General features: G+C 30.2%; 52 protein-coding genes (2 of these 52 running past the window's edge). 38 read left to right on the top strand and 14 right to left on the bottom strand.

The annotated features are described in order from the left end of the window. From E0E45_RS10090 to E0E45_RS10075, 4 genes are all read left to right on the top strand, one after another. On the top strand, positions 1–599 hold the 3' portion of the coding sequence (locus tag E0E45_RS10090; protein WP_232044099.1) for an ABC transporter ATP-binding protein. It extends 124 nt beyond the left edge of the window; the window shows 599 of its 723 coding nt (coding positions 125–723); its start codon lies beyond the left edge, outside the window; its stop codon occupies positions 597–599. Positions 600–612: 13 nt separating this feature from the next. Beyond that, a complete protein-coding gene (locus tag E0E45_RS10085; RefSeq protein WP_130891043.1) occupies positions 613–1,554 on the top strand; it encodes an NrtA/SsuA/CpmA family ABC transporter substrate-binding protein in 942 nt (313 codons plus the stop codon). Positions 1,555–1,579: 25 nt separating this feature from the next. After that, complete coding sequence (locus tag E0E45_RS10080; RefSeq protein WP_130891042.1) at positions 1,580–1,825, top strand: hypothetical protein; 246 nt, start codon at positions 1,580–1,582, stop codon at positions 1,823–1,825. A 428-nt stretch (positions 1,826–2,253) separates the two neighbouring features. Next, positions 2,254–2,898 (top strand): outer membrane beta-barrel protein, encoded by a 645-nt coding sequence (locus E0E45_RS10075; protein WP_130891041.1) that lies wholly within the window; start codon positions 2,254–2,256, stop codon positions 2,896–2,898. Positions 2,899–2,979: 81 nt separating this feature from the next. Here E0E45_RS10075 and recJ read toward each other — a convergent pair whose 3' ends face one another. After that, a complete protein-coding gene (recJ, locus tag E0E45_RS10070) occupies positions 2,980–5,562 on the bottom strand; it encodes a single-stranded-DNA-specific exonuclease RecJ (protein WP_130891040.1) in 2,583 nt (860 codons plus the stop codon). A gap of 10 nt (positions 5,563–5,572) precedes the next feature. Beyond that, complete coding sequence (locus tag E0E45_RS10065; RefSeq protein ID WP_130891039.1) at positions 5,573–7,420, bottom strand: transglycosylase SLT domain-containing protein; 1,848 nt, start codon at positions 7,418–7,420, stop codon at positions 5,573–5,575. Positions 7,421–7,583: 163 nt separating this feature from the next. On the opposite strand from E0E45_RS10065, the gene mutL reads away from it, so the two are divergent. The 9 genes from mutL to E0E45_RS10020 all read left to right on the top strand — a co-directional run bounded on the left by mutL (position 7,584) and on the right by E0E45_RS10020 (position 16,284). After that, positions 7,584–9,506 (top strand): DNA mismatch repair endonuclease MutL, encoded by a 1,923-nt coding sequence (gene mutL / locus E0E45_RS10060; RefSeq protein WP_130891038.1) that lies wholly within the window; start codon positions 7,584–7,586, stop codon positions 9,504–9,506. Between the two features lie 30 nt (positions 9,507–9,536). Continuing rightward, the gene (gene rlmH / locus E0E45_RS10055) at positions 9,537–10,004 is read left to right on the top strand and encodes a 23S rRNA (pseudouridine(1915)-N(3))-methyltransferase RlmH (protein ID WP_130891037.1); all 468 of its coding nucleotides are present in this window, start codon (positions 9,537–9,539) and stop codon (positions 10,002–10,004) included. 50 nt (positions 10,005–10,054) lie between these two features. Further along, entirely contained in the window at positions 10,055–10,390 is a 336-nt protein-coding gene (locus tag E0E45_RS10050; protein ID WP_130891036.1) for a hypothetical protein, read from the top strand. Next, positions 10,390–10,758, top strand: a complete 369-nt coding sequence (locus tag E0E45_RS10045) for a hypothetical protein (protein ID WP_130891035.1) — start codon at positions 10,390–10,392, stop codon at positions 10,756–10,758. Before E0E45_RS10050 ends, E0E45_RS10045 begins: the two co-directional genes overlap by 1 nt. A 57-nt stretch (positions 10,759–10,815) precedes the next feature. Further along, positions 10,816–12,228 carry a tetratricopeptide repeat protein gene (locus tag E0E45_RS10040; protein ID WP_130891034.1) on the top strand — a complete coding sequence of 471 codons (1,413 nt, stop codon included), beginning with the start codon at positions 10,816–10,818 and terminating at the stop codon, positions 12,226–12,228. 28 nt (positions 12,229–12,256) lie between these two features. Next, a complete protein-coding gene (gene lysS / locus E0E45_RS10035) occupies positions 12,257–13,738 on the top strand; it encodes a lysine--tRNA ligase (RefSeq protein WP_096402028.1) in 1,482 nt (493 codons plus the stop codon). A 186-nt stretch (positions 13,739–13,924) separates the two neighbouring features. Continuing rightward, the gene (locus E0E45_RS10030) at positions 13,925–14,290 is read left to right on the top strand and encodes a CidA/LrgA family protein (protein WP_130891033.1); all 366 of its coding nucleotides are present in this window, start codon (positions 13,925–13,927) and stop codon (positions 14,288–14,290) included. Next, positions 14,271–14,963 (top strand): LrgB family protein, encoded by a 693-nt coding sequence (locus E0E45_RS10025; RefSeq protein ID WP_130891032.1) that lies wholly within the window; start codon positions 14,271–14,273, stop codon positions 14,961–14,963. The genes E0E45_RS10030 and E0E45_RS10025 overlap by 20 nt, the downstream gene beginning before the upstream one ends. A gap of 157 nt (positions 14,964–15,120) precedes the next feature. After that, positions 15,121–16,284 carry an iron-containing alcohol dehydrogenase gene (locus tag E0E45_RS10020; protein ID WP_130891031.1) on the top strand — a complete coding sequence of 388 codons (1,164 nt, stop codon included), beginning with the start codon at positions 15,121–15,123 and terminating at the stop codon, positions 16,282–16,284. A 228-nt stretch (positions 16,285–16,512) separates the two neighbouring features. On the opposite strand, the gene E0E45_RS10015 is transcribed toward E0E45_RS10020, so the two are convergent. From E0E45_RS10015 to E0E45_RS09990, 6 genes are all read right to left on the bottom strand, one after another. Further along, the gene (locus tag E0E45_RS10015; protein ID WP_130891030.1) at positions 16,513–17,058 is read right to left on the bottom strand and encodes a DJ-1 family glyoxalase III; all 546 of its coding nucleotides are present in this window, start codon (positions 17,056–17,058) and stop codon (positions 16,513–16,515) included. 30 nt (positions 17,059–17,088) lie between these two features. Continuing rightward, positions 17,089–17,349 (bottom strand): hypothetical protein, encoded by a 261-nt coding sequence (locus E0E45_RS10010; RefSeq protein WP_130891029.1) that lies wholly within the window; start codon positions 17,347–17,349, stop codon positions 17,089–17,091. Positions 17,350–17,726: 377 nt separating this feature from the next. Then, positions 17,727–21,869, bottom strand: coding sequence for an autotransporter outer membrane beta-barrel domain-containing protein (locus tag E0E45_RS10005; RefSeq protein ID WP_232044098.1), 4,143 nt, complete (start codon positions 21,867–21,869; stop codon positions 17,727–17,729). A gap of 668 nt (positions 21,870–22,537) precedes the next feature. After that, positions 22,538–23,140, bottom strand: a complete 603-nt coding sequence (locus tag E0E45_RS10000) for a lysine exporter LysO family protein (protein WP_130891028.1) — start codon at positions 23,138–23,140, stop codon at positions 22,538–22,540. After that, positions 23,140–23,415, bottom strand: a complete 276-nt coding sequence (locus E0E45_RS09995; protein WP_130891027.1) for a hypothetical protein — start codon at positions 23,413–23,415, stop codon at positions 23,140–23,142. The genes E0E45_RS10000 and E0E45_RS09995 overlap by 1 nt, the downstream gene beginning before the upstream one ends. A gap of 15 nt (positions 23,416–23,430) precedes the next feature. Further along, positions 23,431–24,483 (bottom strand): aldose epimerase family protein, encoded by a 1,053-nt coding sequence (locus tag E0E45_RS09990; RefSeq protein WP_130891026.1) that lies wholly within the window; start codon positions 24,481–24,483, stop codon positions 23,431–23,433. Positions 24,484–24,682: 199 nt separating this feature from the next. Between E0E45_RS09990 and E0E45_RS09985 the strand changes: the two genes are divergently transcribed. The 5 genes from E0E45_RS09985 to E0E45_RS09965 all read left to right on the top strand — a co-directional run bounded on the left by E0E45_RS09985 (position 24,683) and on the right by E0E45_RS09965 (position 29,839). Then, the gene (locus E0E45_RS09985; protein WP_130891025.1) at positions 24,683–26,209 is read left to right on the top strand and encodes an ABC transporter substrate-binding protein; all 1,527 of its coding nucleotides are present in this window, start codon (positions 24,683–24,685) and stop codon (positions 26,207–26,209) included. Between the two features lie 32 nt (positions 26,210–26,241). Continuing rightward, entirely contained in the window at positions 26,242–27,312 is a 1,071-nt protein-coding gene (locus tag E0E45_RS09980) for a M42 family metallopeptidase (protein WP_130891024.1), read from the top strand. A 169-nt stretch (positions 27,313–27,481) separates the two neighbouring features. After that, positions 27,482–28,465 carry a hypothetical protein gene (locus tag E0E45_RS09975; protein WP_130891023.1) on the top strand — a complete coding sequence of 328 codons (984 nt, stop codon included), beginning with the start codon at positions 27,482–27,484 and terminating at the stop codon, positions 28,463–28,465. A gap of 197 nt (positions 28,466–28,662) precedes the next feature. Further along, positions 28,663–29,130, top strand: coding sequence for a hypothetical protein (locus tag E0E45_RS09970; protein ID WP_130891022.1), 468 nt, complete (start codon positions 28,663–28,665; stop codon positions 29,128–29,130). A 250-nt stretch (positions 29,131–29,380) separates the two neighbouring features. Further along, complete coding sequence (locus E0E45_RS09965) at positions 29,381–29,839, top strand: fascin domain-containing protein (RefSeq protein ID WP_130891021.1); 459 nt, start codon at positions 29,381–29,383, stop codon at positions 29,837–29,839. A gap of 132 nt (positions 29,840–29,971) precedes the next feature. On the opposite strand, the gene E0E45_RS09960 is transcribed toward E0E45_RS09965, so the two are convergent. Next, positions 29,972–31,678, bottom strand: a complete 1,707-nt coding sequence (locus E0E45_RS09960) for a DUF6138 family protein (protein ID WP_130891020.1) — start codon at positions 31,676–31,678, stop codon at positions 29,972–29,974. Between the two features lie 550 nt (positions 31,679–32,228). Between E0E45_RS09960 and E0E45_RS09955 the strand changes: the two genes are divergently transcribed. The 18 genes from E0E45_RS09955 (at position 32,229) to E0E45_RS09870 (ending at position 51,606) form a co-directional block, all read left to right on the top strand. Beyond that, a complete protein-coding gene (locus E0E45_RS09955) occupies positions 32,229–33,041 on the top strand; it encodes a MerR family transcriptional regulator (protein ID WP_130891019.1) in 813 nt (270 codons plus the stop codon). 565 nt (positions 33,042–33,606) lie between these two features. Then, complete coding sequence (locus E0E45_RS09950) at positions 33,607–34,506, top strand: hypothetical protein (RefSeq protein ID WP_130891018.1); 900 nt, start codon at positions 33,607–33,609, stop codon at positions 34,504–34,506. Position 34,507: 1 nt separating this feature from the next. After that, positions 34,508–35,314, top strand: a complete 807-nt coding sequence (locus tag E0E45_RS09945; RefSeq protein ID WP_130891017.1) for an ATP-binding protein — start codon at positions 34,508–34,510, stop codon at positions 35,312–35,314. A gap of 78 nt (positions 35,315–35,392) precedes the next feature. After that, the gene (locus tag E0E45_RS09940; RefSeq protein WP_130891016.1) at positions 35,393–35,632 is read left to right on the top strand and encodes a helix-turn-helix domain-containing protein; all 240 of its coding nucleotides are present in this window, start codon (positions 35,393–35,395) and stop codon (positions 35,630–35,632) included. 114 nt (positions 35,633–35,746) lie between these two features. Next, complete coding sequence (locus tag E0E45_RS09935; RefSeq protein WP_130890437.1) at positions 35,747–36,064, top strand: hypothetical protein; 318 nt, start codon at positions 35,747–35,749, stop codon at positions 36,062–36,064. A gap of 462 nt (positions 36,065–36,526) precedes the next feature. Next, a complete protein-coding gene (locus E0E45_RS09930; RefSeq protein WP_130891015.1) occupies positions 36,527–36,859 on the top strand; it encodes an HU family DNA-binding protein in 333 nt (110 codons plus the stop codon). Next, complete coding sequence (locus E0E45_RS09925) at positions 36,859–37,158, top strand: HU family DNA-binding protein (RefSeq protein WP_130891014.1); 300 nt, start codon at positions 36,859–36,861, stop codon at positions 37,156–37,158. Before E0E45_RS09930 ends, E0E45_RS09925 begins: the two co-directional genes overlap by 1 nt. 23 nt (positions 37,159–37,181) lie before the next feature. After that, positions 37,182–37,364: a hypothetical protein gene (locus E0E45_RS09920; RefSeq protein WP_130891013.1), complete on the top strand. Its 183-nt coding sequence runs from the start codon at positions 37,182–37,184 to the stop codon at positions 37,362–37,364. A 59-nt stretch (positions 37,365–37,423) separates the two neighbouring features. Beyond that, a complete protein-coding gene (locus E0E45_RS17870) occupies positions 37,424–37,573 on the top strand; it encodes a hypothetical protein (protein WP_232044097.1) in 150 nt (49 codons plus the stop codon). A gap of 523 nt (positions 37,574–38,096) precedes the next feature. Further along, positions 38,097–38,231: a hypothetical protein gene (locus E0E45_RS18045; protein ID WP_269472037.1), complete on the top strand. Its 135-nt coding sequence runs from the start codon at positions 38,097–38,099 to the stop codon at positions 38,229–38,231. Positions 38,232–38,667: 436 nt separating this feature from the next. Continuing rightward, positions 38,668–38,922, top strand: coding sequence for an adhesion protein FadA (locus E0E45_RS09905; protein WP_232044096.1), 255 nt, complete (start codon positions 38,668–38,670; stop codon positions 38,920–38,922). A gap of 87 nt (positions 38,923–39,009) precedes the next feature. Beyond that, positions 39,010–39,276 (top strand): adhesion protein FadA, encoded by a 267-nt coding sequence (locus E0E45_RS09900; protein ID WP_232044095.1) that lies wholly within the window; start codon positions 39,010–39,012, stop codon positions 39,274–39,276. Positions 39,277–39,493: 217 nt separating this feature from the next. Beyond that, positions 39,494–40,060 (top strand): hypothetical protein, encoded by a 567-nt coding sequence (locus tag E0E45_RS09895; protein ID WP_130891012.1) that lies wholly within the window; start codon positions 39,494–39,496, stop codon positions 40,058–40,060. A 13-nt stretch (positions 40,061–40,073) separates the two neighbouring features. Beyond that, positions 40,074–44,501 (top strand): autotransporter-associated N-terminal domain-containing protein, encoded by a 4,428-nt coding sequence (locus E0E45_RS09890; RefSeq protein WP_130891011.1) that lies wholly within the window; start codon positions 40,074–40,076, stop codon positions 44,499–44,501. A gap of 26 nt (positions 44,502–44,527) precedes the next feature. Further along, the gene (locus tag E0E45_RS09885) at positions 44,528–50,239 is read left to right on the top strand and encodes an autotransporter outer membrane beta-barrel domain-containing protein (RefSeq protein ID WP_130891010.1); all 5,712 of its coding nucleotides are present in this window, start codon (positions 44,528–44,530) and stop codon (positions 50,237–50,239) included. A 72-nt stretch (positions 50,240–50,311) separates the two neighbouring features. Then, a complete protein-coding gene (locus E0E45_RS09880) occupies positions 50,312–50,755 on the top strand; it encodes a hypothetical protein (protein WP_232044094.1) in 444 nt (147 codons plus the stop codon). A 47-nt stretch (positions 50,756–50,802) separates the two neighbouring features. Continuing rightward, complete coding sequence (locus E0E45_RS09875; RefSeq protein WP_130891009.1) at positions 50,803–51,231, top strand: hypothetical protein; 429 nt, start codon at positions 50,803–50,805, stop codon at positions 51,229–51,231. 12 nt (positions 51,232–51,243) lie between these two features. Continuing rightward, the gene (locus E0E45_RS09870) at positions 51,244–51,606 is read left to right on the top strand and encodes an adhesion protein FadA (protein ID WP_130891008.1); all 363 of its coding nucleotides are present in this window, start codon (positions 51,244–51,246) and stop codon (positions 51,604–51,606) included. A gap of 299 nt (positions 51,607–51,905) precedes the next feature. Here E0E45_RS09870 and E0E45_RS09865 read toward each other — a convergent pair whose 3' ends face one another. Further along, positions 51,906–53,621 carry an exodeoxyribonuclease VII large subunit gene (locus E0E45_RS09865; RefSeq protein ID WP_130891007.1) on the bottom strand — a complete coding sequence of 572 codons (1,716 nt, stop codon included), beginning with the start codon at positions 53,619–53,621 and terminating at the stop codon, positions 51,906–51,908. A gap of 196 nt (positions 53,622–53,817) precedes the next feature. Between E0E45_RS09865 and E0E45_RS09860 the strand changes: the two genes are divergently transcribed. Beyond that, the gene (locus E0E45_RS09860; protein WP_130891006.1) at positions 53,818–54,585 is read left to right on the top strand and encodes a helix-turn-helix domain-containing protein; all 768 of its coding nucleotides are present in this window, start codon (positions 53,818–53,820) and stop codon (positions 54,583–54,585) included. Here E0E45_RS09860 and E0E45_RS09855 read toward each other — a convergent pair. Next, positions 54,566–54,961, bottom strand: coding sequence for a cupin domain-containing protein (locus E0E45_RS09855; protein WP_130891005.1), 396 nt, complete (start codon positions 54,959–54,961; stop codon positions 54,566–54,568). The two genes, E0E45_RS09860 and E0E45_RS09855, sit on opposite strands and share 20 nt — an antisense overlap. 122 nt (positions 54,962–55,083) lie before the next feature. Between E0E45_RS09855 and E0E45_RS09850 the strand changes: the two genes are divergently transcribed. Next, on the top strand, positions 55,084–55,605 hold the full coding sequence (locus E0E45_RS09850) for a M23 family metallopeptidase (protein ID WP_130891004.1): 522 nt from the start codon (positions 55,084–55,086) through the stop codon (positions 55,603–55,605). A 447-nt stretch (positions 55,606–56,052) separates the two neighbouring features. Here E0E45_RS09850 and E0E45_RS09845 read toward each other — a convergent pair whose 3' ends face one another. The 3 genes from E0E45_RS09845 to E0E45_RS09835 form a co-directional block, all read right to left on the bottom strand. Beyond that, entirely contained in the window at positions 56,053–56,370 is a 318-nt protein-coding gene (locus E0E45_RS09845; protein WP_130891003.1) for a PTS fructose-like transporter subunit IIB, read from the bottom strand. 82 nt (positions 56,371–56,452) lie between these two features. Beyond that, entirely contained in the window at positions 56,453–57,520 is a 1,068-nt protein-coding gene (locus E0E45_RS09840; RefSeq protein ID WP_130891002.1) for a PTS fructose transporter subunit EIIC, read from the bottom strand. A gap of 31 nt (positions 57,521–57,551) precedes the next feature. Further along, positions 57,552–57,671, bottom strand: the 3' portion of a protein-coding gene (locus tag E0E45_RS09835; RefSeq protein WP_130891001.1) for a PTS sugar transporter subunit IIA. It continues 321 nt past the right edge of the window; 120 of the gene's 441 nt are visible here — the last part of the coding sequence; the start codon falls outside the window, past its right edge; the stop codon is at positions 57,552–57,554.

The raw sequence follows: 57,671 nt of genomic DNA, 5'->3' as shown, positions 1-57,671 counted from the left end.
TTGTTCTTGGAAAAAGTGGTTGTGGAAAAACTACATTGTTAAGAATGATAGCTGGTTTGGAAGAGATAACATATGGGAGTATAGATTTTTATAATAAGAGTGGAGAAAAGGTAAAGGCAAAAATTGGAATGGTATTTCAAGAAAGCCGTTTAATGCCTTGGCTTACAGTAAAAGAAAATATAGAAATACATGGAAATAAAATAGATACAGATAAATATTTAAAAATGATATCTTTAGAGGAATTTAAAGATGCTTATCCATCACAATTATCTGGAGGAATGGCTCAAAGAGTAGCTATAGCGAGAGCTTTGTCATATCAGCCTGATACACTTTTAATGGATGAGCCTTTTTCAGCTTTGGATTATTTTACAAGGGAACAGCTCCAAAGAGAGATAATAAAGGTATATGAAAAAACTGAAACTGGGATAATTTTTGTTACTCACAATATAGATGAAGCTTTGATGCTTGGTCATAGAATAATAGTTATAAATGAGGGAAAAATACACAGTTATGATATAGCAAAAAAATTTCCAAGAGATATAGCTGATATGGAGCTTATTAATTTAAAAAAAGAAATTTTGAAAAAAATAAATAATTAAATGGAGGGAAAAGATGTTGAAGAAAATCATTGCAGCAGCTGCAGTAGGAACAATACTTCTTATTGCTGGTTGCGGAAAAGAAAAAACTACTGTACCAAAGGAGATAAATATAACCTATGTAAAAGCTCCTTTAAATATACCATCCATTTTAGAGAAAAATAAGGATATGTTTGGAAAAGAATTTTCAAAAGATGGAATAACAGTAAAATTTCATGAACTTACAACAGGGCCAGAACAAACACAAGCTTTAGCAGCAGGAGAATTAGATTTTCTTCATGCACTTGGAGGAACATCGGCTATTATAGCAGCTTCTAATGGTGTAGACTTAAAAATAACTAATATTTACAGCAGATCACCAAAAGGATTTATGCTTATATCTAAATCAGCTGATATAAAAGAACCTAAAGATTTAGCAGGGAAAAAAGTGGCTGGACCAAAAGGAACTATACTTCATCAGCTTCTTCTGACTTATCTTGGAAAAGACAATTTAAAAGTTGATGATATAGAATTTATAAATATGGGATTACCAGAAGCTATGGCAGCACTTGAAAGTGGAAATGTGGATGCAGCACTTTTAGCAGGACCAGTTGCATTAAAGGCTATAAAAAATGGTGCTAATGTAGTAACTAATGGAGAAGGACTTGTAGAGGGAATTGTTGTTACTGCTGTAAGTGGAAAATTCCTTAAAGAAAATCCACAGCTTGTAGAAAGATTCCTTAAAGTAAATGAAGATGCTGTTAAGTTTATAAAAGATGACTTTGAAACTACTTTGAAAATAACAGCTGAGGATACAGGACTTTCAAAAGATGAAGTAATGGAACTTTATCCATTATATGATTTTAATACTGAAATTAAAGCTTCAGATGTAGAAGACTTAGTAAAAACTCAAGATTTCTTAATAGAGAATGGTCTTCAGGAAAAGAAAATAGATATCAATACTATCATAAAAAAATAATAACAGAAAAGGGTGGTGGTTGGGCGTGTTGATACTTAAAAGAGGAGAATTTGAAAAAAAATCTGAAAAATATTTGGAAAGAGCTCATTATGAAGATGTGATTATTGAAAATGACTCCTCTAAAGTTATTGCAATGTCGTTGGATAAGTATATTGAGATAATGAGAGAATTAAGATATTACAAAGAACATTATCATAAAGAATCAATAAAAAAGGCAAGAAATGCTATGAGTAATAATTTCTTTGATATTTTAAAGAAAAAAAGAGCATAGTTAAAATTAAGAAGAGGGTGTGATACATTATTGCATCCTCTGTTTTTTTATGGGAAATAAAAATTCCTTTGAAATAATTGATCAAAGGAAGTCTAATAGTACCATAAAAATTAAAGAATAGATAAGTGTTCTCTTTTGTATATAAAAGCGAACAGAATTATAAAAAAAACAAATTAAAACCTTCTATATTCCAACAATTAAGTTATAACATAAAATTTTAAATTAAGCAATCTAAATTTAATAAATCTTCTCTTTATTTCTTTGTAAAATATCTTAAAAATTACATTTTAAAGCCTAGATAGAATAATAAAAACTTCGCTTTTATATACAAAAGAGAATACTTACCAATTGTTAAGTTTTTATGGGTAAACTGAACAGCATATAATTACTCTATATTTCATAAAAATATAGTTAAAGGAGAGATAGTTATGATGAAAAAAGTATTATTAGGATTAGCAGCATTATCATGTGTAAGTTTAGCAGCTGAGGGGACAAATGTATATTTGAAAGCAGGAGCAGATGTATTTCAAAGATTTGATGAGGTAAAAGATGAAGGGGAAAAGGTAAACAAAGATAAGGGAGATGACTTTGGTTACGAATTAACAGTAGAAGTAATGAGAGAAGTTTACTCTAACTTAGAATTAGGACTTGGACTATCTTATCAGGATCATGGTAATCCAAAGTCAGTAACTACATATTATGTAGATGAAAATATTAAGAGTGAAATTCCAGGATTTAAATCAGTACCACTATATGTAACAGCTAAGTATAATTTTCCAGTAGAAGGAAATGTAAAACCATATTTGAAAGCGGATTTAGGATATTCATTTAATGATGAAAATGGAGATGTAAAAATAAGTAGTTCAGAACTTGGATTAAATTTTCTTACAAAAGTAGAAAACGGACTATATTATGGAATAGGTGCAGGAGCAGAATATAATAATTTTGTAGTAGATTTAATGTATAAAGTAAATAAAGCTAAAATAAAAGCTGATATATATGGAGAAAGAATTAAAAAAGATTTAGACTATTCAAGAGTAACACTTTCTGTTGGATACAAATTTAATTTCTAATTAAAAAGCAATAACAAAAAAGAGCAGGGGAAATATATACTGCTCTTTTTCTATATTGAAAATAAATTGAAAAGTTCTATTTTATAGATATGGAAGTATATTCTTTGTTGAATACACCTCTAAGTAAGTTTTTAGATTTTTAATAACCTGAATTTTTTTATCTAAAGGAAGCTTTTTACTGAAAATTATATTTTTATCTTTAAGCTCCTCTTCAGATACAAATCTTATATTTTGTGGAATCTCATAGTCATCAACAATATTACTGAATCCATCTATATTAAAAGTTTTATCTTCTGTTATTACTAGAATTTTTCTATCAATATATTTTTCTATTTGAGATTTTTCAGGATTAAGGAAAATATAAAAATCATACCCTCCAATAAATTTATCCCCTATTCCTATACTTGAAATAGTTTTTTTAGATATATTTTCTTTTGTTACAAGAAGAGCTTTTTCATTTATATTTTTGTAATAAAGTCCTATAGTTTGAATTATAGTTTCAATTCCTCTTCCTTTTTCTATAATTGCTATTGTATTATTTTTATCTTTAAAAACAGATGCTAAAGTTTTCTTTTGAATATAGTTATAATTAAATTCTCCTATAAGAAAATTCTTTATTTCCTTGAATAATTCACTTTGTTTTATAGCATAAGATGAAAAAGTATAATCTTTATCAATAAGGAGATGAACATTGTAATTTTCATCTTTTAATATAACATCTTTTACAGCAGCAGAGAATTCAACGTTATACATTTTTTTTAAAGAACTTAGTATATATTCAGTCTGAGCATCTAAACTTCCCAGATATGTACGATCATTAGCTACAGTTATTCCCTGTTCAGAGAAAGTAAGCCTTATTTTTGGAGAATCCATTTTTCTTCTGGTATAAATAACTGTTTCTATTGGAAACTGTATATCATAAAGATCAAAAATATTTTCTGTTTCATTTGAAGTATGAATAGTCTCTCTTATATCTTCAACATACATTTTATATTGGTATCTGTCTTTGTATGTTTCCAGTTTTAGCTTAAAGGCAATATCTATATTTCTTAAGTTAACAAGGTCCTCAAAGACATCATCACTGTTAAACCACACACAGTTTCTTATTTCATTTCCATTTTTTATAATATTCATCATAAGATGTTTCTTATCTTTACCTATAAGTCTCAATCCATCAAACTGACAGTTATCCAGTGAAAATAAAGGAGAGGGATTTCCAAAACCAAATGGTTCAAGAAGTGAGATCTTATCCAGGAAATCATATGATATTTTATAAAAAGGAAGAGGTCTGTCCACTTTAACTGGTTTTACAAGAGTACTGTCTTCCATGGCATTTTTAGCATATTCATTAAGTTTTTTGCTGAACTCCTCAATATTTTCTATTTTGATTGAAAAACCAGCAGCTCCACTGTGTCCTCCATATTTGACAAGAAGGTCTGAAAAATTATTAATAGCTTCTATTATATTGAATCCCTCTATACTTCTGCATGAAGCAGTGGCAATTCCTTCATCAGGTTTTATTTCCATAATTATAGTAGGTTTGTAATATCTGTCCAGAACTTTAGAGGCAACTATACCAATAACTCCATGATGAAATCCCTCTTCTCCCACTATGAGAACACTGTTTTCATAAAGTTTTTCATTCTCTATTTTTTCAATAGCCTTTTGGAATATCTCTTCTTGTATCTCTTTTCTTTCGCTGTTTTTTTCTAAAAGGTCTTTTATTGCTGCAGAGCATACTCTATGGTCTTTTTCTATAAAAAGTTCAACAGCTTTTTTAGCATCTTCCAGTCTTCCTACAGCATTAAATATAGGGGCTATGATAAATCCTATATCATAAGTATTGAATTTTCTTATATCATAATCTTCAAAAATTTTTTTAATAAGCATATTTAGTCCAAGCCATCTGCTTCTTTTGAGATATTCCAGCCCTTCTTTCACAAATATTCTATTTTCTTTAAGAAGGGGAACAATATCTGCTACAGTACCTATTGCAACTATATCAAGGTATTTATAAACATCTTCTTCTTTATCAAGAGTTTTAAAAAGGGCAGATATCATCATAAAAGCAGTTCCTACTCCTGCTAAATATTTAAATCCATATTCATTATCCTCCCTTTTAGGATTAATAACTGCTAGAGCTTCAGGATTGCCATTATTTATCTCGTGATGGTCAGTAACTATCATATCTATACCCAAAGATGAAGCATGAGTTATTTCTTCATGTGAGGAGATACCACAGTCAACAGTTATGATAAGGGTTCCTCCTTCACTTTTTATATGATCTATTGCTTCCTTGTTAAGTCCATATCCTTCATCTCTTAAGGGGATATAATATTTTACATTGATTCCTAATTCACTCAAGGCTAAATAACATAAAGAAACTGATGTGATTCCATCAACATCGTAATCTCCATATACCCATACAGTTTCATTTGATTCTTTTGCTTGAGTAAGTCTTTTAATTGCTTTATCAACATCTTTTAAAGAAAAAGGATCAGCTATATTTTTTATATTTACATCAAGGAAATTTTTTATATCTTCTTTCTCTGTTATATTTCTATTATATAAAAGATTAAGGATATCCTTATCTAAATTAAGATTTTGAATATCTTTGTTGTTTTTCAGAGAATTATCTCTGTAAACCCATCTTGTATTTCTCATTTTTGCTCCTTTAAAAGTTGTATAGTTTCTTGTAGAACATATATGTAAGTATTAAGTTTTGTAAATCATATCTTTCTTCTGGATCAGCTACTAAATCTAAATTCAGATCTCCATCATAATCAAATTGAATTCTATTTAACAGTTCCTCTCCGTAAACATATGCTATAAGAGATTTAAGCTTATCACCTTTATAAGTTTCAAGAAGGGATTTTAATTTCTCTGTTCCCATTGCTATATTTGTATCTGGGTCAAAGAGTGTAACTATTTCTTCTCGAGAAGTATAAGGTATTTGCATAAGACCTATTTTAGAATTTTCAGATAAAAGTCTTTTATTAAATTTGCTGGAAATAAGTATTGTCGAATAAATAAGTTCCTGTGGAACATCATATTTTCTTGAATTCATTTCTACAGAGTATTTATAATATAAAGGATAACTATATTTTATTAAATCTTTGTATTCAAAAAAATCTTTTCTGTATGTAGAAGAATTTTTATAGGCAAGATCAAAAAACTCTCCTTTTTCAAGAATTGTAGTTATTGCATAACCATTTTGAATAGAATGTTTATTAATAAAGCTACTGTTTTCTATCTCTATTTTTATAAGCTCTTCATCTTTCATAGCTGCAATAGATGAAAGTTTTTCAATTTCCAACTTATCTACTGTATTGATAAAATTATCATCTATATTTTTACAGTTTGCAAGAAGATTGTCAAGTATTAGTCCAACTTTAAAAACAGAATTATGATTATTTATATCAATGCCATTATTTTTTAAAAGAAAAGAATAAAACATTCCCTCATATGAATTAGGATATTTTTTTATTATATTTTCAGCTTTTTTCTCAAAAAATTTATCATTTCCAAGTTTTAAATATGAATTTGCAATCATTATTTCAGTTATTATGTTTTTATGAGGTATTTTAGCAGTTGTTTTTAATACCTGTTCATAATCTCCAAAGGAATAATAAATACCAGCTCTATAGAATAATGCAAGAGAAGCATATCTTCCTCCTTTTACATTTTCAAAAGCATAAAGGCATCTTGAAAAATCTTTCATTCTGTAGTAAGCAAGTCCTTTGTAGAAGAAGTATAAATCTTTATTTCCATTTTTCCCATATTCATTTGTTAAGGTAATAATATCTTTATTTTTCTTTGCTCTGATTAATGTTCTGAAAAGTTCAGATTCAGCTTTTTCTTTATCAGCTTTTGTAATATCAGGAGTTTTTAAAATTTCTTTATAGAGTTTTTCAGCTTTTTCGTATTCTTTTTTTGAAAAGAAAAAATGAGCAGCTTTTAAAAGCTCCTTTGTAGAAATTTCTTTAATGTGAGAGAAATCACCTTTAAATTTTAGATTATAATAATTTTGATACGAAATATCTTCTTTTGACAGCAGGCTGAGAGCTTTTTCTTCAAAATGTGAAGTGAGAGGAGAAAAAGTAGAGTAATCCAGCCTCTTTAGATATACTAGTCCAGTTTCTTTATTTCCAGTTTTTATAAGAGCATCTCCAAGGGAGTAATCTCTTTCAGCAAAGTAAATATTTTTTTCTATTTCCGACCCTCGATTAAAAAAAGAAAGTTTATGGCTGAAAACAGCTTTTTCAAGATAGAAGACAGCCTTTTTCCAATCTCCCATTCTATAGTAAGTCATTCCTATAAAATAAAAGGCATAATTATTTTTTAAGATAGGAGAAAAGGAATAACTGTTCAGAAGAGTTTCAAATTTATTCTGAGCTTCTTCATATTCTCTGTTGTAATAAGCATTTTTTCCCTGAATGAAAATATCATAATCTTCATAAGTATAGGTAAAAGCCATAAAACTATTTATAATAAAGAATAAAATCATAAATATTTTTCTCATTTTTTAGACACCTCTTATTAAAATATATGCTACTATAATTATTGCAAAATTACTTAAAAATGGCAACAATTATATTATTTTTTTATTTTTAAAAAAAAATATTGAAATTATTTGAAATATATTAGATAATGGAAAGCAGTATTTTGTTTTTTAGGAGGTGGAGATGGGAATAATAAAAGTATTAGACGAATCAGTTTCTAACATAATTGCAGCTGGGGAAGTAGTTGAAAATCCTGCCAGTATGCTGAAAGAACTTTTGGAAAACTCACTAGATGCAGAGAGCAAAAGTATAAAAATAGAGGTTAAATCTGGCGGAAGACATGTGATAATATCTGATGATGGAAAGGGAATGACTCAAGATGATCTGCTTCTTTCTGTAGAAAGACATGCTACAAGTAAGATAGCTAAAAAGGAAGATTTATATAATCTTTTTACATATGGGTTTAGAGGAGAGGCACTTTCTTCTATCTCAGCAGTATCAAAAATGTCTTTATCTTCTCGAACTAAAGATGATGAAGTAGGATCAGCAATAACAGTTTCTGGTGGAAAAATAACAGGTCTTAAAGAAATTCAGAGAAATGTGGGAACTACCATAGAAATAAAAGATTTGTTTTTTAATACTCCTGCAAGACTAAAGTTTTTGAGAAAGACTACAACAGAATATATGAATATAAAAGATATAATAGTACAGGAAGCACTGGGAAATCCTAATACTGCTATAACTCTTATACTTGATGATAAAGTGAGTATAAAGACAACAGGAAATGGGATAGAGAATACTATTGTAGAAATATTTGGAAGAAATGTTTTAAAAAATTCAAAAGCTTTTTCTATGGGGTATCTGGGAAATGCTTCATTGTATAGAGCTACAAGAGATTCTATATTTACATTTGTAAATGGGCGTATGGTAAAATCAAAACTTCTGGAGAACGCTATTATTGATGGGTACTATACAAAGCTTATGAAAGGAAAATATCCTTTTGCAATTTTGTTCCTAGAGATAGATCCTAAAGAGGTAGATGTTAATGTACATCCTTCAAAGAAAATAGTGAAATTCTCAAATGAATCTAATATATATGGAAAAGTTTTGAGAGAAATTGAAAATTGTTTTGAAGGTGATGATGTTTTTGTTTCTCCAACTATGGAAAAGAATATTGAAAAGGAAAAAGAAGCTTTAATAGACTTTACAGAATTTTCAAAATTTGTTCCTATGAAGGCAGAAAATACAAAGTTTGAAGGACTTGAAGTGAAAAAATATCCTAAAGCAGAAAGAGAGATAGAAATTTCTGACATAGAGGTAAAAGAAGAAATTGAAAAAACTGAGAAGATTGAAAAATCAGATGAAGATGATTTTGAAAATATGTTCAGTGAGAAGAAGAAAAATTCTGTTTTTGAGATAAAAGAAGAAATAAAAGCATTTGAAGAAAATGAAAAATCTGATACAATGAAAAGCAATGTTATTTTAGAAGTAAAACCTGAAATTAAAGAAGCTGTTATACCAGAAGAAAAGAATGCTGTTCCTAAAATAGATTTTAAAGTTTTAGGACAGATATTTGATTCGTTCATTTTAGTTGAAAGAGATGGAGTATTTGAAATATATGATCAGCATATAATTCACGAGAGAATACTTTATGAGAAATTAAAAAAAGAATATTATGGAACAAGTGTGAGCAGACAGCAGCTTTTGGTGCCAATAAGAATAAATCTTGACCCAAGGGAGAGAGAACTTATTTTTGAAAATATGGAATATTTTACAGAGTTTGGATTTGAGATTGATGAGTTTGATGAGAATGAAGTAGTAATAAGATCAGTTCCAGTAATGAATTTTAGGGACAGCACAGAAAATATTTTCAGAAATATAATTAAAAATCTTAAAGAGAATAAAGAAACAGATATCAGAGAAAGTATTATAATTTCAATGTCATGTAAAGGGGCTATAAAAGCCAATGAAAAACTTTCTATTAGTGAAATGGAAACAATAATAAAGAAACTTCATGAAATAGGTAAATATACTTGTCCTCACGGAAGACCAATTATAGTAAAAATTACTCTGAATGATTTAGAAAAACTTTTTAAGAGAAAATAAATTGAATTTTTTTGAAAAAAGGAGTATATTTTGAATGTATCTATTATATGTGTAGGAAAAGTAAAAGAAAAGTATATAATTGAGGGAATAAATGAATTCTTGAAAAGAATGCAGTCTTTTGCTAAAATGAAAATTGTGGAATTGAAAGAAGATGGAAATGATACCAATAGAAATATTTCTATTGAAAAAGAATCAGAAGACATTCTTAAGACTATGGAAAAACTAGGTGGATATAATATTCTTCTGGATATTCAAGGGAAAAACTTTTCTTCAGAGGAAATGTCTGAAGAAATAGAAAGACTTACAGTAAATGGTGTGAGCAGTATAAATTTTATAATTGGTGGTTCATATGGAGTATCAGAAAATGTAAGAAAAGCAGTAGATATGAGATTAAGCTTCTCTAAAATGACTTTTCCTCATCAGTTAATGAGATTGATACTCAGTGAGCAAATTTACAGATGGTTCAGTATTATAAAAAATACTAAATACCATAAATAATAAAGTCAGCAAAAATATTTAAAGTTAATAAAATTTAGGAGGGAAGAGCTATGTATTCGCAAGGAGAAACTTTTTATCATGACATTGATGATGAAGAGTACGAATTACATGTAATTGAAAATGTTGTAATGGGAGATAAGGAGTATATAATTGCAGAGGATTTTGATGGACAAATCCATGTGTTTTTATACAATGAGGATGAAGAAGATATTTATTTAATGGAAGATAGTGATGCTATGGAAGTTATAGAATATTGGAGAGAAGAATATCTGTCTGGTGATGATATAGGTGACTATGAAGAAGATGAATATTATGACAGAGAAGATGACTACAGTGAAAAATTTGACAATGAAGATTACTATGAAGATGAAGAGGAATACTATTAATGAATAAGTTCATGATAAAAAGTCTGGATAGTTACAATGAAAAATCATTTGAAATGGTTACTGGATTAAAAAAAGAGGAAAATAATAAAATTATCTATGAATACAAAAGTAAATTAGGTGATTGCAAAATATCTTTTTGTGATAATAAAGTATTTATTCAGAGGGAAAATAATGGTATAAAAAATGTTATAGAAGTTGATTTAGACAATATGACTGAATTTTTGTACTGCGGTGAAGGATTTGAGAAAAACTTTCATATATTGGGAGAGAAAATAACTTATAAACAAAATATATTGGAATTTTCCTATAAAATATTAGATAATGGAGAAGAAGTCAATAATATTTCAATTACCATTAAAGAATATTGATAATCTTTGAATAGAGCATATCTGATTTATGCTCTATTTTTATAAACGGGAGGTAAAATGAAAGCAATAGGTTACTTATTAATTCTTCTTACTATGTACAGCTGTACTGGACTTCCTCAAAAAACTGATTTAGGAAGTATATGGGGAAGAAATGAAGAACAGCCAATAACACAGGAAACAATCGTTTTAACAGAAAATGATTCTTCAGGAATTTTAGATGAGGTTTCAAGATCATTGAAAGAAGGAAAAACTAAAGAATATTCTGAAAGCTACAATGGAAGCACTTTTGAAGTGTATACAGGAGATTATCTTTTTATTCCTTTAAAATCTGAAGATGACTTTAAATTAGTTTCTTATCCTAGAAGTATTTCTTATGAACTGGGAATAAAAGGAAATAATCTAGTATTTAGAAGTATATATCAGGGAGAATTTACTTTAGATTTATACTCTTTAGGAGGAGTAACAAGAAGAGTAAAAATTTCGAATAAATTAAAATATAGATTTACGGAACAGAATAATTATGATATAATTCTAAAAAATTACGCTGCAAATGATATAAAACAGTTACAAAATAGTGTAGCATTACATAGAATGGCATTTCCAGATAGTTTCAGAGATAAGGAAATATCTTTTATGCTTATGGAATTGGCAGGGAAAGATGGAAATGTTAGAGTAGTAAGGGAAGAAATTGAATTCCTGAAAAAATATAAAACTTTAGATGAACAGGATAAATTGACAATACTTGATACTCTTACTGCAATAGGAGCTACATCTTCTAATCTTGATTCAGTATTATTAGAATATGATTCAGCAAATACTATACTTAATGGAGAACTTAAAAAGATAATACTTTCAAAATCTTCAGCTAACAGAGAAGAAATAGAATTTTTAGAAAAAGTATTCAGAGATGAGCCAACTAAAGAGGCAGCAGATTTCATAGGAAACTGGTATTTGAGAAATGGAGATATAAACAGAGGAACACAGTATATAAATGGAACTATTGAAGGAATTGCTCCTGAATTACTGGAATCTATATTTACAAAAACTGAAGAGGGAACAGTAGATCCAATGGCAGAACTTGAAAATAAAAACTATACTCAATTCAGAACATTTTTAAGTGATGGAGAGAACAGCTTTAATCAAGGAAATTATGTGGAAGCACTTGTACATCTTGAAAAGGCTTTAGAAATAAATAAGAATTATGCTGAAACTAAGGATATATACTTTTATATGGGACAAAGCAATCTTCAATTAGATAACAATCAAAAAGCTATTGATAATTATAAAAAAGCATTGGATATAGAAAAAAGCGATGACAAAAAAGCAGAAATATACTATAATATGGGAATAGCTTATGATAAACTTGGAAATAAAGAGGAAAGTAGAAATTACTTTACTTTTGTAAGACAAAAATATCCAAAATCATCATGGAGTACAAAAAGTAGTATATATTTGTTAAAATTAAATTAAAATCAAAAAATTTATAAGGAGAAGAACCATGGAAAGATATTTTGACAGAGTAGCTAAAGAAAATTTAGTTATGGAAAAATGGAAAAAAGTAGAAGAATTAAAAGAGTTAGGAGTAAAACCTTTTGGAAGTAAGTTTGACAAAAAGTACATGGTAGGGGATATATTAACTCATACTCCTGAAGAAAATTTAAAATATAAAACAGCTGGAAGAATAATGGCATATAGAGGAAAAGGAAAGACTTTATTTGCTCATATAGAAGATCGTACTGGAAGAATTCAGTTATACCTAAGAAAAGATGAATTAGGTGATGAAGTTTTTGAAATGGTAAATAAAATTGGAGTAGGAGATATAGTAGGAGTAGAGGGAGAATTATTTATAACTCATACAGGAGAGTTAACTTTAAGAGTTACTTCTATTCAATTATTATCTAAAAATATTAGACCTTTACCAGAAAAATTCCACGGACTGACTGATGTTGAAACTAGATACAGAAAAAGATATGTAGACCTTATAATGAATAAAGAAGTAAGAGATACATTTATAAAAAGAACTCAAATTATAAAAGGAATTAGAACAATACTTGACAATAAAGGTTTCTTAGAAGTTGAAACTCCATTAATGCACCCAATTCTAGGAGGAGCAGCAGCAAAACCATTTATTACTCACCACAATGCACTAAATGTTGATCTATATATGAGAATAGCTCCTGAGCTTTACTTAAAAAGATTGATAGTTGGAGGATTGGAAAGAGTATATGAATTAGGAAGAAACTTCAGAAATGAAGGAATGTCAACAAGACATAATCCTGAATTTACAATGATTGAACTATACCAAGCTTATGCTGATTTTAATGATATGATGGACTTAGCAGAGGAAATAATCACAACTCTGGCTAAACAAGTATTAGGAACTACAACTGTTGAGTACAATGGAAAAACTCTAGTTCTTGAAAACTTCAAAAGAGTACATATGGTAGACCTTGTAAAAGAAGTTACTGGAGTGGACTTCTGGGATCAAAATATGACTTTTGAAGAAGCTAAAGCTCTTGCAAAACAACATCATGTAGAAGTTGCTGATCACATGAACAGTGTTGGGCATGTTGTTAACCAGTTCTTTGAAGAAAAATGTGAAGAAAAAATTGTTCAGCCTACATTTGTATTTGGACATCCAGTGGAAATTTCTCCATTAGCTAAAAGAAATGAAGAAGATCCTAGATTTACTGACAGATTTGAATTGTTTATAGATGCAAGAGAGTATGCAAATGCATTCTCTGAGTTACAGGATCCAGCTGATCAAAGAGGAAGATTTGAAGATCAAGTGGAAGAAGCTGAAAGAGGAAATGATGAAGCAACTCCAGTAATAGATGACGATTTCGTAGAAGCATTAGAATATGGATTACCACCTACAGGAGGAATGGGAATTGGTATTGATAGACTTATTATGCTTCTTACTCAGTCTGACTCTATCAGAGATGTATTATTATTCCCACAAATGAAACCAAGAGATTAATTTAAATTTTAAAATAATGTAGAATAAATATTAAAGTACACCAATAGGAGCAGAATTAAAATGTTCTTTTGAGGTGTACTTTTTTAGTATAAAAGTATTTATAAAAAGAAAAAAATATTTTTTTTACTTTGCAACTAAGAACAAAATGTGCTAAAATATTTTTTTAAGAATGTAGGAGGGAAGAAAATGATACAAGAATTTTTAATTATTTTTATAATTAATTATATTGGGATTATTCTTACAGAAGTGCTTAATTTGCCAATTCCAGGAACGATTAGTGGAATGCTTTTGCTCTTTGCACTGCTTTATTTTAAGGTGCTGAAGTTGGAAAAGATAGAAAAAGCAGGAGATTTTTTGCTGCTGAATATGACAATATTTTTTATGCCTCCTTCTGTAAAACTTATTGAATCATTATATTTATTAAAAACAGGTTTATTTAAAATTTTATTTCTGCTTGTTTTTACAACTTTATTGACAATGGTAGTGACAGGAATTACTGTACAATATCTCATAGAGAGAAAGGAGAAAAAATATGGTGGAAGTATTAACTAGTACTCCATTCTTTGGAGTAATAATAAGTTTAGTAGCTTTTGAAATAGGTAAGCTGGTATTTAAAAAAACAAAAATGGCATTATTTAATCCTCTTCTTATTGGAACTATCATAGTTATACTTTTTCTTCATTTTTTCAAAATATCTGTGAATAATTATATGCAGGGAGGAAATTTCATAGTTTTCTTTCTGGCACCAGCTACTGTTGTATTAGCTATCCCCCTTTTTAGACAGATAGATCTTTTGAAAAAGAATTTTGTTCCTATAATGGGTGGGGGTATAGTTGGATCAATTGTTGCTATTGTTTCAGTAGTTGTTTTAGGAAAATTAATGGGAATAGATGAACAGCTTTTACTTTCATTTATGCCTAAATCTATTACTACACCTATTGGAATAGAGCTTTCAACACTTCTTGGAGGAATACCTTCAATAACAGTTTTTGCAATAGTAATAACAGGGATAACAGGAAATGTTTCTGCTCCATATATACTTTCGATATTCAGAGTAAAACATCCAGTAGCTAAAGGTATTGGAATAGGGATATCAAGCCATGCTGTAGGAACCAGCAGAGCAATAGAAATGGGGGAAATAGAAGGAGCTATGAGTGCTTTATCAATAGTTATTGCAGGAATACTTACAATAGTTATAGCTCCATTAGTAAGAATGTTTGTTTAAAAAAATACAATAATATATCAAGGATGATTTGTTAAAATAAAAGTGTCTAAAGCTTGAATTATTTTGAAAATCATCTTTTTTTATTTTTTGTTCTTGACTTAAAGTATAGTCTAATGTATATACTAAGTATAGGAAAGAACGAGGAGGAAAGTATAGTATGGATAATTTTACTTTTTACAACCCAGCGAAAATTATTTTTGGAAAAGGAACTGAAAATCAAGTAGGAAAAGAAATGAAAAAACTAGGAAGCCGTGTACTTTTAGTATATGGTGGAGGAACTATTAAGAGAATAGGGTTATATGACACTGTTGTGAAGGCTTTAAATGCCGAAAATATCTCTTTTGTAGAACTTGGGGGAGTGCAGCCTAATCCAAGATTAAAATTGGTAAAAGAAGGTATTAAACTGTGCAGAGAGCATAATCTTGATGCAATACTGGCTGTAGGTGGAGGAAGTACAATAGATACTGCCAAAGGAATAGCAGCAGGGGTAAATTATGATGGAGATGTATGGGATTTTTATGAAAGAAAAGCAGGACCAGATGAAGCTCTTCCAATTGGGGTAGTACTGACTATACCAGCAGCAGGAAGCGAATCAAGTATGGGAAGTGTTATTACAAAAGAGGAAGGACTTTTAAAACGATCATGTGGAAATGTTTCTATGATACCTAAGTTTGCAATAATGAATCCAGAATTTACATTCTCTCTTCCAAGTTATCAGACAGCTTGTGGAGCTTCAGATATATTAGCTCACCTTATGGAGCGTTACTTCACACAAGTAGAGCATGTGGATTTTACAGACAGATTGATAGAAGCTACTATGAAGACAGTTATAGATTATGCTCCTCTTGCACTTAAAGAGCCAGAAAATTATGATGTACGTGCTGAGATTATGTGGGCAGGAACTATAGCTCATAACAGTCTTTTAAACACAGGACGTCTTGGAGATTGGGGTTCTCATCAGATAGAGCATGAAATCAGTGCTATATATGATATAGCTCATGGGGCAGGATTATCCATTGTATTCCCTGCATGGATGAAATATGTTTGCCATGAGAATATGGATAGATTTGTACAGTTTGCTGTTCGTGTATTTGGAGTGAGTATGACTCTTACAGATAAGGAGCTTGTAGTAAAACAGGGAATTCAAAAACTGGAAGAATTTTATTACAGTTTAGGACTTCCTGTATATTTGAAAGAGGTAGATATTCCTGATGACAGACTGAAGGAAATGGCAGAGAAATGCTGCAGAAAAGGACCACAGGGAAATTTCAAAAAATTGTATGAAAATGATGTATTTGAAATATTAAAACTGGCAAGATAAAATTACAAAAATAAAATATTTGAATAAAAAAATCCCCTCTGCAATAGAGGGGCTTTTTTTATAACACGGGGGAGTGTTAAAAAAACAAAGACTAAAAATAGACTCTGGGGGTTACAGAAATCTAATTTACTGTGTCAGTCTCGATTAAAGTATACCCCATCTATTATTTTTAGTCAATATTAAAATTTTTTGCAATCAAATAAAAAAATAACAAAAATTGACTAATTTTTATAATTCCATACCAGTTTTTATTTGATTAATAGTATCTGAGTCCAGTAAAACTTCGGCTAAATTAAAAGCAAAAGCTAAAGAATGTCCAGCACCCATACCAGTTATAAGTTTTTCGTCTTTGACAATATTTTTTTCTTCATATTGATAATTTTTCATAAGCCCTTTAATCGAAGTATGGCATGTCACTTTTTTTCCAGAAGCAATGTCATGATTTGCTAAAATTGAAGGAGCTCCACATATAGCACCTATAAATTTATCATTAGCTGCATAGAATCTGACAATTTCTACTACTTCATTGGAATTTCCAAGATTGATATATCCGGGATTTCCTCCAGGGAGTACAATCATATCTCCATCTTTTATATCAGTTTCTTTTAAAGTAGTATCAGCTTTAACAAGTACTTTTTGAGCTGACATAACATCCTTTTCAGATGTGATAGAAACAGTTATAACATCTGCTCCACCTCTTCTCAACACATCAACAGGAGTTAGGGCTTCAATGAGTTCAAAACCATCTGCTAATAAAACATAAACTTTTTTCATATTGATGCCTCCTTGGTATATTTTATTTAATTATAGATTTTCTACAGTTAATTTTCCTTGAATAATCAACGAACGAACAAACTGATGAGCATCTACTACTGCATTGCAATATACAGATTTAGTCTCTCCTTCAAAGAAAGCATTAAGAAGTATCTGCTGTTGTTCAGCAATATTTCTATCTAATTCTTCAATAGTAAGATCTCCTCTTTTATATTCTTCAACAAGAGCTTCATATATGGTATCAAAAGTAGAATCATACAGCTGCTCTTCCCAGTTTTCAATTATAGACATAATTTTTTTCACCTCTTTATATGTATTAAATTTGTTTAAGATAACAGAATTATCTTAACATTTCTTACTGAAAATGTCAATTTTTATGCTATGCTTAACCCATAGATAAAAACCATATTTAATCTTTTAAATCATTTATACTTTAAATAATAAGATATATTTATAAAATAAAATCTTATACTATTATATTATATCACTAAAAAGAAAAAATGATTATTAAAAATTTATTAAAATATTTTGTGAACTGACAAGTTGTGAATAATATAAAAACCTCGTTCTCTAAAAGAACGAGGTCATAAATTCATATATTATCCACCATATTACAACTAATTATTTTGCAATATATCTAGAAGAAATAACATATTATTTCTTAAAATCTAAAAAGCTATACGCAGGCCTATTTCACCAGCTACTTCATATTCTTCACCAAATTTTTTTGTACTGCTGGCTAAACTTAATTCACCATATATGGAATATTTATCATTATTCCAATTGTGTGATCCACCAACACCTACACTCACCCAAGTGTTATTCATTTTGCTTTCATAGTCTACACCAGAAACACTGACAGTGGAGTCACCTTTGAACTCTTGATGAATGTTTCCTAAAATATACAGCTTGTTACGTTTGATTTTACCAGAAGAATCTAGGTGGCTCTTTTCATAATTAAGAGCTAGACCAAGTCTTCCTTCCAGTCCAATATAATCTTTTTCATTTATAATCACGCTGTTTTGGAGATCAGTAAAACTATCAAAATTGACACGTGAATAAGCAATCTGAGCTTGAGGTGTCAGTGACCAATGTTGATTAAGGTCAAAAATACGTCCTACTTCAAGACTTAATGCATATCCTTTAGCATGATTTCCTTTTACTTGGTCTAAGTCTGTAGTGATTGTGTTAGAGTCAATATCACTTTTATACCAATTATGCCAAGCTTGAGCATCAGTATAAAAACCATTGTGGTTATACCAAGTCAAAGTAGCTCCAAGTCCATATCCAGAAGTAGTTATATCTCCACTGCCATGTATAGAGTCTATGTCAGACCAAGCTTTACTCATATTACCATTGATTCCAGCAATTAAACGAGAACCATCAGCATTTTCATAGATAGGCGTATCCACACCAACATTAACTCTGCTGAAACGAAGTCTATAAGAACTTGTACTGCCCTTGTTTGAATCTAGATCTGGTTCATAATAGCCCTTCATCCCTTCTACACGCATCCAGACATTTTGTGGAGAACCATCAGTTTTACCTCGGTCATAACCTGCTTCATATCCATTTTTATCATTCAGCCAAGGACGATGACCAACCCGTTGTTCCAGTGTAGGCAGCTTATTAAGGCTGCCCAGAATCAATGAATATGACTCATAAAGTGGTGTTGCTGGATGGAGTACCCGAGAACCATCACTGTTAGTAGCATTACGTAAAAAGAGTCCTGCCTGGTTGTTAAGATCACCATACCAATCTTTGTCACTCTCCATAATATAGCTGTAAGCACCAGCTACAACTGCATTTTGACCTTTATTTGTCTTGAAGTCAGTAACAAGGTGGAAATTTTCATCAAGCTGTTTGATTAAATCAGTCTGAGTAGTTCCAGAGTTATTCCCACGTAGGCGGATTATCTCAATACCATGGTTCGTAGTTGCACCATTTCCACCCTGATGAATGACAACTACGCCAGTTCCGCTTTTGTCTGAAGCGGGATCAATTACACCATCAATAGTTAATGAGCCATGGTTGGATACATCATCCAGAAGTTCAGTATGAATCTCCACTACAGCATCCTTTCCAGCTTTGTAGTTACCTGCCAGAGTCAGAGGTACAAATTGTGAATCTGTACTATCAAAAGTATTATTGAAACGCTCAAGACCTGGAGCAATAGTACCATTGTTAATAATAGTTGTTAAGTTTGCAGCTGGAGGATTTACACTCATGGAATTTCCTACAATCCCTTGTCCCTCTAATCTCGCTCCAGTAGCAATAGTCACTTCTGGAGTATTCAACAAGCCCTTGGAATTATTCAAAGGTGTGCTGGGATCAACAGCATCTAGGCGTAAGATTCCCTGATCAATAAAAGTACGGCCAGAATAATACTGATTATCAAGCAATGTTAAGACTCCTGCACCTGTTTTATGCAGATCTCTTCCTACATCAGGAGCAGTTCCTGCAATACCATCTTTAAGAGAATTTTCATCTAATGTAACAATATTTCCATTAGTATTGATTGTACCACCACCTTCGTTCAAAATGATGGATTTTCCAGAACCTCTGAAATCAATATCAGCATCAGCACGTAAAGTACCTTGTGTACTTCCACTTCCACTATCTCCTAGCTGCACCATATCACCTTTTCCCAAGCTAAGGGGAGATGTAATTGCTGCTGTACCATTCTTTATCCATGTACCTCCAGCATAAGTATTATTGCCATACAATCCCAATGTACCAGTACCAGTTTTGATTAATTTAGTTTCTCCACCTGTACTTTGCTCAATAGTTTGTGAAATAATTCCTGTATATCCTTGTGTATCAATAGTCACTGATTGTGATGATGCATTACTACTACCAATGATCACAGGTCTTGAGTTCATATAGGCGTTGCCATCCAGCTTCAAAGTAGTATTGTTCTCCAATTCAAGTGAGCCAGTAGCCCCACCAAGAGAAGCATCAGAATTAATTGCTAGTGTTCCTTTTTTAACCTGTGTACCACCTTGGTATAGATTATTTCCATAGAGAGACAGTGTACCGCTACCTGTTTTTACAAGGCCTCCCAGTCCATCTATATTACCATTAAAAGTACCATTATTAGCCTGTGTATCAATTGTCATCATACTTGATGGCCCACCAGCTAGAGTAACAAGTCGGTTTGAATCAACATTTCCATTGAGCTGAAGTATTGTAGCATCATACATTACCAAACGGCTGCTGCTGTTTCCTAAAGCTGAATCTGAGTTAATACCTAATACCCCTTCTTCAAGTACAGTTACACCTTGATATAGATTATTTCCATAGAGAGACAGTGTACCGCTGCCTGTTTTTACAAGGCCTCCCAGTCCATCTATATTACCATTAAAAGTACCATTATTAGCCTGTGTATTAATTGTCATCATACTTGATGGCCCACCAGCTAGAGTAACAAGTCGATTTGAATCAACATTTCCATTGAGTTGAAGTGTTGTAGCATCATACATTACCAAACGGCTGCTGCTGTTTCCTAAAGCTGAGTCTGAGTTTATACCTAACACTCCTTCTTCAAGTACAGTACCACCAATGTAGCTGTTAGCACCATTCAAATTCAAAATACCTGAACCAGCCTTTGTCAAAGTTCCAGCACCTGAAATGCTTTGACCAATATTGGTAGTATATCCTTGAGTATCAATGGTTCCACCACCTTCCTCCAAAGTAATTACTCGGGTATCTGCTAGATCAAAATCAGCATCAAAACGCAATATTCCATTAGTACCTCCTAATGTATTATCTACACCAAGTGTTATACTGCCAGATGTGGCTCCAAGATCGCTGTCTTTATCCACAACAAGAGCACCTTCATTGATTAGTGTTCCTCCACTGTATGTATTATCATCCTTAGAAGCCATAGTCAAAGAACCAGTACCATTTTTAACAACCTGTCCAGTTCCAGTTATGGCACTGCCAGTATAGTTGTCATTTATAGGCTGGTCAAAAATTAGAATACCATTATTTGTCATACTAGTAGCATTGTTTATTCCTTGAGCTTGAACATCCAGTATACCTGGAGCATCAATCTCAATAGTTCCCTTAAAGTCTGGGTTGGCTCCCACCAATGATAACAGGCCATTTTCAATAAATATAGACTTTACTCCTGTCAATGAACCATTGACAGGTGATGATGGATGTAGATCGCCTGGAATTGTGGGAACACCACCAAGAATAGCCCATGCTCCTTCACCTTTTTTTGTGAGGGATGAAAAGTTCAGAACTGAACCACCCAATGTAGCTGACTCCCCTAAATTAGCATCCAAAGTCAAATCATTTGTTCCACCCCCACCATCAACGTTACCAGTAATCTTTGAGCCAGGGCCAAAAAGCAGACTGTCATCACCATTACCAAATTTCAGAGATCCCTTAACAGTTCCATAATTTTCAAATACCAAACCTGGACCGCCACTGCCACGGCTGCTGCCAAACACATTGTAACCATCGCCCTTACTTGTGGAGATAGTTCCATGATTTACAACCTTATTTCTATCATTTTTTGAACTAGAAGTGCTGACATCCTGAAACCATAAGGCTGCTCCATTGTTGCTGTGAATAGTTCCATAATTGTTAATGGTATTGCCAAATCCATGTGCATTGATGGCTTCTCCATTGTTAGTAGTACCTAGTTGCTGCACAGTACCTCCAGCCTCAATATTCAATGTAGAGTTGCTATTAAACTCAATGACATTAGGACCACTGCCAAAATGACCATTATTATAAGGAGAGCTGTTTCCTTCTACAGTGGCATCACCTTTGACTGTGATATTGGCACTATCGTTCACACTAATAACCGTTTTACCATCCTGTGTCACTTTAGTTGGGGTACTGCCATTACCAATAGTCACTGTCCAATCATTGTTTGTATTTCCTGGACCTGTACCAATGGAAGCAGGGAGGTTGACTGTTCCCACATATTCAACAGGGCTGCTGGCCCAAGCATCTTCTAAAGATATGCAAAGGGACATGATACCTACTGTGAGCAGTGGAGATAAGATTTTCTTTTTCATTTTATTTTTTCTTACAGAATTTTCTGACATTATTTTAATCACCTCATAATTTTATATACATTAAAGCTAACATAAAAAAATTAAAGTCAACTTTTTTAGCAATTGAGCTATATAAACAATATTTTTTTTTATATTATAATGAGTATACAATGAAATGATTTACATTCCTTTAAAATGTACAATTAAATTTAAAATATATATTTGGTATTTATTGTTTACTACAACTTATAAAGACCTTGAATTTAAAACTAAGTTTATATATTATTGATCTTATTGTATTATAAATGTATATATAACAAACGAAAATAATTTTATTTTTATATTTTTTAATTCTGTTATGAAATTTTAATTTATTACAAAATAAAAAACAGTCATTAATTTTATTTTTAATGACTGTTTGTATTAAGCTGAATGATTATTTTTTATATAGTTGCTTTAAAATTTTAACTTAAATTGAATATTGCTACAACAGCTGGAACCAAAATAGGAACAACTATTGTGATTACAAGACCTGAATAAAAAGCTATTATAGATATGTCAGGGGGATTGCTTCTGTTTATAACAGGAAGCACAGAATCCATTGCAGTAGCTCCAGCAGATGACACTGATTGAAATGATCCAATTTTAGCAGCTATAAATGGGATTGTAAATATTGCCAAAAGTTCTCTGAATACATTTGAAAGAAAGGCGGTTCCACCTAATTGAGCATTTATTTTAGAAAGTTCTATAGCAGAAAATGAATACCACCCCATACCAGAACTTACTGCGACTCCCTCTCCTAAAGAAAGAGTTGTAATAAAAGAGGCAAGAACTCCTCCAAGTAAAGAACCGATTATTGTAATAAAAGGCAGTAATAATACTTTTTTATTTAAAGTTTTCAACTGCTCAAATACACTTTGATTTTTTCCTATGTCTATTCCAACAAAGAATAAAAGAAGACACAATCCAAACTTAATAAGATTGTCAGCATGAGCTAATATAAGGGGGCTTTTACAGAAAAATCCAAGAAGACCTCCTATAATAACGGATAAAGCTATTCCAAGCATTATTTATCCCCTCCTCTGTAAAAGATATGAGTCAGAAGTATACTGCCCAATACTGCACATCCTGCTACTATGATAGATTCTAATCCTAGTATATGGAAATTAGCAATAATTTTATCATCTGAACCTATTTTATATCCCATTACTCCAAGCAGGAAAAATAGAGATAAAGTTTGAAGAAGCCCAACTTTCTTATCAATAATTTTAGGAATCCAACCTTTTTTAGTTATAAAATAACCTACAGAGATTATAAGAATATACAATATGATGTCATGCATAAAATTCCCCCTTTATTAATTTTTATTTATTAAAAATTTAAAAATAGTTTTTTGAATATAAGGATTTAATGGCGTATAGATTTTTCCTTTTTCAGGAAGGAATCTTAAAACATTAGGATAATCCTGTGTCTCAAAGCAGATACCCATATGTTTTTTACAATCTGAACTATCTGAAAGTTTTCCTATTTCGTGAAGATAGTTTCCAGTGTATATAACAACTGCAGGCTGGTCAGTAAATACCTTCATCATTCTTCCAGAGATATCATCTTTCAGCTGAGCAGCAGGAACATCTTTATTTTCATCTAAAATAAAAGGATGGTCTAATCCATTATTTACAATTCTGATTTGAGAATCGTCAGAATCAAGAGAAGTTTTTAAAAGAGAAAATTCACGAAAATCAAAAGAAGTATCATTTACTTCAGATATTTTTACTGGAAGAGTAGCCTCATCTACAGCTATAAAAGTGCTAGAGTTTAGTTTTAGATATTCATCAGATATAGTTCTTTTAAAATCTCCACTTAAATTAAAATATGAATGATTGGTAAGATTTATATATGTTTCTCTATCAGTAGTTCCATAATATTCAAGGGATAGCTCATCATTCTTTAATATATATTTTACAGTGACAGAAATATTTCCTGGAAATCCCTCTTCTAAGTGAGGACTTTTAAGTGTGAGTTCTAAACCAATAAAGTCATCTCCTTTTATTTCTCTGGAATTCCATATTTTATGACTGAAATTATTTATTCCACCATGAATATTATTTTTGCCACTGTTAGCATTAAGTTTGTATATAGTATCTTTTATTTTTAGTTCAGCATTTGATATTCTTCCAGCATTTCTTCCAACAATAGCTCCAAAGTAAGGAGATCTTTCTTCATAATCAGAGATATTGCTTAGATTTAAGACTATATTTTCAATCTTTCCATTTTTATCTGGAAAAGAAATTTTCCTTATAATTCCCCCATAATTGAGAATTTCTACTTCTAAAAAATCATTTTTAAGAGTATATAATTTCACTGTTTCATCAAATTTTGTTTTGCCCCAATTTCTAACTGTTAATTCCATTTATTCTCACCTCTGAGCATTATTCTAACATAAAACAGGAATAAAAGATAGATATAAAAAGCATAAGTAAAAGATTTTAAGAAATGAATACAGTAAATAAAATAAATCGTATACATATATATATAATATTTTTATTATTGAAAAAATGTGGTATATATAAAATACAAGGGAAAAAGAATATTATACAGAGGGGGATTTAATGAAGAAAAGAATTTTAATATTATTATCATGTTTATTATCTTTTTTATTGGTTAGCTGTGGAGGAAGTAAGACAGCTGAAAAATCAGCTGCTGCACCAAAGGATACATTAGTATTTGCCCAAATATCAGAATGTAAAACTTTAGATCCACAAGATACAACAGAGCAGTATTCTCAAAGAATAATAAATGTACTTTATGACAGACTTGTAGAAGTAGATGAGATGACAGGAGAAATAGTACCTGGACTGGCAAAAAGCTGGGAAAGAATAGATGACAATACTCTTTTATTCCATCTTAATGAAAATGTAAAATTTCATAATGGGGAAAAATTTACAGCAAATGATGTAAAATTTACTATTGAAAGAGCTAAAGAGTTACCAAAAGTAGGACATTTATACAAGTTAATAAGTAATGTAGAAGTTGTAGATGATAATACAGTAAAAATTATAACTAGCGAGCCTTTTGCTCCGTTATTAGCTCACTTGAGCCACAAGACAGCATCTATAATAAGTGAAAAATATTATGCTGAAAAAGGAAATAAATATTTTGAAAATCCTGTTGGAACTGGTCCATATAAATATAAAGACTGGAAAATAGGAGACAGAATAACTTTAGAAGCATTCCCTGAATATTTTAAAGGGGAACCAGCTATAAAATATATAGTAGTAAGAGCAGTACCAGAAGAAAACAGCAGAGTTATAGGGCTTGAAACTGGTGAAATTGATATGACTGCTGATCTTGGTGCAGAATCAAGAAAAATAGTTTTAGATAATAAAGATAAAATAAATTATCTTGAATCAAGCGGAATATCTGTAAACTATGTAGGAATAAATACAGATAAAGGTGTTTTAAAAGATAGAGATGTAAGAAGAGCAATAGCAATGGCAATAAACAGAGATGACATTATCAACAGTATAATGATGGGAACAGTAGATAAAGCTAACAGCTTCATAGCTCCAGGAACATTTGGATACAGTCCTGATTCAAAAGTTTTAGAATATAATCCAGAAGAGGCAAAGAGAATAATTCAAGAAAAAGGATTAACAGGAACTAAATTAAGTCTTGGAGTAAGCAACAGTCCTGTAAGAATGCAAATGTGTGAAATAATTCAAGCTCAATTGAAAGAAGTAGGGATAGATGTATCTATTGAATCTCTAGAGTGGGGAACTTTCCTAGCTGCAACAGGTAGAGGAGATCTAGATATGTTCACACTTGGATGGGGACCATCTACATATGATGGAGATTATGGATTCTACCCTAATTTTCACAGTTCTCAATTAGGTGGAGCAGGAAACAGATCACAATATGTAAATCCAGCAATGGATAAATTATTGGATGAAGCTAAAAAAGAAGTAGATCAAAATAAAAGAAAAGAATTATACAAACAAGTTGCAGAAATAATTTATGATGATGTACCAGTTATTCCTATGTACTATTCTAATAATACAGTAGCAGCTGTAAAGGGAATAGAAGGGGTAAAAGCAACAAGTTACATTAACTTTGATGAATTAAGTTTTAAAAAATAAATCAGCAAAATTAAAGATGGAGGCATAATCAAATGAAAAAACTTATTAAGATGATTGAGGAACTGACAAATACTTTTGGAGCTCCCGGTTTTGAAGATGAGGTTATTGAAAAAATAAAAAAAGAGATAAATTTTCTAAGTTCTGAAAGAGATTCAATAAATAATCTATATATGGGGCTTGAAGAAAGAGATACAACTATACCAACAGTGGCATTAGATTGTCATACTGATGAAGTAGGATTTATAGTAGAAAATATTAATAGAAATGGGTCTATCAGCTTCCTTACTTTGGGGGGATGGCATGTAGGAAATGTTCCTGCCAGTGCTGTTGTTATCAAAAATAATAAGGGAGAATATATCAAAGGAATAGTTACATCTAAACCACCTCACTTTATGACTGATGAAGAAAAAAATAGGCTTCCAAAAATGTCAGAACTTACTATTGATATAGGAACAAGCAGTTATGAAGAAACTGTTGAACTCTATGGAATAGAAGTAGGAAATCCAATCGTTCCAGATGTAAGTTTTGTATATGATGAAAAAATAGGTATAATGAGAGCAAAGGCTTTTGATAACAGGCTTGGATGTGCAGCTTCTATTGAAGTTCTGAAGGCTGTAAAAAATAATGGAATAAAAAATGTCAATGTAGTGGGAGCATTTGCTTCACAGGAAGAAGTTGGATTGAGAGGAGCACAGGTAGCTGCTTATAGAGTAAAGCCTGATTTTGCAATAGTATTTGAGGGATCACCTGCTGATGACAGTTTTAAGGAAGGAACAGCTTCTCATGGAGCATTGAAAAAAGGTGTACAGCTGAGAGTTGTAGATGGAGCTATGATATCTAATCCAAGAGTATTAAAATTTGCAAGAGATATAGCTGATAAAAAGGGAATAAAATACCAAATGATAGCAAGAGAAAAAGGATCAACTAATGGAGGGAAATATCATATTTCTGAAACTGGTATTCCTGTACTTGTGCTGGGAATTCCAACTAGATATATTCATACTCATTATTCATATGCCTCAATAGATGATTTAACAGCAGCTATATCATTAGCTGTAGAAGTAATCAAAGAATTGAATAAAGATGTAATAAAATCATTCTAATAAAAAAATCACTCATGAGATAAATTTATCTTATGGGTGATTTTTAAATTAAGAGATGAAAAATGGACTAATTATTTTATCCAGTAATTAAATAGAAAATTTAAGTAGTAATTTTTTTAACTCTAAAAAATTCACTATAATATAAAATTATTGAATAGGAGATCTAAAAATGTTTGAAAAGAATATTGAAAAAAAAGTAATAAATGAAGAAGAAGTAAAAGAGATGAAATATATTTTAATAGAGGGAAAAATAATTTCTAAAAAAGGTTATGGTGATTATGAAAAATCAGAAAGTTACCATATCATTAATTTAGAAGGGGAAAATTTTTTTGAGTATGATAATATTTATATAGGTAATTGTCTTTGTCAAAAAATTTATATATCTGATGTTCTTTCAAATCAAAAAAAAGAAAAGGAAAGGCTTTTTGAATATAAAATTGAAATAGTAATGAAAAATTTATATTCTAAAGATATAAAAGAAAGCATATTAGAAAATATTTGTTTGGTAATAAATTTTGAATTGTCAAAAAAAAGTTATAATAAACATGAAGGATTCCCTAATTTTGTACCAGCACTTGGATATAAAACATATTATGGAAAAACAGATAAACTTTTTACAATAGAATGTATGAATTTTGCTGGTGAAATAGAAAAAATAGAAATGATTTCACAACAGAATTTAAGTAATGTTTCTATTTCTAAAACTTCATATGAATTGATGCTTATAAAAAGATATATGGAAGCAATTAAATATAAAAATCCTATTGCAAAATTTGTTACACTTTTTGGTTTCTTTGAATTAATATATCATTCTAAAAAATTTAAAGAAATATTAAAAAATAATTATAATGAAAATAAAAAGTTATATAGAAATATGCCATTACTTTACAAAGGGGAGATGAAAGATTTAGCCATGTTAGATACTTTGTATTTTTATGAAATTAAAGAGAAAAGGAATGCTATAAATGCAGAAGAGATTACTTTGATAACAGCAAAAGATATAAAAAAAATAAGAGAAAAAAGAAATATATTATTTCATGAAACAAATTTAGATAATATTCATAAAGTTTTATATGATCTATTATTACCAATTGTATTTAGTATTATTGAAACAAGTATGAAAAATCCTGAAATTTTATATTTTAATAAGTAATAAAAAAGAAATAATATATTAAACATAACAGCTTAAATAACTTGAGATTAGAAATAAAATTTTATTAAAAAAAACAGATTAATAAATTGGAGTTATTATTTATCTGAACTGATGAGAATAAGAATAAAACTATATAAAATTATAAAAAAATGTTATCATATTTATAGTACATAAAATTCGTTTGCGGAGGTATAATTATGAATATTATGGAAAAGTATGCTGAAAAAACAATTAATGAATTGGGGAAACTTTTTTTTGAGATAGGAAATGAGCAATTAGTTCCTGAACTTTCAAAGCATATAAACATTGCTTTGGAAAAATTCAAAGAAATGCAGAATGAAGATGATGAGCTGAATGAGATGATTATTATTGCTGATGTTGATGAGAAGCTTTTTGCATTTGCCACAGGTGATGGAAGTGAGCTGAACAGCAAAGAGGATGAGAGTGTTTTTTACATAGCGAAAAGTGAAAATTTTAATGAGTGTATGGAATTGATAAAACATATATGTTTTGGAAATCATTCAGAGGGATACCTTTCATTAGATAGTGAAGTGTATCATTGGATTGGAGACACTATGCCTGATATTGATGAGGATATGTCAACAACTATCTATGGTGGATACTATTATGGAGAAACTGAAGTGGATCCATTCTGGGAATCTTAATTTTATTGAAAGAATAATATAAAAGAATATTTAAAAAAATTTAAACACCCAAATTATTGAATGATATTTAATAATTTAGATGTTTTTTTATGTGTTTAAAAAATTAAGAATTAAAGGCTTGCAAATAAAAAAATAGAGGAGTATAATATGAATTATGGAGAAAGAATGTAATGTTAAAGGATTTTATGTGAAGTAATGAGTTGTTAAAACTGGTTATTTTGTTGAGAGAAATATAAAAGGAGGTTTAAATATGAAAATTATGAAAGAAGTAACTGTAGCAATTGCAATTTCAGGTGGAAAATATTTAACTGCTGTAAATCGTGGAGGTATGGGAGAAAAAGAAAATTTATTGAGTATTCACACTGATGCGAAAGCTATAGGTCCTTGGGAAGAATTTAGTTTTGAAAAATGTGATGATACACATGTAGCTATTAAAACTGGTTCTGGAAAATATTTATCAATCAAGTCGAATAATAATACAGATCCTGGAAATGCTTTCCCTGTTCATACAGATGCAGTTTGGATTCGTGAATGGGAGCGTTTTACATTATGTTATCTTGAAAATGGAAAATATGCTTTAAGAACAGCAAGTGGAAATTATGTTACATTTGTTAATAATGGAGGAATGTCAGATAAATATTTACAATTATCTACAGATGCTACAACTATTACTCCAAAAGAGAAAGTTCAAGTTATTTTAGTTCCTTAAATAAAAAATAAAATTAAATAATAAATTATTATTAAATAGAGTAAGAGTAGAGATTGAGAACTAACCTCTACTCTTTTCTATATTAAAACAATCTCTTATAATATTTATTTTGCTATAGAAAATGATTATTATTTAATCTTCATCTTCTTCAGAGAGTTCAAGAATTTTTTGAAGATATTCTTGATTTGCTCTACTGGCTTCATCTATAACTTCTTTCAATTCATCTTCTCCACCCCATATGCTTTCTATAAGCTCATATATAGAATAACTGCTGATTTCACTATTTTCCAGTTCTTCTACAAACTTACTTAAAATATCAGTATTATTTAATCCAGCAAAATTATCTCCTTTGTAACCATGATTATTTGAGTTAGTCAGACAGGCAATAACTACAGGAATATTCTCAGGAGTTATGCCGAATTTATCTATATACTCTCCTACAAACCAGCTTGGACTGATAGAGTGTTCAGAATCATTTTGTTCCATAAATTTTTGTACTATGTCACCATTTGAAATATCAGCCAACCCTAGAGCAAATACCGCATATCCACCTACTGGAACTGCTTCTTCACTATCTGCATCGCTGTAATAATCATATGAATCCATTATAGTATCAGCATATTCTTTCATCAATGGGTAAAGTGCTGGATACTTTGCACAGTTATTCCAGAAAATATTTGCTTTTGTCTTTTTTAAATCAGGAATAGGAAGAAATTCCTTAACTTTAGAATTGAATTTTATGCTGTATTCATTAGGAAATCCAGCTTTTATTAAACGAATTATAAATTCAATCATAGCTTTATATGCTTCTTCACACTCTTCTTTTATCTTGAGATCTATAACTTTATCTATATCATTTCCTAAACAAGTTACATATTTATCCTTATATTGTACTATATCAGCTGGAATCTGCCCTGTTCCAAATTTTAATATGTTTTTAGCTTCTTTGTATCCTAGTTCACCAGCCTTTTTCAGATAATCTCGTCCATATTGTCTTTCATATTTATCAGTTCCATGTATCAGCATCATCATAGATAACCAGCAGGCAAGAGCCAATTCCTCTTCATTAGGAGTGTGACTTTCATCTACCTGAGTAAGTATAGCAGCTCCATTGGCAAAACCATAAATGAGATCAGTCATAGTACTGCTGAATCTGGATTTTTTAGCTTGTTCAATAAGAGCAGTAAAAAATTCTATAAGATAGTTTCTGCCAAATTCTTCAAGAAAATACTGTACTGCAGCAGAGCATATAGGAACTAGAGAATTATCTATTTCACTGATATCAGTAGTTTTGTATTCTTTATTTTTGATGAAGTTGTATATAAGTTCTTTACGTTTATTTAGACGTTTTTCATCTTTAGCTGTTATTCTAGTTTGTTCCCATACTTGTCCCTGCATATGTGGAGCATCTGTGGGAAGAGGATCACGAGAAACACTTAATGTCATAGTAATTCCAAAGACAGCATTGTATAATCCCCCATAAGGTTCATTATCTACTTTATTCTGAAGCCATTTTTGTATTGTTGGAACTATTTCATTTTTAAAAATTTCACTTGTCAAGAATTTTAAATCTATATCAATTTGTTCCTTCATTCTATTATAAGATACATGAATTCCATTAAATTCAAAGAAGCATGTAATTTCATTACTTTCCTTTGCATCATATTCAGGCTGTGCTTTGTGATGATACCAAGAAAAATGAATTCCTTTTGACCAGCCAGGCATAAATTTATCCTCTGGCAATCTTTCATCATTTTTTATAGCTTCTCTGATTTCTTTTTCATAAAATTCAAAAATCTCAATCATTTTATCTGTTACTGTTTTTACTTTATTTTCCATTTGATCACTCTCCAATATTTTGTCTGCCCAAAGATGTATATTGTATGGGGATGTCTTAATAACTTGTATCACAATCTGTGATTGCATACAAGAAAGCTGAATATTCAATTACGCACTTAATAGTTGCTGAAAGTCTTTAAAAATTAAGATTAGAGAAAATTTTTCATCTGAAAATATAGAAATACAAAATTACTTCAAAGATTTTTAAAAATTACAGGTAATTTATAATAGTATATCTGGAATTTATATAAAAAATAAGTTGAGTATTTATAAGAAAATTTTTTCTACTATTTTCTAATAATATACTTGCCTTTTAAAATAGAATATTACAAGATTCTGAGCTTCCTCAAAATATTTTTCAAAAATTGAATATACAGTCTAATTATTTTGTACATTTTTTTCTAGATTAAGAACAGGAAATAAAATGAATGTAGCTATTAGTAATGAAGTATCAACAGTTACAGTTGAAAATATATATTAAAGAATAATTAAAATTATTATTGACTCTCCTCTTACAGGATGGTGTAAAATTTTTAAGAGGTGATTTATTTTGTATAAAATAGGCTTGTTTTCACAAATAACAAAAACAACTATAAAAGCATTAAGGTATTATGATGAAGTAGGATTATTAAAACCCTCTATAATTAATAAAGAAAATAATTATAGATACTACACAACGGAGCAATTATATACTCTTCATAAAATATTATGCTTAAAACAAATGGGATTTTCTATATCTGAAATTTCTACAATTTTAAATAATGATAATATCAAACAAATAATAAATAGAAAAAAAATTAACTTGGAAAAAGAAATAGCATGTTTAGTGGATCAACTTACAAGGTTAAACAATTTTTCTAATGAAAATATAAAAGGAGATGGTTTTATGAATTATCAAGCAGCTATAAAAAATACACCTGAATGTATTGTTTATTACAAAAAGTTATCAATAGCAAATTATAATGATTATTTTAAAGTTATTCCACAGATAGGCAAAGAAGTAATAGAAGCAAATCCAGATTTAAAATGTATGATTCCAGAATACTGTTTTATTCAATACTTAGATGATGAATATAAAGAGCAGAATTTTAGTATTGAATATTGTGAAGCTGTAACAAAATTTGGAAAAGAAACAGAATCAATAAAATTTAAAAGGCTCCCAAGTATTTTAGTTGTATCAACATTACATAAAGGAGATTACAATAATTTAAGAGATGCATATAATTACCTTTTTTCATGGATAAATAAGAATAATTATGAATGTGTTGATAAAGTAAGAGAAGTTTACATAGATGGAATATGGAATAAAAAAAGTAAAGAAGAATGGTTAACAGAATTACAGATTCCTGTAAGGAAATTATAAAAGATTAAAATATGATATTAAGAAAGACATAGTAAAATAATCTAAATTAGAATAGTGCCAAGTAGAGAGAGATTTATTATAACTAGATATTTCTTTTTTGCTTATATATATTTGAAGTCCATTGAGATTAAATTCACATAAATAAAAAAATATTTTAACAAAAAAATTGTCACCCATGAGGGAAATTCACCTTGTGGGTGATTTTTTTTATTATGGCAGATGATTTTAATAAAAAGATAACTTTAATATTAAAATAAATCATAGGATTTTTTGAAATTGTGACGAAAATAGCGAATTTTTAAAATAGAAAAATAAAAAAATCATTAAAAAAAGCTTTAAAAATATCAGCAAAATAAAATTGATTAAGAGATATATCATAAATAAATAGAATATATTTTATTCTGTTCTTTATTTTAAAACTTGATTCTGCTATATACAAGAATAGAATGTTATGCTAATATATGAATCGTAACATTTGCAAAAAGTTTAAAAATTAAAAAGATTATAAAAAAGTATTAGTTATAAAAAATTAGTAGATATTAATATAAACTTGAAGGAGTGAAAGATGGATAACAAAAGAAGCACAAAGAATCAGCCGTTTTGCTGGCAGGAGAAAAAAATACTGCGGTTGCTAAGGTGTCAGTATGAGGGAAAGGAACATGACAAACTTAGAAATTTGTATTTAACTCTTACAGAAATCTACAGTGATTTTAATGGGAAAGATATCAAATACTACACTCAAACAATAATTAAATATAGCAGTTTAAGCAAAGATTGGATACCCAAAGGATTAAAAATATTTGAAAACCTAAAAGTGATACAGCTTGTGGAAGAGAGAAACAAGGGGAAATTTAAAGGGAAAAGATTAATATTCACTCCTGAAAATATAGAAGAAATGGAAAAATTTACCAATGAACAAAAAATCAGTGACGAGAATACCATTACTGATAAAACCGTTCCCGAATTTTTAGAGCCATCAGAAGATAGTCTTTATTTAGAAGATAATAAAAGAATAGAAGATATAAATAATACACACACAGGGGAAGATAAAAAAGTTCATGATAAACTAAAACAGGAAGAAGAATTTGAAAAAGATAAATTAAGCGATACTCCTATGGAGATACAGGACATATTAAAAAAATACAGAGATTTAGGACTGCCGAATTTTAAATATCCTCCAGAGAACTATATTATCTTGAGGGGGTATAGAGAGCTAGGAATTGCAAAGCTGTATGAAGCACTGACATTGATGGCTCAATCTGAATTTGTAAAAAACAATATGAGTATAAATGCAATATTTAAAATTGAAAATCTTAAAAAGGCTCTCAATGGAAATTTTAAAGATAAAGCAAATAGAACAAAGAATACTTATGAGAACAAGAAAGAGTTTGAAAGACCAACATATGAGAATACTACAGGGGACTTTATAAAAGACTTGCTCAATGGAGCAAATGGAGGAAAATAAGATGATAAAATGTCAATTTTGTGGGAAAGAGTATATGAAAAATCCATACAAGTATATGGGGTCTCTTCCAGAGATTTTTAAAAAGAATCTGGAATATATACCAGCCTGTAATTGTTTGGAAGAAAATAAAGCAAAGGAACTGGAGGAATTGGAAAGGAAGAGGATGCAGGAATGTATGAAAAACAAGATGAAAAAGTGTAAGTATATTTCTGTGATGGATGAAAAATTCGCAAGAAGCAGATTTGAAAGCGCTGATATGAAAAGTGATTATATGCAGCTGTCAAAAAGATATGCAGAGAGCTTTATTAGCAAGGACAAAAAAGAAGGAATGCTCCTGTATGGAGGAGTAGGAACAGGAAAGACATTTGCAAGTGCTTGTATAGCTAATTACCTCATGGAAAGAGGGAAGACTGTATTGGTAATTAATCTAGGACTGTATTTTAACAAACTGACTATGGAGTGGGGAGAAGCTGAGAAAGTAGTTTTGGAGCAGACAGAGAAATGCGACTTGATGATTATTGATGATTTCGGCAGTGAAAAAGGACTGGATAGAAATCAGACAGGATGGAGGGCTGAAAAGATATATAATCTCATTGATGGGAGATACAGAAGCGAGAAGCCCCTTATAATTTCAACAAATTTGAATTTCAGCGCAGATGAGGGAAAATGCGAGTTAAGCGAGAAATTCTCTACACAAGGGCAGAACAGGATAAGAGACAGAATAATAGATATGTGTTTTCCAGTAGAAGTAACAGGGAAGAGCAGAAGGGGAATGACCCAGAAGAGATTTGCAGAATTTATATCTTAAAAAATTCAAGAGGAAAAATGGGAAGAGAGTATACAAAAGAAAAACAAAGGGATATAAACCTAAAAGGAGAGGTGCAAAATGACTAGAGAAGATTATATGTGTCAAAAATTAGGAAGTCTTTCAAATTTTGATAAACTACTGGTGGAAAAAATGGTGGAGCAACTTGGAGAATGGGCAACAATAGAGGAAGCAGCCAAGTATTTTAAAAGACATAAAAATACTATTTATGACAAAGTGGAAGGAGGAGAAGTTCTCAATAGAAGAATTGGAAATAAAATTTTAATTTATACAAGGAGCTTGATTTTTTTGATGGAATAATTTTGAGAGCTTCACAATTTGTAACAAATTGTAACAATTCGTCACTGTTTAATTGCTGTCATCCAGAGTATCATATACCTATGGAAACAACAAAAAAACATAGGAGGTAACAAAATGGCATCAGAAGAAAATCAAGTAATTTTAACAGTGGTACAAAAGGAAATTGTAAAGGTGGAAAATGCAATTAAGAGAGAAAAGGCTATATTGAAAAATATAGATGACATTACAGCAACACTTGAGCATATAGGAGAATTAGTGGAGGCGGGAACAGCATTCCCAGAAAATTCAGCATATGAATCATACAGTGACTGGCAGGAAAGCGCAGAGAAAGAAATTAAGTCTTACAACACTTCACTGGGAACAATAGACAAGTACAGAAGTTTACTTGCAGCATACAGCTTCTATGTAAAAAATAATACACCAGAAGCATAGTCTAGAAGTATTATAGCTTTTAAACATAAACTGGAAGAAACAAGAAAATAGTTAAACAAGAAAGTGCAGAGAGTAAAATCTCTGTATTTTTTTATATTACAAAAAATTTTACTCAGTAAATAAAAAAAGAATGACAAAAATAAAGAGAGATTTTCTTATAGTTCTTCTTTATGTATAAATGCGAACCTTTTTAAGAAAAAATTCAAACATACAAAATTAACTATAACATTCTTAATTCCTAATAAAAAAATGTATATTCTTAATGAGTATATAATATCTTTCTTAATGAATAATGTCAAGATTTTTTTTGAAAAAAAACAACTGGTATAAAGTAAAGTTCTTTAAAATAAACGTTCTTTTAATATAAAATTACAAAAAGATTTTTGCAAGTGTTCGCATTTATACATAAAGAAGAACACTTTGAAAAACGTGGAATAAAGATGATAATGGAGAGGATGAAAAATGAGGGAGAAAGATTTTTTAAGACTCTATGTAGATTTATATAGAGAAAAAGGTGAAAAAATTTCATCAATGAAAGCAGCAAAAGGAAGAATAGATTCTATATGGGAAACTCTTATAGAATCGCTTTTAAAAGAGAAAAAAGTAATTTTTAAGGGAATTGGAAAGTTTGAATTAAGAGAAACTAATCCAAGAAGAGTTGTTCTTCCATTTAAAAAGAAAGGGGAAAGTAGTTATATACTTGAAAAGAAAATGATACCTTCAAAAAAAATAATAAAATTTGCTGCTGGAGATGATTTAAAAAAGCTGCTTAATGAAAAGGAATGTGAAAGATAATGAATAAAAAAAGTTTTATTAATGAATATAGAAAAAAAACTTCTCACAATGGAGAAATAAAAAATTTAAAAGAAGCTAGAATGGATTTAGAAGTTTTTTTTGAAACTTTAAAAATTGGTCTATTAAAAGATGGAGAAGTAAAATTACAAAAAAAGGGAAAATTTAAAATATTACAAAAAAAGGAGAGGGTAATAAGTAATCCATCGACTAGGGAAAGAATGACAATAACTCCACCTAAAACAGTAAAATTTGTTATAGCTAAAAATATAATAAAGAAAATAAATGAAATGTCTAAATAATTTTAATTAAAGGAGAAAGAAATATGAAGAAATTTATTTTGTCAGTTATACCATGCTGTATTTTTTTTGTAAGTTGCTCAAGTCAAAATATAAATAAAGATGATCCTAGATATATACTAGAGCAGAGAAGAAAAGCCTATATGGAAACATCTAAAGAGAAAGAGGCAAAAACTATGACATATCAAGAAAAAAAAATGAACAACTAATGAATGAAATAAGAGGAAAGATAGATTAATAAGTACACATAAAAGGAGAAAAATAGAAAATGTCAATGAAAATATTTAAGAGAATTATTTGTGTTTTTATACTTGAGATAATAATGGTGGGATGTGATTCAACTAAGGATACTTCAGTGAAAAAGAAGAAAAAAATAACTTTAACAGATAAAGAAAACAACTGGATAAAGATGAAATAGCGAAAATACTAGTGTATAAAGCATTAGTGATAGAAGCTGATAATGCGCAATATACACCAGAAGAAATAGAGAGTATAAAAAGGCTCAGGAAAATCTAAAGGTTAATTACTTTGTAGAGAGAGAACTGAAATCAAAACTGCTGTAACAGATAAAGAAGTACAAGATTATTATGAGAAAAAAATAAAGAAAGATATAACAGCAAGACATTAGAAGAGACACTTCCACTTTTGTATCAGAATTTAGCAAATGAAAAATTTACAAAAGCTCAAGTAGATTACTATAATTCTGTGATTGAAAAATATAAACTCAATGATATTTTAAAAGCAGAAGGAACATAAAAGATGAAAAAGTAAATAAAGAAGAAGTAAAAAGATGAAAAAGCAAAAGATGAAAAATAATGAAAGAAGAAGTAAAAGAAGAAAAATAAAAAAGTGAAAAAGTAGAAGAAGAAAATAAAAGTAATTAGCAAATGGAGGAAATGTCTATGAAAAAAAAGTGTTAGCTTTTTATTACTTTTTTAATATTGATAGGATGTTCAAATCAAAACAGCAGACCAAGTGCAGAAAATATGGATCAAAATAGGCAGAGATTACTAAACCTGGCAATGGAAAAGAATAAATTAAAAGAACAAGAGAAGTTAAGAGAACAAGAAAAATAAAAGAGCAGGAAAGACTAAAAGCTCAAGAAAGAGCAAGGGAAGAAGAAAAGTTAAAGGAACAAGAAAAATAAGAGCACAAGAGAAGCTAAAAGAGCAGGAGAAATTAAGGAACAAGAAAGAATAAAAGAAGAAAAAGATTGAGAGAAGAAGGAAGCTGAAAGAGGAAGCAAGAGACTTAAAAAAATGACAAAAGAAGAACTGTTTGAAGAGTTGAATAAAATGAATAAAGAACTTGAAATAAGAATATAGGGGAAGAGAGAAGAAAAGAAATAATAGAGAAATTAAATTTACTAGAAGAACTTAATAAAAATAAACTTTGAGGGATTTATGAAAAACTATTAGTACTAGGAACAATTGTATTATCAGCATCAATGATGGGAGCAGAAGTGGATAATCTTGAAGCGTTTTCAAAGGTTTGGAACAGGAATACAATCTATTGATACAAAAAGAGCAGGAAAAATTTAATACAGAGAAAAAGATAGCAGAAGCAGCACAATCAACTTTGGCTAAACAAAGAGAAATATACAATCAATTATCAGAAAAAGTAGCAAAATTAAATCAAATGAAAGATGTGAAATTCTATAAAGAGCAATATGGAGAGCTTGCATCAAAATATCAAGCAGCTTTAAAAGATTTAGAAGCGCAAATGAAAGAGCAGGAAAATATAATTAATAGAGATTTAGACAATTAGAAGCATTAAAAACAAATAAAAGTAAATAAAAAAAAATATTTTAAATCAAAGGAGAAAGAATTATGCAAATTAAAAAAAAGTATATTATTGGGATTAGGCGCAATATTAATATCAGCAAATCTAGCAGCAGCAGATATGACATTAGACAGTAAATTCTCACAACTTGAGGCAGAACTGAAGATGCTGGAGCAGAAGGAAAATGAGAGATTCAAGCAGGAAGAAATGATAGCAAAAACAGCACAGGAGAATTTGAATTTATTAACGACATTAAAAGGGAAGAGTAATGAAAGAACTCAAATGCTTATGAATATGGAAGGAAAAAGTATTTACAATGAAGAAGTAAAAAAATATTAAAGCAATACCAAGTATTTGTAAGCGATATAGATAAACAGGTAAAAATAGAAGAGAGAAAAAAGTATTCAATTTAACCAATTAAAAGTTTAAGATAAACATTAAGTATTGAAAAGGTATTGTGCTCTTATTTCATTAATGCCTTTATTTATTTTTATAAAAGCTTTATAAAAACTAATCAATAATAAAGAAACAGAGGGAGGATTTATGAAAAAAATAATTGCAGGCATTTTTCTTTGTCTATATTAGAACAAGTCTTTATGCGCAGGAAATAAGTGCAAAAGAAGGAATGAAAGTTTTGGAAGAGATAAGAAGAGAGATAAAGGCAGAGGAAAGGGCAAAACAGAAAGCTATTGAAGATGCAAAGAAGGCAGAGGAAGAAGCTGAGAAAGCAAGAATTGCTGCTGCAAAGGAAGAAGAGAGAAAAGGGAAAAAAATAATTGAAGATATAAGAAGAAATCAGAATGAAACACTTGAGGAAAAAGTATTTAGAAGTGAGAATACACCTGAAGCAAGAATGGCAGCAGCAAAAGAAGCACTAAAAATAGGAAAAGACAGAATGGCATTTTTAAGGGAAGAGGAAGAAGAAATCATGAAATTAGAAGAAGCAATAGGAATAAATCCAAATGAAAAAAGAGAATTTTTAAGTCAGAAATATGATGAAGTATATGATGAATTTGAGTCTAATAACAGTGGGATTGAACTTCTATTACATGAAAATGAGAAGCTTAATGAATACTTGAGTAGATTAGATAAGATGGAACAAAAAATAAGAATAGGAAACTAAGGGGGAAAGATATATGAGAAAAGGCGATATTGAAAAATCTCTAAAAAGATTTCTAAAAAGAAAAGTGAGTTATTCTCTTGCTCTTTTGATAGCTTTCATGATAACAGGAGGAATATCATTAGGAGCAGAAATAACAGCAGAGGAGATACAGGAAAGTAAGGGAGATCTTTTAAGCAGAATACAAACAGAGCGGGAAGAAATAAAGAGAAAAATAGCAGAAAATGAGAGATTAATAAAAGAATATAATTCAAACTTTGTGGAACTTGTAAGAAAGGGAGATTTTTACTCTAAGCCTTTATTCAACAGCACACAAGTTTTTTTCAGCTATCAGCATTTAGATAGTGGAAAAATGAAAGATGTAACAGAAAAAGAATTTAAAGAAACTTTAGTTGCTAACAGTAGTATTTCTAAGGTAGATTTAAAAAAATATAATGGGGTTATTGTTAATAATGAAAAACACGTTATTTCAATTGATGTAGGGGCAAATATAAAACCAATTCAAATAAAACTTCCATCAATCAAACCAGAAGTTGGAGTTAATCCACCAAAAGTTTCTGTAAACTTAGGTGAAATACCAAGTGCTCCCCAAATAAATATGCCTGAATTGGATATCGACACTCCTACTGTTCCAACAATAATACCACTTGATCAAATAGAGACGTCAATAGTAGGAACAGTAGGAACAGTAGGAACAGTAGCTATCCCTACTATTTCATCTATACCAACTGTTATTGCAAAGGATATTAATATAGGAAACCCTACACTACCAGGAGGATTTACTCTAAATCAGATAGCAGAAACGGAGCTTCCAATAATTGCCCCTATAGATCGAATTGCTTTTGATTCTCCAGGAGGAAACCAACTATCTTCACAACCAGAATGGCAGTTCAGTGATGACAAAGCTTATTTTTGGAATACCCTGAAGTCTTGGAATACTGAGGGTAACAAAATATTTGCTAACAATGCTTTAATTTCACAACCGATAATGGAATCTGGAGAATTAGATATAGTAATGAATGATTATACAGAGATTGATTTTGGAGCTTATGCTGGATACGAAGCTACAATAAATAATTACAAAGCTACTTTCGCAGATGGTGTGGTTGACCAAGGAAATAATTCTGGATATGTGGGTAAAAGAGAAATAGAAGAAGTACAACTAACTCAAACAGTTGCAAATAATACAGGCTCTGAAATAATAAGAGTTGGAGGAACTACATATTCTAGTTTAGGAAAGGATACAAAAATTATAATTGACGCTACTAGTCGAGATAGATATTCAAAGTTTAATTTGAGGCAGAGAACAATTATAAATTTTTTACCATATGGAACAGCTACCGAAATAGATGATATATCTACTAAAACTGAAGAAGAGAAAAATCTAGCAAATGAGTTATTTGAAAAATATAGACCTTCTAGCATAACTTCGACTAAATCTCAAATTCTAGCACTTTCTGGAGCAATAGAAGTAAACGGAACTGGAATAAATATAGTTGGTTTACAACTTGCTAGAAAAGGAGATAATATAGATACTGGTACTATAATTTTGAATGATGGAACTATCAAAGTGAATGGTAAGTTAAATTCAGTATTTGCCTTGCCTCAAGCGAGCTCGGGTTTGAGTGGAACAAAAGAGAAAATGGAAATTATATCAAATACAGGAACAATAGAAATAGATGGTGAAGAAAATACAGTTATTCTTATTAGTAGAGCTGCAACGAATATACCTATTGTAAGTAATTTTCATAATAATGGGGTAATAAAAATAAGTGGAAGAGAAAATGTTGGTTATCAGGCTGGGGCAGAAATGAAAAATGGATATATAGATTTAGAAAAACCGATAACAATAGTAGATGGACAGAGAAATGTAGGTGTTATAATAAATATGCCACCAGAAATGAACGTTAATGAAAATTCAAAAATAAAGGTAGAGATAGAAGATGGAATAAACAATACTGGGTTATATTTTTCAACGCATAACACTTTAGGAGGAAACAAACAAAAAATTGCAGAAGCTAAAATTAATATAAAAGGTGGGGAAAACAATCTAGGAATTTGGTTAGCTGCTAGAGCAGCAAATAAAGAATATAATTTAAATGGAGTAGAAATAAATATAACAGATGGAACTAAAAATTTTGGAGTTCTGACTAGGGAATATAGTGAAGTTTCTAGTCCCACTCTTTCAGGAAAGATTGAATTAAACCCAGATGGAAACGGGATAAATATATCTGGTGGAACTGGAAATATAGGATTAGGAGTTGTATCATATGGGGAAGTTGCATATAATGGAACTATATCAATTACAGGTGGAGATAAAGGATATGGAGTTTATACACGTCAAGGAAGAGGGACTACTATAGATAAAATAGAAATTACAGGTGGAACTGGAAATATCGCTGCTTATTCAGAAAAGAATCCAGCAAGTGGCAATGCGAATGATCCAATTATTAATAGCCAAAAATTAACCGTGGATAAAATAGAAATTACAGAAGCTGGAGCAATGGATTCATTTGCTGCTATAGGAGATAAAGATGCAAAAATAGTGATAGGTAAATTAAATGCAACTATTAAAAATAGTGGAAACGCAAATACTGGGGCTATTTATTCTAATGCTAAAGCAGAAGTGACGGTAACTGGTGAAGCAAATATTAATGTAACTGGTAAAGTAAAGTCAGGGCAAAATATTAGTGGATTTGGTCTTCTAGCTAAGGCTGGTGGAAAAATAAATATAGTTGGAGATGATAAAAATATTAAAGTTGAAGATGGAGCTTCTGCTATAGCATCTTTTGGAATAGGCTCTAATATTGATGCAAAAGGTGCTACAATAGAGTATAAAGGTAATGGATATGCAATTTTTTCAGATGGAGTAGGGACCATAGATATAAGTGGTTCTACTTTAATATTAGATGGAAAAGCTGTAGCCTACAAGATAGATAGAAATCAAGCAACTTCTCCAATAACCCTAAATAATGGTACAAAAATTAGAGTTAATTCTGATGATGTTATAGTATTTAATATTCAAAATTTAAAACCTACTGATAATTTAAGTACAGATTTTTTGAAAGGTAGTATAGAGATAATAGTAGGGGGAACAATTGGCATTATTGATGAACTTAATTCGAAAGCTTCTAATTTTAAATTAGCAGCAGTTGATGGTGGAAAAATCGCAATAGGAAATCTTGACAAAGGTGGAACAACTTCAGATACAAATGCTATAACAAACGGAGCATATTACTATGACAAATTTTTAGGGCAAAGACTTGTTGCAACAGCAACAGGAAGCACAATTTCTGCAGTTCTTAATAATATGCAGGCTTCAAAATATAATGATCAGGTAGCTGGTTTAGAGATGAATTCAAGTAAATTAGCCACTACTAATGCTGAAGCAGGGATACATTTAATAAATTCAACTATTGTTGCTGACAGAACTGAGTCAGGAGCAGGAGCGATAGGAACTTTTATAAACTATGGACAAGTAACAATAGATGGGACAAGTTCAATAAAAGTTGAAAAAGAGACAACAAACGCTGCAAATGCTGGAGCAGTAGGAGTTTACGCAGTAAATGGAAGTAAAGTTACAAATGATGGAACTATTGAAGTAGGTGGAGTTGCTTCAATAGGTATTTTAGGAAGGGCATATAAAGAAGATAACAGTGGAGTAGTGGGAGCAGAATATGGACCTGGGGCTGCTGGGCAAGGAAGTGTAGATATTATCAATACTGCTAAAATAACTCTTGATGGTAATGGAAGTATTGGTATCTATGCAGATAACAATAATAGCACTGCCTCATCTACACTAACAAAAATAACTAATACAACTACTGGAAAAATAGAGGTAGGAAATTCTACGGATAAAGAAACTGCAATAGGAATATATGGAAAAAAAGCTACAATTTCAAATCAAGGAAAGATAGCTGTTGGAAGTGATGGAGTAGGTATATATGCAGTAGAAGCTAGTACTGTAACAGATATAGGAACTTTAACACTTGCCACTGACGGAATAGGAGTAATGCTTGATGAAACTTCAAAAATTACTGCTTCTTCAATTACATTAGATGCAACTGTAACATCAACTGGTCAGATAGGAATTTATTATAATGGAGATTCAACTTCAACTTCAACTATTTCAATAGCAATAGATATTTCGGATTTGGAAGAGGGTACAGCAATTTATGCAAAAAATAAGGATATTACTTCATCTGGAACTCTTACAATAGGAAAAAAAGGTATTGGAATTGTAGCTGACGGAAAAAATGGAACAAACGATGGAACTATTACTCTACATCAAACTAATGGGGTTAATGCCATTGGAATGTACACTAAAAACTCTGAAATTGTTAATAGTATTTCAAAAAATATCAATTTAGAAGGAAATTCTCAAATAGGTATGTATGCAGAAGGTAGTATATCTAAAGTCCAAATTCTGGAAATATTAATTTAAATGGAACTGGATCGATAGGAATTTATTTGAAAAATAGTGCAACAACTAAGATAGATACTTCTAATAAAATAAATTTATCTGGAAGCAAGAACATAGGTATCTATGTTGATAATTCAGCAGATTTAACATTTGAAAATTCATTAGATTTTACAAATAGTAATATAAATGAAAATATCTATTTGTATGCAAAAAATACTAATATAGATATAGCTGTTAAAAAAACTTTAACTGTTGATGGAGGAGGAATTCCAGTATCACCAGATGAAAATAAAAAAACAATTGGAGTATTTATTACAGATAATAGTACAATTAAAGGAGATATATCAGTAAAAGGTGGAGCGATTGGGATATACGCTAATGGAAGTGCTCCCTTAGATATATCTTTAACGGCTGAAGGAACAGGAACAACTGGAGCATTTCTTGATGGAGCATCAACTATATCAGGAATTGTAACTGCAAAAGGAGACGCAACTGCAGGCGCTATAGGAGTATATGGAAGCAGTGGAAAAGTAACTATTGGAACTACTGGAATAATTCTTAAAATGGATAATGGAATAGGAACAGGAATGTATCTAACAGGTGGAGCATATGCAGATGGAGGATTAATTACTGTAAATAACTCAGGAGCAGATAACAACATAGGAGTTTTCTATAGTAAAGGAGCAGTTACGGCAGGTGTAACAAACAGCTCTGAAATCTCCCTTAAAGGAAATAAGAGTATAGGAATATATGCAGCTGATGGAATAGCTCTTACAAATAATGCTAAGATAATATCAAGTGTCGGAACAAATAAGAATATAGCTTCATATGTAGGAGAAGGGTCAACTCTAACTTCAGCTGGCAACATAGCTATGTCAGGAATAGATGATATAGGAATATTTGTTGGAGATGGAACAGGAATAAATATAGGAACTGTTGATATAAGTGGTGCAACTCCTGCAACAGGGTCAGTAACAGGAATGGTGGCTCAAGCTGATGCAGGAGCTACAGCTTCAATTGAAAATAAAGCTATAATAGAAGCAGGAGCTAATCTTGGGATGTATATAGAAGGAACAGGAACAAGTTCTGGAAAGAATACAGGAGATATAGATGTAACAACAGGAACAGGAGTTTATCTAGAAGGAGCAAATGCAAGTTTTGATGGAACAGCTGGAACTATAACTACAAGAGGGACATCAACAACAGAAACAAATGGAGTAGGAATCTACCTAAAAGATACAGTAACAGGTGCTGTTGCTGATACTGGTACTTTAAATATAGCCTTAGGTGGAGTTGGTGTGTATGGAAATAGCTCTATAATAGATTTTACTGTTGACACTTCTACTTCTACTGGTGCAACAAGTGTTGTTGCTAAAGGTGGTAGGGTTTCTGGAGTGATAAAAGCAGGAACAGGAGCTATTGGATTATATCTTGTTGATGATACTACAACTATTAGTGGACTAACTATTACAACTGGACAAAAAACATCAACATCAACATCAACAGGAGTTTATCTTAAAGCCGCAGGAAACTATACATTATCTAATGTAAATATAGACGCACAAGATGGTATTGGAATATGTTTAGATAATAGCATTACTAGTGGTTCAGGAGCAAAGACTCTTACTTACAACGGTACTATAACAACAACAAATGGTCAAGGAATATATGTGAATACTGGGAACACACTAACTACTGGAATGACAACATTCAATGTGAATGGAACTACTGGTATAGGAGTATACATAGCTAGTGGAGCAACTGCTTATATTGGACAAACTACAACTACAACATTTAACTTAAATGATGGAACTGCAATACACAATGCTGGAGGGACTCTTAATCTAGGAGCTAATGTGGCAATTACTGGTTCTGGTTCTCTTGTAGGAACAACAGATGGAGATATCATATCTGAAGCAAACTTTACTGTTGGAGCTAGAGCAACTGGACTTTTAGGAAAATATAGTAATGCTACCACAGTAGATAAATATATAAGAAATAGAGGAACAATAACAGTTCAATCAGATGGAATAGGTATTGCAGCTATAAAAGCTAGCACATCGCCAACTGGAAATATAACAATAACTAACGATACTAATGGAAAGCTTTATGTATCTGGTAAAAATGGAGATGACTCTTCAATAGGAATGTATACAGATATTGCCAAAGTAGAAAACAAAGGATATATAGAGGTTGGAACAGATGGAGTAGGAATATTTATAGAGGATAGTGGAAAGGATATTACATCTACTACTATAGATATGACAGGAGCAAACGGAGTAGCAGTTTATGCTGAGAAAAATGTGGGAGATGTAATATTAGATGGAATAACATCAACATCTTCAAAGAACATAGGAGTAATTCTTAATAATATATCACTAGGAAATATATCACTAGGAAATATATCATTGGGTAATGAAAGTGTAGGAGTGATGGTAGGTGATGGACAAGCTCAAATTGCACCAACAGGAACTAACATAAGTGTAGGAGATTCAAGTGCTGATAAAAGTGCAATAGGAGTAATGGCGAAGAAATCAAATATGGATTTTGTTAATATGGGGAATATAATTGCAGGAGTAAAAGGGATAGGTGTCTATGCTTATGATAATGCAATTGTATCAAATATTGACTTGAATAAGATAACTGTTGGAGCTGGTGGTACAGCGCTATACAGTGTAGGCTCTACACTCACAAATGTGTCAGGATCAATAGGAGCAAATAATAAAATAGGAATATCCATTAAAGGTGGAAGCATTACAGGAAATATAACAGATGCAACTGTTTCTAATGGTGGAACAGGTCTTTACCTAGATAGTACTAATATCGGTGGATTAGGTATAGGAAATATTAATGTTCAAGCAGGTAGAGATAAAGATAATCAATCGCTTGGAGTGTATTATAAAGACATAGCATCATCAGTTAATCTATATGGAATAATTCAAACAGGTGCATATACAATAGGAAGTCTACTAAAGAATACTTCTGGAACAACAGGGGCTCTTAATTTAACAAATACCTCTAACAGTGTTGGAATTATTATAGAGTCTTCAGCAAATAATAGTTTGACAATAGGGAATATAACAGTAAGTGGTGCAAAAAATATTGGAGTTCACTCAAAAGGTGGAGTTGTAACAACTGGGCTATTAAATGTTTCAAATTCTAGCTATAGTGAAGATAAATCTCTATCTTCGATAGGAGTTTATGCAGAAAATGGAGGAATATCTACTAGTGGTATCAACATAGATGATAATAGTATTGGAATTTATTCAGAAGAGGCAAGAAGAGATGTTTTTGTTAATGGAAATATATCTGTAGGAAATAATGGACTTGGAATTTATGCTTCTAAAAAAACAGGAAATGCTAAAATAGATGTAATTAATGGAACTCATACTGTTGGAGACAATAGCGCTATTGGAATTTTTGGAGAGAACATAGATATTAATATATCAGGTGGATTTACTATTGGAATAAACACAAGTTTTGGAATTGTTTCAAAAGGAGATGGAGATATAGCTTCTAATGGAGATATAGCAATAGGAAATTCTTCTATAGGAATCTATAAAATAGGTGGTTCTGGAGATATAACAGTTGGAGCAGGAACATTTACAGTAGATAAAAAAGGATACGGAATATATGCGACAGAAACATCAGGAACAATAACAAATAATGCTAATATAAGTTTAGAAGAATCAGCGATTGGTATCTATTCAAACGGAACAAATACAATTCACAATTCAGGAGTTATAACTGTTGGTAAAACAAGTTTTGGACCAGATGGTAATCCAGGAACAACAGGTGACAACATAAATTCGGTTGGAATATTTATGAGTGGAGGAACTACAGTTTCTAACACTGGAATAATAAATGTAAATGAAACTCTTTCAGTGGGAGTTTATAGTGCTGAAAAAGGAAATTTATTTATAAATCAAGCATCTGGAATAATAAATGTTGATAATGGTGGAATAGGGGTTATAGTTAAAGGTGGTGCAATAGCAGAAAATAATGGAACTATTAATTTAGGTGGAACTATTAATACTGCAGGAGAGAGTATAGGAATGGCTGGATACTCAGGCTCAACAATAGTAAATAATACCTCAGGAGTTATCAATGTAACAGAGGGTATAGGAATGTACGTTGCTACAGGAGCTATGCTAGAAAATAAAGGTACAATAAGTATATTAAATGGAACTGGAATTTTTGGAGATGGACAAATAGTAAACCATGGTAACATCTATATACTTCCTGGTGGAACTGGTGATTTGATATCTGATGGAACTGTTATATCAACTGGAAGTATTCAAATAGATAAAAATGGAAATGTTACAATAAATGATAAGCTTCACGCTCTTGGTGGAACAATAACTGTTGATGGAACTCTGGATCTAAATGGAGTATTTGTAGATATAACAGGAAAACCAGTATTTGAAGCAGACAGTGTAACAGGAGAAGTAAATATACTTCCTAATTTTGCACTAACTGGAAATGGATATACATATAAAATAGAAGGGTTTTTAAACACAGTTGATGGAGCTCTTTCTGGAGGAAAAGTATCTCCAAATCTCTCACCATTATGGGTAGCAGATATAGATAGAGATGGAGATTTAATAATAGTTAAAAGACCATATGCTGATATTACTATTGGAAATCAGTTTGATAATTTGGATAAAGGATTAGATAATATATTAATGGGAAATGGAAATTCGGAGGATAAAGATATTTTAAAAGGTCTTAACCATTATTTATCAGGATTATCAGAAGAGGATTATAAAAAAGAAGCAGGGAAAATGCTAGGGGAAACAAGAGGAGATATCTATTCAACTATCCAAGGAAGAATGCAGGATATCAACAGAGCATTTGATAACTCTTTCTATGAGCTTGAATCATCATACAATCTAACTAAAGACAGCAGTAAGTATAGTGTAATCTATGCTGATGGAAACTACAAAGATTCTACATTAGGAATAGATGAATATGATTACAAGGTAATGGGACTTCTATATATGAAAGAGAAAGAAGGAACAGAGTATGGAAGCAAATATGGATATACAATAGGATTTGCAGGATCAAAGTTTGACTTTGACGATGGTGGATCAAAAGAGGATGTATATTCATTGAGAGCAGGAGTACATAGAGTTAAAAATCTAAGTGAGGAACATAAAGTATCATGGCTGTCAAGAATAGAACTAGGATACAACAGACATATAGCTAAGAGAAAGCTTAACCTTCATGAAACATTTGAAAATAAGGGAGAGTACAATACTTATTCTGTAGCACTTGATAACAGACTTACAAAAGTAATCTATACAGATTTATCAAGGGAATTGGATATATATGCAGATTTAGATTTAGAGTATGGAAAAGTAGATGGTTTTACAGAAAGCGCAGGAAGCAATGGCGGACTTGAAGTACAGATTAAAGATGATGACTACTTAAGCGCACAACTGGGAGCAGGAGTGAAAGCATCCCAAAGAATCTATGCAGGAAATGATATATCAGTAAAAGTAACAGCAGATGTAAAATATGCATATGAACTTGGAGATAACTATGATGGAAACAAAGCAAGACTTAAAAATGGAGGAGAAGGATATTACAGCTTGATTACTCCAGATGAAAGAGAAGGAAAACTGATAGGAAAAGTAGGACTGACAGTGGAGAAAGCCAACTATATGGGAGTAACATTTGAAGTAGAGGCAGCAGATGAAGGAAACAGAGAAGATTCATCAGTAAAATATGGAGTAAGATTCAATTACAAATTCTAGTAATTAAAATAGTATGAGATCATTGAAAAATGGTCTCATACTTAAAAATAACAAAAAGGGGAAATAAATACTATGGATAAAGAGAAGATTATAGAATTTTTAATGATATGTAACAGAACTTACTTAATAGCAGTAGTTTTATTTTTCCTCATTTTCCTTATTTGCCTTTTAAATTTTATAAGAAACTATATCTCAGTAAGGAAATTAAAAAAACAGAAAGGAATAAAATTTTATTATAAATTTTTAGGAAATATTTACTGGTTAAGAGGAGAAATATTAAATAAAAGATATTTAGAATTAAAATATTTAAATTCAGTTGAAAGTAAAGAAGAAGCAAATGTAATAATTCTATTGGAAAAAGTTTTAGAAAACAGCACTGGACTTATAAGCATCTATATAGAAAATTCAAAAGTTATTTTAAAAAGACTAAAATTAAATAACGAACAATTAAAAGAAGTATTGGAAAACATACCATATACATTAGTAGAGAATGATGAAATAACAGAAGAAAAATAAATTAAAAAATAAGAAAATAAAAATATAACATCTTGGAGGAGATAACAATGATTAAATTAACAAAAAAAGAATTGGAAACTTTAGGAGAAAATAAGGATGCTATTGCACAGCTTTTAGTAAGAAAGGCCATCCTTGCAGAAATGGAAAAGAAAGAATATACAGAAGAGGAAAAAAAGTATCTTGAGGAAATGAAACTTAACATGGAAATAGAATTCTATCTTAATTCAATAGCGCAGAAAACAGTAAAAATATATGATTATGAATTGTTAGAAGTATATAAAAATAATACAGAAGTATTAAAAGATAAGAATACAGTAGAAGTATATCCACAACTTCAACAGGCATTATTTAATCAAAAACTAGGTGAAGAAAAGGTAAAAGTAATAAATGAATTAGTAGAAAAATATAAAATAAATGATACTTTAAAAGAATATATAAAGGTAGAAGATCCAAAGAAAAAAGAAGAGAACAAATAAGGGGGAAAGAAAATGAAAAAGATGTTAATAGGATGTATATTAGCAGTATCAGCAATATCATATTCAGCAACAGATGTAATGTCAACAATGAAACAGCTTGAACTCAATCTTCAAAAATTAGAGGCAGAAGAAAAAGCAATGTACAATCAAAGAAAAGCTGAAGCAGAAGAAGCAGAGAGAACACTAGCTTCACAAAGAAAAGTATATTTAGAAATAGTAGAAAAGGAAAAAATAATTCAAAGTGTAAAAGAGAATAGATTTTATAAAGCACAATATCAAGAATTAGCAAAAAAATATGGACAGGCTAAAAAAGAACTAGAAGCAGATATGAAAAAACAGGAAGAAATAATTAGTATATTTGAGGCAATAAAATAAAAAATATTCATATGATTTAATCTTTATTAAATATTCTATTTATAACAACTTTATGACATTCAGATGATAATTCTAGATAAAAAATTGATAGCATTTGAAGATTATTTTTGAGAATAAATGAGATTTAGAATATAAAAAGACACTTTCATTTGAGAGTGTCTTTAACATAAAAAAATATGATTTATACTATTTTCATTGCAAAATATTACTACTTTAAGAATTTAAAATTTTTTATTATAGAAAGTTATGATTTACAGGAATTTTTTCATAATCTTACATATAGTAATAGCCTTTTTAAGTTATTTGAATCTTGGTTTTATTCCAAGCTTATTTAAAAGCTTTTCATCAATTTTTCCAGTTTGAGGCATACCATTATCTCTTTGGAATTCATAGAGTGCCCTTTCTCCTCTATATCCTTTCCAGATAAGTCTTGTGTATACCTCATCTTCTGAATATACAAGTTTTTTAGGTTTAGGAGGAACAGTAGTTTCACTTGTTTTAATCTTTTCAGTTTTTACTTTTTCTGCAGGCTTTACCTCTATTTTTTCAGGGGCAGGAAGTGATGAAATAATAGAAACAATTTTTTTAGGAGCAGAGATTTCAACTTTCTCTACTTCTTCATCTTTCTGAATCTTTTTTTTATCCTCTTCATTTCCTTTATTAGCTGGAAGAGCAGCCGTAACATTTTCTATTGGTTTTATCTCTTCAATTACCTCTACCTTAGATTCTGATAATTTAAAAAACACAGAAAGAAGAATTAAAAAAATAATAATGACAAAACAGATTATAAGCTGAAATCTTCTTTTGCTAAGTTCTCTATTCTTTTCTTCATTTTCTTCTTTGAGCCTTGCTATAGAATTATTTTTTTCATTAACATTAAGTTTTAAAGTTCTGATATTGTTTTCATGAAGCGAAATAATTTTATTTTTCTCATCTATTTCTTTTTTATATTTTTGAACTATATTTTCATTTTCAACAGGAGCATTATCAAAAGATGAAACAAGAGAATCAGAAAATTTCTTTTCAGAATAAACATATTTTTTCTTTTCATATTTTTTTATTATATCTAAAAGAGTTTTTCCTAAAATAGATGGAGTATTGATATTTATATCTGCCAATTTACAAAGAAGTATATCATTGTCATCAGCATGTCCCAGAGCAGTAATAATAGGGATATCTAATTCAAGAATCTTTTTGCATAACTCAATATTATTAAAAATATTAGTTGTGATTCCTCCACCTTTTATTATGACAAGATAATCATATTTTTGTTTAGGAAGATAATTAGTTTTAATATTATCAATAGTTTTTAGAGTTTGATCCAAATTATTAAAACTACTTCTAATAATATTTTTATCATTTTCAGAGGAAAAATTAAAATATCTATCAAGCTTCTTTTTATTATATTCTATTTGTTTTTCATTCTTTTCAATATTTTCTTTAATTTCTTCTTCTGAATAAAGATCATTTAAAATATCACTTGTTTTACCATTTTTTTCAAAGAGATTGCTTGTTAAAACTAGAAAATTTATTTTTTCCTCATTTGAAATTTTAGATGTGATAAAATCTTTGCTAAAAATTTTTGATTCCTTTTTTCTCTCCATTATAGAAAGAAGTCCATTTTTATCATTTAGAAGTTTTTGATAATCAGGTGTATATTCACTGGAGTTTTCTAATTTTTTGATTTCTTCAATATTATCAATTTTTACTTGAACATATGTTTTCATTGAATCAGAAAATTGATCTGAATATATTGTTAAAAGTCCTTGTATTTTATATACACAGTTTTTTTCAAATTGATTATATTTTATATATATTTTTTCTGGTATTTTAACTGTTATATTGTTTTTTTCTAAATCCTCAAAAATTGTTAAATAAAAATTTTTAACAGGGATAAGTTTAGTTTCTACATATCTTCCAATTAATGTTACTTTTTTTTCAGAAGTAAAGTTAAGATATCCCTGAATTTTACATAATTCTGTACATACAATAGAATTAAAGTGTATTATTTCCATATAAATTCTCTCCCAGTGCTTCATTATTTAATTTCAGAATAATTATATCATAAAAATATAGTTTATTTAAAATAATATTAAAATAGGAAAATAAATTTTTTAGAAAAGTATAAAAAATACATAGATAACACTAATAAAATCAATAAATATTTAGTATAATAAAAATAAGGATATTAAAAGTATGAGGAGGGGAAAAATGTCAGAAAAAAGAAAGATAGATTTTTTCCATTATTTGAATACTGGAATAGAATTAGTTATAAGTGAAAATTCTCCTCATTCCTACCCTCTCCATAATCATATATCTGTTTTTATTATTGGAATGGTATTAAATGGAGAGATAAAACTTAAAATAGCAAACAAGTCCTATAATTATAAGCTAAGACAAATTTTTATAATTCCCCCGTATATTCCTCATGAAATAAAATCTTTAAATTCATATTCTCTTTTAAGTATATGTATAAATAAAAATTTATTGAGAGAAGAAGGTATTACAGGAATCCAAAGAATATTGAATCTCATATTGGAAAATATAATGGAGAGTAAAAAAATAGATAGGGAAGAAATTGATTTGCTTTTAAATAGTTTAAAAATTTTAGAAAAATATACAAATATTGATGAAGATAGAGAGTTGGAAAAAGTAAAGAAATATTTGGAAATATTTCCAGAAAATATTTTAACTATAGATGAAATGGCAGATATTGCATTTTCAAGCAAGTTTAATTTTATAAGAAAATTTAAAAAAAGCATAGGACTTACACCACATCAATTTCAGATACAAAATCGTATAAGAAAAGCTCAAAAGCTTTTAGAAAAACTTTCTATAACAACAGAAGTGGCTCTGACTACAGGATTTTATGATCAAAGCCACTTTATAAGAAATTTTAAAAAAATAGTAAAAATGACACCTTTAGAATATCAATCTTCAATTAAGAGAATTAATCTTTTTAAAGAAGAGCTGGAATAAATTTTGCAAAAAGATATAATCCATCTTTACCTGCAATTATTTCATGGGGTACTTTTATTGGAAAAATAGATATACTTCCTGATTCATATATAAATTCTTTTTCTGAATTTATACAGATACCGCTTCCAGATATCACTTCATGAGTTTCTAGTTGAGTTTCATGGATATGGCTGCCAATTTTCTTGTTTGGAGCTATTTTTACTAAATGATAGCTGAATTCTCCATTTGTTTCTTTTGATGTGAGTAAATGCTTTAACTCTACTCCTTCAAATGTTGGATGTTTAGACCATAGAATATCTTTGAAAGAGATTATTTTTTCTGGCAGTAAAAGTTTTCCATTAGTGTTGAAATTTTCAAATAAGTTTATAAAATTCATTTAAAACCTCCCATAATTAATTTTATCTAAGTGTTTTAATATTATCATAGATAAAAGTTGGAGTATTGTATAAAATTGCTAGATATTGATTTAGAAAAAACTAAATAAAAAGGGGAAAGATAATGAAACTAAAATCAAAAATACTTATATTTTTACTGCTGATAGTAATATGTGGAATGATTATTCCTCAAAAATTTTCTATGCCTGTGGAGAATGCTACAAGGAGGGATTACAATCAGAAAAGCTTCTGGTTTTATCCATGGGGAAAATCTATAACTCATAAGGGAGTAGATATATTTGCTAAATCTGGAACAAATGTACTAAGCTCTACAATAGGACTTGTTATATATGAGGGAAATTTAAAGTCAGGAGGAAATGTCGTATTAGTCCTTGGACCTAAATGGAGATTACATTACTATGCTCATTTAAAAACCATAGATACAAAAAGATTTTCTTTTGTAAAAAGAGGAGAGAAGATAGGGAGTGTAGGAGATACGGGAAATGCAGCAGGAAAGCCTCATCATCTTCATTATTCAATAGTTACATTGATTCCTTATCCTTGGCTGAAAGATGATTCAAGACAGGGCTGGAGAAAGATGCTGTACCTGAATCCAATAGAATATTTAAATAAAGCAGAGAATTAAAAAAATACTTTGTTAGAAAAGGGTAAGGAAAAAGTGGTGTATCTTGTTATTAAGGGGGAGTTATAAATTTCAATCTTGCATTTTTTGATAAATTAAGATATAATTAATTAAGCAATTATTATAAACGGCAAAATACCAGAGAGAACTATCTGTCGCAACCAGATAGTTCTTTTTTTTACCTTTAAATGTGGTATTATATATCAGTGTGATGGCTTTAATCCCTTAAAAGAAAGGGGGTATTTTGCTGTTGAGAAAACTTGAAATAATTGCGGTTATAATAATATTGTTTTTCCTGATAGTCCATAAAACCTATTAGGTAGAACCACTGTTATTATATAAGCTGTCACACTGGGACTAGGAGTTGCGACCTAGTCCTTTTCTAATACAATAAAAAAACTGCCCTATTAAAGGCAGCTTTTTTTATATTTGAGTTTGAGTGAAAGCAAATTAATTATTAGAGTTATGATGCTCAATAAGTTTTTTTACTATTTCTTCTGCTTTTTTTACAGCATCTGCTATTTTAACTCTTACTATTTTTTTCCCTTTGAATCTCTCTTCATTTTTAATAGCAACTTCTTTAGTTAAAACTACATAGTCTGTATTTGTTAAGTCAGCTTCTGTGATAACATTTTCAATACCAATGCCACCTTGAGTTTCTACTTTTACTTCTACCCCTAATTTTTCTCCAGCTTTTTTAAGAGCTTCAGCAGCCATATATGTATGAGCTACTCCTGATGGACAAGCTGTAACAGCAACTATTTTCATTATAATTCCCCCTTATCAAAAATTACTTACTAACTATTTATTATTACAATTTTAATTTATCCCATATAACCCATTTTATATTCTAGTCGAAATCTAATTCTAATTCAAGTTCCTCTTCTTTCTTTTCAGCTTCAATAGCTTCTTTTAATTCAGATATAGGTTTTTTCATAGTGTTAACCATGATAGCTGTGACAGCAGCTCCAGCAATAGTACCAATGATGTATCCTATTTTTCCTTCAACTACTGGAAGTACAATCCAACCACCCCATGGAGCGTGATTGATAACATTCATTATAAATCCGATAATATTTCCAACCATACCACCAACAACAATAGATGGAAGTACTCTTAATGGATCTGATACAGCGAAAGGAATAGCTCCTTCAGAAATTCCAATCATTCCCATAAGTATAGCAGCCTTACCTGCTTCTTTTTCATCTTGTGAATATTTTTTAGGAGCCAAGAATGTAGCAAGTCCCATTCCAATAGGTGGAGTACAGATAGCTATACCAACTCCTCCCATAAGCCATGGATGCTCTCCAACTTGAGTCTGAGCAAATAATGTAGCAACTTTATTGATAGGTCCTCCCATATCAAATGCAGTCATTCCTCCAAGTATAGCCCCAAGAACAGCTTTGCTGGCATCCTGCATTCCAGTTAACCAACCATTTAATCCAGCCATCATCAATGCAATAGGAGTTCCTATTACCCACATAACTACTCCACAAGTAATTAAAGTTCCAAACAGTGGACAGATGAATATTGTTGAAACAGATTTCATACTTGCTGGAAGTTTGATTTTTTTCAATTGATTAACGATAAATCCAGCTAAGAATCCAACTATTATAGCACCTAAGAACCCAGTGCTATATTGTTGAACAGCAATCCAAGAACCTATCATACCAGGAGCAAGTCCAGGTCTGTCAGCTATAGAGTAAGCAATGTATCCACCAAGAACAGCTGGGAATATAGTAAGACCAGCAATACCCATATCAGATATATTTTTTAATAGTCCAGAATCAGGAACAGCTCCCTTTCCTCCCATCATAACAGCCAGTGATAAAAGTACTCCTCCTGCTACGATAAATGGAAGCATGTGGCTAGTTCCAAATAAAAGATGTTTTCTAAGTTCTAGCAAAGTTTTTTTCATTGTTTGTTTCCTCCCCATATTTTTATTTATATTAGTTATTTATTGCGTTCATTATTTCTTCTACATCATTAGATTTTGATAAAAGATCTCTAAAGTCATCATCTAATATTTTTTTAGAAAGATTTACAAGAATGTTGATATGTTCATTTCC

It is taken from the genome of Fusobacterium ulcerans ATCC 49185 (assembly GCF_900683735.1).
Classification (GTDB): Bacteria; Fusobacteriota; Fusobacteriia; order Fusobacteriales; family Fusobacteriaceae; genus Fusobacterium_A; species Fusobacterium_A ulcerans_A.
This window is presented reverse-complemented; position numbering and strand designations above follow the sequence as displayed.

What these genes read in the sequence shown, in the direction of transcription:
- E0E45_RS10085 (WP_130891043.1), top strand. Translation starts at nt 613, where the DNA reads ATGTTGAAGAAAATCATTGCAGCAGCTGCAGTAGGAACAATACTTCTT.
- E0E45_RS10075 (WP_130891041.1), top strand. Translation starts at nt 2,254, where the DNA reads ATGATGAAAAAAGTATTATTAGGATTAGCAGCATTATCATGTGTAAGT.
- recJ (WP_130891040.1), bottom strand. Translation starts at nt 5,562, where the DNA reads ATGAGAAATACAAGATGGGTTTACAGAGATAATTCTCTGAAAAACAAC.
- E0E45_RS10065 (WP_130891039.1), bottom strand. Translation starts at nt 7,420, where the DNA reads ATGAGAAAAATATTTATGATTTTATTCTTTATTATAAATAGTTTTATG.
- mutL (WP_130891038.1), top strand. Translation starts at nt 7,584, where the DNA reads ATGGGAATAATAAAAGTATTAGACGAATCAGTTTCTAACATAATTGCA.
- E0E45_RS10050 (WP_130891036.1), top strand. Translation starts at nt 10,055, where the DNA reads ATGTATTCGCAAGGAGAAACTTTTTATCATGACATTGATGATGAAGAG.
- E0E45_RS10045 (WP_130891035.1), top strand. Translation starts at nt 10,390, where the DNA reads ATGAATAAGTTCATGATAAAAAGTCTGGATAGTTACAATGAAAAATCA.
- E0E45_RS10040 (WP_130891034.1), top strand. Translation starts at nt 10,816, where the DNA reads ATGAAAGCAATAGGTTACTTATTAATTCTTCTTACTATGTACAGCTGT.
- lysS (WP_096402028.1), top strand. Translation starts at nt 12,257, where the DNA reads ATGGAAAGATATTTTGACAGAGTAGCTAAAGAAAATTTAGTTATGGAA.
- E0E45_RS10030 (WP_130891033.1), top strand. Translation starts at nt 13,925, where the DNA reads ATGATACAAGAATTTTTAATTATTTTTATAATTAATTATATTGGGATT.
- E0E45_RS10025 (WP_130891032.1), top strand. Translation starts at nt 14,271, where the DNA reads ATGGTGGAAGTATTAACTAGTACTCCATTCTTTGGAGTAATAATAAGT.
- E0E45_RS10020 (WP_130891031.1), top strand. Translation starts at nt 15,121, where the DNA reads ATGGATAATTTTACTTTTTACAACCCAGCGAAAATTATTTTTGGAAAA.
- E0E45_RS10015 (WP_130891030.1), bottom strand. Translation starts at nt 17,058, where the DNA reads ATGAAAAAAGTTTATGTTTTATTAGCAGATGGTTTTGAACTCATTGAA.
- E0E45_RS10010 (WP_130891029.1), bottom strand. Translation starts at nt 17,349, where the DNA reads ATGTCTATAATTGAAAACTGGGAAGAGCAGCTGTATGATTCTACTTTT.
- E0E45_RS10000 (WP_130891028.1), bottom strand. Translation starts at nt 23,140, where the DNA reads ATGCTTGGAATAGCTTTATCCGTTATTATAGGAGGTCTTCTTGGATTT.
- E0E45_RS09995 (WP_130891027.1), bottom strand. Translation starts at nt 23,415, where the DNA reads ATGCATGACATCATATTGTATATTCTTATAATCTCTGTAGGTTATTTT.
- E0E45_RS09990 (WP_130891026.1), bottom strand. Translation starts at nt 24,483, where the DNA reads ATGGAATTAACAGTTAGAAATTGGGGCAAAACAAAATTTGATGAAACA.
- E0E45_RS09985 (WP_130891025.1), top strand. Translation starts at nt 24,683, where the DNA reads ATGAAGAAAAGAATTTTAATATTATTATCATGTTTATTATCTTTTTTA.
- E0E45_RS09980 (WP_130891024.1), top strand. Translation starts at nt 26,242, where the DNA reads ATGAAAAAACTTATTAAGATGATTGAGGAACTGACAAATACTTTTGGA.
- E0E45_RS09975 (WP_130891023.1), top strand. Translation starts at nt 27,482, where the DNA reads ATGTTTGAAAAGAATATTGAAAAAAAAGTAATAAATGAAGAAGAAGTA.
- E0E45_RS09970 (WP_130891022.1), top strand. Translation starts at nt 28,663, where the DNA reads ATGAATATTATGGAAAAGTATGCTGAAAAAACAATTAATGAATTGGGG.
- E0E45_RS09965 (WP_130891021.1), top strand. Translation starts at nt 29,381, where the DNA reads ATGAAAATTATGAAAGAAGTAACTGTAGCAATTGCAATTTCAGGTGGA.
- E0E45_RS09960 (WP_130891020.1), bottom strand. Translation starts at nt 31,678, where the DNA reads ATGGAAAATAAAGTAAAAACAGTAACAGATAAAATGATTGAGATTTTT.
- E0E45_RS09950 (WP_130891018.1), top strand. Translation starts at nt 33,607, where the DNA reads ATGGATAACAAAAGAAGCACAAAGAATCAGCCGTTTTGCTGGCAGGAG.
- E0E45_RS09945 (WP_130891017.1), top strand. Translation starts at nt 34,508, where the DNA reads ATGATAAAATGTCAATTTTGTGGGAAAGAGTATATGAAAAATCCATAC.
- E0E45_RS09940 (WP_130891016.1), top strand. Translation starts at nt 35,393, where the DNA reads ATGACTAGAGAAGATTATATGTGTCAAAAATTAGGAAGTCTTTCAAAT.
- E0E45_RS09935 (WP_130890437.1), top strand. Translation starts at nt 35,747, where the DNA reads ATGGCATCAGAAGAAAATCAAGTAATTTTAACAGTGGTACAAAAGGAA.
- E0E45_RS09930 (WP_130891015.1), top strand. Translation starts at nt 36,527, where the DNA reads ATGAGGGAGAAAGATTTTTTAAGACTCTATGTAGATTTATATAGAGAA.
- E0E45_RS09925 (WP_130891014.1), top strand. Translation starts at nt 36,859, where the DNA reads ATGAATAAAAAAAGTTTTATTAATGAATATAGAAAAAAAACTTCTCAC.
- E0E45_RS09920 (WP_130891013.1), top strand. Translation starts at nt 37,182, where the DNA reads ATGAAGAAATTTATTTTGTCAGTTATACCATGCTGTATTTTTTTTGTA.
- E0E45_RS17870 (WP_232044097.1), top strand. Translation starts at nt 37,424, where the DNA reads ATGTCAATGAAAATATTTAAGAGAATTATTTGTGTTTTTATACTTGAG.
- E0E45_RS09890 (WP_130891011.1), top strand. Translation starts at nt 40,074, where the DNA reads ATGAGAAAAGGCGATATTGAAAAATCTCTAAAAAGATTTCTAAAAAGA.
- E0E45_RS09880 (WP_232044094.1), top strand. Translation starts at nt 50,312, where the DNA reads ATGGATAAAGAGAAGATTATAGAATTTTTAATGATATGTAACAGAACT.
- E0E45_RS09875 (WP_130891009.1), top strand. Translation starts at nt 50,803, where the DNA reads ATGATTAAATTAACAAAAAAAGAATTGGAAACTTTAGGAGAAAATAAG.
- E0E45_RS09870 (WP_130891008.1), top strand. Translation starts at nt 51,244, where the DNA reads ATGAAAAAGATGTTAATAGGATGTATATTAGCAGTATCAGCAATATCA.
- E0E45_RS09865 (WP_130891007.1), bottom strand. Translation starts at nt 53,621, where the DNA reads ATGGAAATAATACACTTTAATTCTATTGTATGTACAGAATTATGTAAA.
- E0E45_RS09860 (WP_130891006.1), top strand. Translation starts at nt 53,818, where the DNA reads ATGTCAGAAAAAAGAAAGATAGATTTTTTCCATTATTTGAATACTGGA.
- E0E45_RS09855 (WP_130891005.1), bottom strand. Translation starts at nt 54,961, where the DNA reads ATGAATTTTATAAACTTATTTGAAAATTTCAACACTAATGGAAAACTT.
- E0E45_RS09850 (WP_130891004.1), top strand. Translation starts at nt 55,084, where the DNA reads ATGAAACTAAAATCAAAAATACTTATATTTTTACTGCTGATAGTAATA.
- E0E45_RS09845 (WP_130891003.1), bottom strand. Translation starts at nt 56,370, where the DNA reads ATGAAAATAGTTGCTGTTACAGCTTGTCCATCAGGAGTAGCTCATACA.
- E0E45_RS09840 (WP_130891002.1), bottom strand. Translation starts at nt 57,520, where the DNA reads ATGAAAAAAACTTTGCTAGAACTTAGAAAACATCTTTTATTTGGAACT.